Source organism: Microbacterium sp. SMR1 (genome assembly GCF_003289625.1).
Lineage (GTDB): Bacteria > Actinomycetota > Actinomycetes > Actinomycetales > Microbacteriaceae > Microbacterium > Microbacterium plantarum.
The window spans coordinates 791785-849455 of the sequence record NZ_QMBN01000001.1; the positions used below are offsets into that span (position 1 = coordinate 791785).

General features: G+C 69.5%; 51 protein-coding genes and 1 tRNA gene (2 of these 52 only partly in view). 16 read left to right on the plus strand and 36 right to left on the minus strand.

What is annotated here, in order from left to right; translation table 11 throughout:
• The 7 genes from DO944_RS03925 to lnt all read left to right on the plus strand — a co-directional run.
• On the plus strand, positions 1-769 hold the 3' portion of the coding sequence (locus DO944_RS03925) for an FKBP-type peptidyl-prolyl cis-trans isomerase (protein ID WP_112614790.1). 194 nt of this gene lie to the left of the window's left edge; 769 of the gene's 963 nt are visible here — the last part of the coding sequence; its start codon lies off the left edge, out of view; it ends in the stop codon at positions 767-769.
• Between the two features lie 98 nt (positions 770-867).
• Positions 868-1806 carry a YafY family protein gene (locus DO944_RS03930; RefSeq protein WP_112615161.1) on the plus strand — a complete coding sequence of 313 codons (939 nt, stop codon included), beginning with the start codon at positions 868-870 and terminating at the stop codon, positions 1804-1806.
• Complete coding sequence (locus DO944_RS03935) at positions 1803-2762, plus strand: YafY family protein (RefSeq protein WP_112614792.1); 960 nt, start codon at positions 1803-1805, stop codon at positions 2760-2762. Before DO944_RS03930 ends, DO944_RS03935 begins: the two co-directional genes overlap by 4 nt.
• A 60-nt stretch (positions 2763-2822) precedes the next feature.
• Complete coding sequence (locus DO944_RS03940; RefSeq protein ID WP_181574133.1) at positions 2823-3071, plus strand: twin-arginine translocase TatA/TatE family subunit; 249 nt, start codon at positions 2823-2825, stop codon at positions 3069-3071.
• Positions 3072-3137: 66 nt separating this feature from the next.
• Positions 3138-3917 carry a twin-arginine translocase subunit TatC gene (tatC, locus tag DO944_RS03945; RefSeq protein ID WP_112615165.1) on the plus strand — a complete coding sequence of 260 codons (780 nt, stop codon included), beginning with the start codon at positions 3138-3140 and terminating at the stop codon, positions 3915-3917.
• Entirely contained in the window at positions 3914-6388 is a 2475-nt protein-coding gene (locus tag DO944_RS03950) for a DEAD/DEAH box helicase (protein WP_396652011.1), read from the plus strand. Before tatC ends, DO944_RS03950 begins: the two co-directional genes overlap by 4 nt.
• Entirely contained in the window at positions 6348-7958 is a 1611-nt protein-coding gene (lnt, locus tag DO944_RS03955) for an apolipoprotein N-acyltransferase (RefSeq protein ID WP_112615169.1), read from the plus strand. Before DO944_RS03950 ends, lnt begins: the two co-directional genes overlap by 41 nt.
• Before the next feature lie 50 nt (positions 7959-8008).
• Here the strand turns inward: lnt and DO944_RS03960 are convergent, their stop codons facing one another.
• The 4 genes from DO944_RS03960 to DO944_RS03975 all read right to left on the minus strand — a co-directional run bounded on the left by DO944_RS03960 (position 8009) and on the right by DO944_RS03975 (position 10680).
• Positions 8009-8371, minus strand: coding sequence for an RNA polymerase-binding protein RbpA (locus DO944_RS03960; RefSeq protein WP_112614794.1), 363 nt, complete (start codon positions 8369-8371; stop codon positions 8009-8011).
• A gap of 110 nt (positions 8372-8481) precedes the next feature.
• The gene (locus tag DO944_RS03965; protein WP_112614796.1) at positions 8482-9252 is read right to left on the minus strand and encodes a glycerophosphodiester phosphodiesterase family protein; all 771 of its coding nucleotides are present in this window, start codon (positions 9250-9252) and stop codon (positions 8482-8484) included.
• A complete protein-coding gene (locus DO944_RS03970) occupies positions 9249-10196 on the minus strand; it encodes an SPFH domain-containing protein (protein ID WP_112614798.1) in 948 nt (315 codons plus the stop codon). Before DO944_RS03970 ends, DO944_RS03965 begins: the two co-directional genes overlap by 4 nt.
• Positions 10189-10680: an NfeD family protein gene (locus DO944_RS03975; protein ID WP_112614800.1), complete on the minus strand. Its 492-nt coding sequence runs from the start codon at positions 10678-10680 to the stop codon at positions 10189-10191. The genes DO944_RS03970 and DO944_RS03975 overlap by 8 nt, the downstream gene beginning before the upstream one ends.
• 123 nt (positions 10681-10803) lie before the next feature.
• Here DO944_RS03975 and DO944_RS03980 point away from each other — a divergent pair, with 123 nt between their 5' ends.
• Complete coding sequence (locus tag DO944_RS03980; RefSeq protein ID WP_112614802.1) at positions 10804-11568, plus strand: SDR family oxidoreductase; 765 nt, start codon at positions 10804-10806, stop codon at positions 11566-11568.
• Between the two features lie 2 nt (positions 11569-11570).
• Positions 11571-13553: a S9 family peptidase gene (locus DO944_RS03985; protein ID WP_112614804.1), complete on the plus strand. Its 1983-nt coding sequence runs from the start codon at positions 11571-11573 to the stop codon at positions 13551-13553.
• 12 nt (positions 13554-13565) lie between these two features.
• On the opposite strand, the gene DO944_RS03990 is transcribed toward DO944_RS03985, so the two are convergent.
• Positions 13566-14117 (minus strand): HdeD family acid-resistance protein, encoded by a 552-nt coding sequence (locus tag DO944_RS03990; protein WP_112614806.1) that lies wholly within the window; start codon positions 14115-14117, stop codon positions 13566-13568.
• Positions 14118-14226: 109 nt separating this feature from the next.
• The gene (locus DO944_RS03995; RefSeq protein ID WP_112614808.1) at positions 14227-15144 is read right to left on the minus strand and encodes an AEC family transporter; all 918 of its coding nucleotides are present in this window, start codon (positions 15142-15144) and stop codon (positions 14227-14229) included.
• A gap of 87 nt (positions 15145-15231) precedes the next feature.
• Here DO944_RS03995 and DO944_RS04000 point away from each other — a divergent pair, with 87 nt between their 5' ends.
• The 4 genes from DO944_RS04000 (at position 15232) to DO944_RS04015 (ending at position 20628) form a co-directional block, all read left to right on the plus strand.
• Positions 15232-16083: a phosphatase PAP2 family protein gene (locus tag DO944_RS04000; protein WP_112614810.1), complete on the plus strand. Its 852-nt coding sequence runs from the start codon at positions 15232-15234 to the stop codon at positions 16081-16083.
• Positions 16084-16282: 199 nt separating this feature from the next.
• Complete coding sequence (locus tag DO944_RS04005) at positions 16283-19672, plus strand: DUF5979 domain-containing protein (protein WP_112614812.1); 3390 nt, start codon at positions 16283-16285, stop codon at positions 19670-19672.
• A gap of 94 nt (positions 19673-19766) precedes the next feature.
• A complete protein-coding gene (locus DO944_RS04010; protein ID WP_112614814.1) occupies positions 19767-20072 on the plus strand; it encodes a hypothetical protein in 306 nt (101 codons plus the stop codon).
• A gap of 91 nt (positions 20073-20163) precedes the next feature.
• Positions 20164-20628 carry a hypothetical protein gene (locus DO944_RS04015; RefSeq protein ID WP_112614816.1) on the plus strand — a complete coding sequence of 155 codons (465 nt, stop codon included), beginning with the start codon at positions 20164-20166 and terminating at the stop codon, positions 20626-20628.
• 13 nt (positions 20629-20641) lie between these two features.
• Here the strand turns inward: DO944_RS04015 and DO944_RS04020 are convergent, their stop codons facing one another.
• Positions 20642-22543: an alpha-amylase family protein gene (locus tag DO944_RS04020; RefSeq protein ID WP_112614818.1), complete on the minus strand. Its 1902-nt coding sequence runs from the start codon at positions 22541-22543 to the stop codon at positions 20642-20644.
• A 146-nt stretch (positions 22544-22689) separates the two neighbouring features.
• Between DO944_RS04020 and DO944_RS04025 the strand changes: the two genes are divergently transcribed.
• Entirely contained in the window at positions 22690-24018 is a 1329-nt protein-coding gene (locus DO944_RS04025) for a nitrate/nitrite transporter (RefSeq protein ID WP_112614820.1), read from the plus strand.
• Positions 24019-24047: 29 nt separating this feature from the next.
• Here the strand turns inward: DO944_RS04025 and DO944_RS04030 are convergent, their stop codons facing one another.
• From DO944_RS04030 to polA, 6 genes are all read right to left on the minus strand, one after another.
• Positions 24048-24308, minus strand: a complete 261-nt coding sequence (locus DO944_RS04030) for a DUF6458 family protein (RefSeq protein WP_112614822.1) — start codon at positions 24306-24308, stop codon at positions 24048-24050.
• Between the two features lie 88 nt (positions 24309-24396).
• Positions 24397-25167, minus strand: a complete 771-nt coding sequence (locus tag DO944_RS04035; protein ID WP_112614824.1) for an SGNH/GDSL hydrolase family protein — start codon at positions 25165-25167, stop codon at positions 24397-24399.
• On the minus strand, positions 25157-26509 hold the full coding sequence (locus DO944_RS04040; protein WP_112614826.1) for an MFS transporter: 1353 nt from the start codon (positions 26507-26509) through the stop codon (positions 25157-25159). The genes DO944_RS04035 and DO944_RS04040 overlap by 11 nt, the downstream gene beginning before the upstream one ends.
• Positions 26510-26552: 43 nt before the next feature.
• Positions 26553-27593 (minus strand): LLM class flavin-dependent oxidoreductase, encoded by a 1041-nt coding sequence (locus DO944_RS04045; protein WP_112614828.1) that lies wholly within the window; start codon positions 27591-27593, stop codon positions 26553-26555.
• 71 nt (positions 27594-27664) lie between these two features.
• Complete coding sequence (locus tag DO944_RS04050; RefSeq protein WP_112614830.1) at positions 27665-29341, minus strand: DUF885 domain-containing protein; 1677 nt, start codon at positions 29339-29341, stop codon at positions 27665-27667.
• 36 nt (positions 29342-29377) lie between these two features.
• Complete coding sequence (gene polA, locus DO944_RS04055) at positions 29378-32017, minus strand: DNA polymerase I (protein ID WP_112614832.1); 2640 nt, start codon at positions 32015-32017, stop codon at positions 29378-29380.
• 58 nt (positions 32018-32075) lie between these two features.
• Here polA and DO944_RS04060 point away from each other — a divergent pair, with 58 nt between their 5' ends.
• Entirely contained in the window at positions 32076-32507 is a 432-nt protein-coding gene (locus tag DO944_RS04060) for a hotdog fold thioesterase (RefSeq protein WP_112614834.1), read from the plus strand.
• Positions 32508-32569: 62 nt separating this feature from the next.
• On the opposite strand, the gene DO944_RS04065 is transcribed toward DO944_RS04060, so the two are convergent.
• A complete protein-coding gene (locus tag DO944_RS04065; RefSeq protein ID WP_112614836.1) occupies positions 32570-33187 on the minus strand; it encodes an ANTAR domain-containing response regulator in 618 nt (205 codons plus the stop codon).
• An 81-nt stretch (positions 33188-33268) separates the two neighbouring features.
• On the opposite strand from DO944_RS04065, the gene DO944_RS04070 reads away from it, so the two are divergent.
• Positions 33269-33349: transfer RNA gene (locus DO944_RS04070), tRNA-Leu, on the plus strand.
• A gap of 58 nt (positions 33350-33407) precedes the next feature.
• On the opposite strand, the gene pyk is transcribed toward DO944_RS04070, so the two are convergent.
• From pyk to carB, 22 genes are all read right to left on the minus strand, one after another.
• Positions 33408-34856: a pyruvate kinase gene (pyk, locus tag DO944_RS04075; protein WP_112614838.1), complete on the minus strand. Its 1449-nt coding sequence runs from the start codon at positions 34854-34856 to the stop codon at positions 33408-33410.
• Between the two features lie 44 nt (positions 34857-34900).
• Positions 34901-36367: a glutamate synthase subunit beta gene (locus DO944_RS04080; protein ID WP_112614840.1), complete on the minus strand. Its 1467-nt coding sequence runs from the start codon at positions 36365-36367 to the stop codon at positions 34901-34903.
• On the minus strand, positions 36360-40940 hold the full coding sequence (gltB, locus tag DO944_RS04085; protein WP_112614842.1) for a glutamate synthase large subunit: 4581 nt from the start codon (positions 40938-40940) through the stop codon (positions 36360-36362). The genes DO944_RS04080 and gltB overlap by 8 nt, the downstream gene beginning before the upstream one ends.
• 53 nt (positions 40941-40993) lie before the next feature.
• Positions 40994-41968 (minus strand): prolipoprotein diacylglyceryl transferase, encoded by a 975-nt coding sequence (lgt, locus tag DO944_RS04090; RefSeq protein ID WP_112614844.1) that lies wholly within the window; start codon positions 41966-41968, stop codon positions 40994-40996.
• A gap of 43 nt (positions 41969-42011) precedes the next feature.
• A complete protein-coding gene (gene trpA / locus DO944_RS04095) occupies positions 42012-42806 on the minus strand; it encodes a tryptophan synthase subunit alpha (RefSeq protein ID WP_112614846.1) in 795 nt (264 codons plus the stop codon).
• Positions 42803-44062 (minus strand): tryptophan synthase subunit beta, encoded by a 1260-nt coding sequence (trpB, locus tag DO944_RS04100; RefSeq protein WP_112614848.1) that lies wholly within the window; start codon positions 44060-44062, stop codon positions 42803-42805. Before trpB ends, trpA begins: the two co-directional genes overlap by 4 nt.
• A complete protein-coding gene (gene trpC, locus DO944_RS04105; RefSeq protein WP_112614850.1) occupies positions 44059-44835 on the minus strand; it encodes an indole-3-glycerol phosphate synthase TrpC in 777 nt (258 codons plus the stop codon). Before trpC ends, trpB begins: the two co-directional genes overlap by 4 nt.
• 1 nt (position 44836) lies before the next feature.
• Entirely contained in the window at positions 44837-45064 is a 228-nt protein-coding gene (locus DO944_RS04110) for a DUF6704 family protein (protein WP_023950623.1), read from the minus strand.
• Positions 45065-45111: 47 nt separating this feature from the next.
• On the minus strand, positions 45112-45717 hold the full coding sequence (locus DO944_RS04115; protein WP_112614852.1) for a Trp biosynthesis-associated membrane protein: 606 nt from the start codon (positions 45715-45717) through the stop codon (positions 45112-45114).
• Positions 45714-46070 (minus strand): phosphoribosyl-AMP cyclohydrolase, encoded by a 357-nt coding sequence (gene hisI / locus DO944_RS04120; protein WP_112614854.1) that lies wholly within the window; start codon positions 46068-46070, stop codon positions 45714-45716. Before hisI ends, DO944_RS04115 begins: the two co-directional genes overlap by 4 nt.
• Positions 46067-46831, minus strand: coding sequence for an imidazole glycerol phosphate synthase subunit HisF (hisF, locus tag DO944_RS04125; protein ID WP_112614856.1), 765 nt, complete (start codon positions 46829-46831; stop codon positions 46067-46069). The genes hisI and hisF overlap by 4 nt, the downstream gene beginning before the upstream one ends.
• A gap of 1 nt (position 46832) precedes the next feature.
• On the minus strand, positions 46833-47675 hold the full coding sequence (gene hisG, locus DO944_RS04130; protein WP_094261495.1) for an ATP phosphoribosyltransferase: 843 nt from the start codon (positions 47673-47675) through the stop codon (positions 46833-46835).
• Positions 47676-47715: 40 nt separating this feature from the next.
• A complete protein-coding gene (locus tag DO944_RS04135; RefSeq protein ID WP_023950618.1) occupies positions 47716-47979 on the minus strand; it encodes a phosphoribosyl-ATP diphosphatase in 264 nt (87 codons plus the stop codon).
• A gap of 52 nt (positions 47980-48031) precedes the next feature.
• A complete protein-coding gene (gene rpe, locus DO944_RS04140) occupies positions 48032-48709 on the minus strand; it encodes a ribulose-phosphate 3-epimerase (RefSeq protein WP_112614858.1) in 678 nt (225 codons plus the stop codon).
• 17 nt (positions 48710-48726) lie between these two features.
• Positions 48727-50079 (minus strand): RsmB/NOP family class I SAM-dependent RNA methyltransferase, encoded by a 1353-nt coding sequence (locus tag DO944_RS04145; protein ID WP_112614860.1) that lies wholly within the window; start codon positions 50077-50079, stop codon positions 48727-48729.
• Positions 50076-50996: a methionyl-tRNA formyltransferase gene (gene fmt / locus DO944_RS04150; RefSeq protein WP_112614862.1), complete on the minus strand. Its 921-nt coding sequence runs from the start codon at positions 50994-50996 to the stop codon at positions 50076-50078. The genes DO944_RS04145 and fmt overlap by 4 nt, the downstream gene beginning before the upstream one ends.
• Before the next feature lie 8 nt (positions 50997-51004).
• Entirely contained in the window at positions 51005-52936 is a 1932-nt protein-coding gene (locus DO944_RS04155) for a primosomal protein N' (RefSeq protein ID WP_258524554.1), read from the minus strand.
• Between the two features lie 29 nt (positions 52937-52965).
• Positions 52966-54159 (minus strand): methionine adenosyltransferase, encoded by a 1194-nt coding sequence (gene metK / locus DO944_RS04160; RefSeq protein WP_112614866.1) that lies wholly within the window; start codon positions 54157-54159, stop codon positions 52966-52968.
• 110 nt (positions 54160-54269) lie between these two features.
• Entirely contained in the window at positions 54270-54524 is a 255-nt protein-coding gene (gene rpoZ / locus DO944_RS04165) for a DNA-directed RNA polymerase subunit omega (protein ID WP_023950606.1), read from the minus strand.
• 79 nt (positions 54525-54603) lie between these two features.
• The gene (gmk, locus tag DO944_RS04170) at positions 54604-55500 is read right to left on the minus strand and encodes a guanylate kinase (protein ID WP_112614868.1); all 897 of its coding nucleotides are present in this window, start codon (positions 55498-55500) and stop codon (positions 54604-54606) included.
• Positions 55493-56362, minus strand: a complete 870-nt coding sequence (pyrF, locus tag DO944_RS04175; protein ID WP_112614870.1) for an orotidine-5'-phosphate decarboxylase — start codon at positions 56360-56362, stop codon at positions 55493-55495. The genes gmk and pyrF overlap by 8 nt, the downstream gene beginning before the upstream one ends.
• On the minus strand, positions 56359-57671 hold the end of the coding sequence (gene carB / locus DO944_RS04180) for a carbamoyl-phosphate synthase large subunit (protein WP_112614872.1). 1975 nt of this gene lie beyond the right edge of the window; only the last 1313 of its 3288 coding nucleotides appear in the window; its start codon lies off the right edge, out of view; it ends in the stop codon at positions 56359-56361. The genes pyrF and carB overlap by 4 nt, the downstream gene beginning before the upstream one ends.

The following is a 57671-nucleotide window of genomic DNA, read 5'->3' on the forward strand; positions in this document are numbered from 1 at the left end:
CGACGGTCTCGCAGCACGCGACACCGTGACGGGAGACGGTCGTGCGGTGACGAGCGACGCACAAGACGTCGTCTTCGACCTCACGGTCCTCGACGGGTCATCGGGTGCGCCGATCGCGGCATCCGGATACACCGGCGAGCTGTCGGAGGTTTACCCGCTCGACAGCTGGGATGCCACATTCCCGGGCCTCGTCGACGCCCTGCACTGCGCGACCGAAGGCTCGCGCGTCGTGATGGCGCTCGGCCCGGACGAGGTGACGGCCGACACTCGTGCACGGTTCGGCATGGCGGAAGATGCCACGACGGTCGTCGTCCTCGATCTGCAGAAGGTGTATCTCGCCGCCGCTGACGGTGCCGAGCAGTTCAACGATCGGGCCGGCATGCCCTCGGTCGTGGTCGCTCCTGACGGACGCCCCGGCATCGTCATCCCCGACAACGACCCGCCCAGCGACCTCGCGATCGAGGTGCTGAAGAAGGGCGACGGTGAAGAGGTCACCGGCGATGTGCCCGTGCGCGTGCACTACACCGGCGTGACGTGGGCCGACAAGAAGGTCTTCGACAGCACGTGGGGTCAGGGCGCGCAGCCGATGGAGCTCGACAAGACGATCCCCGGGTTCGCCGAAGCGCTCCGAGGCCAGACCGTCGGCTCGCAGATCCTCGTGGTGATCCCGCCCGACCAGGGTTACGGCGACACGGCCCAGGGCGGCATCCCCGCCGATTCGACGCTCGTGTTCGTCGTCGACATCCTCGGCCTCGACGCCGCGTCCTGAGTCGGGGGACGACGGCCACGCCTAGAATCGAAGGCGTGTCCGTCTCGCCCACTCGCGTTCCGCCCGAGGAACGCCTGGTCAATCTCGTCGTCGCCCTCATGGCGACCGAGCAGGGCGTGACGAAAGACACCATCCTGGGTTCGGTCTCCGGTTATCGAGAGCAGGCAGAAGCGGGCGCCCGACGCGAAGCGCTCGAGAAGATGTTCGAACGCGACAAGGAGAACCTGCGCGGTTTGGGCGTCCCGATCGAGACGATCGGCGACTATGCCGAACCCGACGACCTACGCGAAGCGCGCTACCGGATTCCGCCGACGGAGTACGAGCTGCCCGCAGACATCAGCTTCACCCCAGCCGAGCTCGCTGTGCTGACGCTGGCCGGGGGAGTGTGGGGCGAGCAGACGCTCTCGGCGGGCGCTCGGTCGGGACTGCGGAAGATCCGCTCCCTCGGGATCGAGGTCGATGAGCCGATCATCGGCTTCGCCCCGCGACTCGATCTTCACGACTCGTCTTTCCTGCCGTTGCAGCGCGCCATCGAGCAGGCTCGCGAGGTAGAGTTCGACTATCTGCGCCCGGGGTCGGATCGGCCGCGACGACGACGTGTGCGGCCTCTCGCGCTCGTCGAGTTCGAGGCACGCTGGCACCTGTTCGGGTGGGATGCCGGTGTTGATGCCGAGCGGACGTTCCTGCTGTCGCGCATCGTCGCGGACGTCGTCATGACTCGGCAGAGTTTCGACGCCGCGCTTCGTGCCGGCGCCGGAGAACGCGCCTTGTCGGGACTGCGCGACGTCGCCCGCCGTCAGAGCGCCGACGTCACCGTCGTCCCCGGCACGGAGGCTGAGCTGCGGCTGCGCCGACGCTCTCTCGCCGAGGCCTCGAGCGGACGACGGCTACGCATCCCCTTTGTGGATCTCGAGGTGCTCGCCGACGAGCTCGCCTCCTACGGACCGGAGGTGATGGTGCACGCGCCGGCCGATCTGCGCGACGCGGTCGTGCAGCGCCTCCGCGGTGCCCTTGACCGATCGGCGGTGACGTCGTGAGTGCCCAGCCCATCGTCGCAACCGACCGCGCGGCCCTGATCATGCAGCTCGTTCCGTACCTCATCGCCCAAGGAGAGGTGACGGTGGCCGACGCAGCGCGCGATTTCGACGTCGAGCCGCAGCAGATGCGCTCGATGGTCGAGAAGCTCACCGTGATCGGGCTTCCCGGCGAGGGCGGCTTCTGGCAGATGGCCAACGACCTCTTCGACATCGACTGGGACCTCCTCGACCGCGAGGACCGCATCGTCATCACCAACACCGTGGGGTTGCAGCGATCGCCGCGGCTCACCGCACGCGAGGCCGCAGCGCTGCTCGCGGGTCTGCAGCTGGCGGCATCCGTCCCGGGTGTCGGCGACAGCGGTATCGTCCAGGGGCTCCTCGCCAAGCTCGCGCGCGGGGCGGGCCAGACTCCCGCCGACGTCATCGTCGCCCCGGCGCCGGTCGATGACGTTCGCGAGACGGTGGCGCGAGCGCTGCGCGAGCGCGTCGCCCTGGCGTTCACCTACACAGCACCGGACGGCGCGCCGACGACGCGCACCGTCGACCCGGTGAAGGTGACGATCTCCGCCGGCCGCTGGTACCTGCAGGGATGGTGCCACACACGTCGCGCGATGCGCACTTTCCACCTCGATCGCGTGACCGACCCGGCGCTCACCGAGATCCCCGCCCTTCACTCGACGGAGCCGGTGCCCGAGCTGTTCGAGCCGGGCGACGACGAGATCCTCGCCGAGATCCGCTACCCGCATCATGCGGCGACGATCGTGGGCGAATTCCTGACGAACGCAGAGGTGCGCGACGAGGGCGGATCCCAGACGGCGATGATCCGCGTCGCCGACCCCCGTTCGCTCAAACGACTGGTCGCCCGCAGCGGGGGGAGCATCGAGGTCCTCGCACCGGCCGAGGCCCGCCGCGCCGCCCGCGATTGGGCCCGAGCCGGTCTCGATCAGTACGCCTGAGACGGGCTTCCCGCCGGGTGCGCGGGTTAGACTGTGCGAAACGATCGATGGGGAGACTCAATGAGCAATCTGTTCGCAGGCCCGCACCTGTGGATCCTACTCATCGTCATTCTGCTGCTTTTCGGCGCTGCGAAGCTGCCGGCGCTGGCGAAGAGCATGGGACAGTCCGCCCGCATCTTCAAGGGCGAGATGAAGGCCATGAAGGAAGACGATGCCACGGCCGGCACCGCCGCCTCGACGACCGCTGACGTCGCGCCCGTCGAGAAGCCTGCGGACCCGAAGAGCGGTCCCGCAGCTCCCACACCGTAGCGCCGCGTGGTGACGGCTGAGCGCACGCGCTCAGGGGCGGACGGTGCGCCCCGGCGCGACAAGCGCATGTCCCTCGGGCAGCACCTCGTCGAGCTGCGGCGACGCCTGATCATCTCGGCGCTCGCCCTGGTGGTCTCGATGGTGGTGTCGTTCTTCCTCACCGACTGGATCATCTGGGCGATGACCGAGCCGATCCGTGTCGTCGCGGAGCAGCGAGGCGACACCGAAGCGGTGAAGCTCATGTATTCGACGATCACCGGACCGTTCGACATGCGCCTGCGCATCTCGTTCTCGGTCGGCATCATCCTCTCCGCTCCCATCTGGCTCTGGCAGATCTGGGCATTCCTCATGCCCGGACTGACCCGGAAAGAGATCCGCTACACGGTCGGATTCGTCTCGGCCGCGGTTCCCCTCTTCTTCGCCGGTGTCTACACCGGCTGGCTCGTCATGCCGCACATCGTCGAGATCATGGCGACGTTCTCGCCGGAGGCGTCGGCGAACTTCTACGAGGGCAAGTACTACTACGACTTCGTCTTCAAGCTCCTGCTCGTCGTCGGGGTCGCGTTCATCATCCCCGTGTTCCTCGTCGCGCTGAACTTCGCCGGCATCATGAGCGGGAAGGCGATCCTCAAGGGATGGCGCGTCGCCATCCTCATCGCCGTCGTCTTCTCGGGCCTGGCAACCCCCGCCGCCGACATCGTGAGCATGCTGATGCTGGCGGCGATCCTGACGGTGCTCTATTTCGCGGCCGCGGCGCTCTCACTCCTCCTCGACCTGCGCCGGTCGCGTCGCGCGCCCGAGCTCACTGTCCCCGGCCCGCCCCCGATGACTGATCCCCTTCCGTGAGCGCGTCCAGCCCCGCGGAGCGGTTCCTCGCCGCGCAGTCGGCCCGGGCCCACCCGCTGACCGCGGCGTTCGCCGACATGCAGCGATTCGATCTCGACCCGTTCCAGATCGCCGGATGTCACGCCCTCGAGGACGGGCGGAGCGTCCTCGTCGCCGCGCCCACGGGAGCCGGCAAGACGATCGTGGGCGAGTTCGCGATGCACCTGGCCATGCTCGAGCCCGACACGAAGGCGTTCTACACGACGCCCATGAAGGCCCTGTCGAACCAGAAGTTCCGCGAGCTGGTCGACGTGTACGGCGAGGAAGAGGTCGGCCTGCTCACCGGCGACACGAACATCAACGGCAACGCACGCATCGTGGTCATGACCACCGAGGTGCTGCGGAACATGCTCTACGCCGACTCGCCGGCCTTGCGTGGCCTCCGCTACGTCGTGATGGACGAGGTCCACTACCTGGCCGATCGGTTCCGAGGCGCCGTGTGGGAGGAGGTCATCATCCATCTCCACCGCTCAGTGCGGATGGTGGCGCTCTCGGCGACGGTCTCGAACGCGGAGGAGTTCGGCGACTGGCTCGACACCGTGCGAGGCGATACCGCCGTCGTGGTCTCCGAGATCCGTCCCGTGCCTCTCGAACAGCACGTTCTGGTCCGCGGCGATCTGCTGCCGCTGTTCGACGACCGGGCGGGTGTGGCGACTGCGCAGGTCAACCAGGAGCTGACCCGCCTGCGCTCGCCCCAGGGCCAGCGATACGACGGCAACCGGCGCTCGCACGGTTACCGCGGTGCGGGGGGCCGCGAGGCTCATCGCAAGCACCGTGGCGGACAGGGGTCGGGACGCCCCGCGGCCGCGCAGCGCCTCGAACGCCTCGACCGACCGGCTGTCGTCGAACTCCTGGGCCGGGCCAATCTACTGCCCGCGATCTTCTTCATCTTCAGCCGCGCAGGGTGCGACGGAGCGGTCCAACAGGTGCGCAGGTCGGGTATCCGGCTCACGACACCCGAGGAACGGGATGAGATCCGCGCCATCGTGGATCGCCGCACCCGCGCGCTCGCGCAGGAAGACCTGGCGGTGCTGGGGTTCTGGGAGTGGCGCGACAACCTCGAGCGCGGCGTCGCGGCCCACCACGCCGGACTGCTGCCGGCGTTCAAGGAGGTCGTCGAGGAGCTCTTCCAGCGCAAGCTCGTCAAGGCGGTCTTCGCGACGGAGACGCTGGCGCTGGGCATCAACATGCCCGCACGCACCGTCGTCCTCGAGAAGCTCGAGAAGTTCAACGGCGAAGCACGCGTGGCGATCACTTCGGGGGAGTACACCCAGCTGACCGGGCGCGCCGGTCGCCGGGGCATCGATGTCGAAGGGCACGCCGTCATCCAATGGAGCGACGGTCTCGACCCGCAGTCGGTCGCCGCGCTGGCGTCGCGGCGCACGTATCCGCTGAACTCCAGCTTCCGCCCCACGTACAACATGGCCGTGAACCTCATCGACCGCTTCGGTCGCGACCGCGCACGTGAGATCCTCGAGTCGTCGTTCGCCCAGTTCCAGGCCGACCGGTCTGTCGTCGGCCTCGCGCGCCAGGTCAAGGAGAAGGAGCAGACGCTCGACGGCTACGCCCGCTCCATGACGTGCGAGCGGGGAGATTTCGCGGAGTACTCCGGCATCCGTCGCGAGCTGAGCGACCTCGAGAAACTCAATCGCAACGACCGCACGGCACCGGCACGCATCCGTCAGCGCCGTCAGGACGAGCTGGCCGGCCTTCGCAAGCGGATGCAGCGGCACCCCTGCCACGACTGCCCGGACCGGGAGCACCATGCCCGGTGGGCCGAGCGCTACTGGCGGCTGCGCCGCGACGTGCAGAAGCTGCGGCAGCAGATCGACACGCGCACCGGTACCGTGGCGCGGGTGTTCGATCGAGTCGTCGACGTCCTGACCGCCCTCGACTACGTCTCGGTCGACAGCGACGGCACCACCGCGCTGACAGAGGCGGGCGCCACGATGCGTCGGATCTACGGTGAACGCGACCTCCTCGTGGCCGAGGCGCTCCGCCGGGGCCTGTGGCGCGAGCTCGATCCCGCCGGTCTGGCGGCCCTCGCATGCAGTCTCGTCTACGAGCCGCGCCGCGAGAGCGACGGTCCGGGCGAGTACGGGCTTCCGCGAGGCGCCTTCCGAACGGCACTGGCCGAGACGCAAGAGCTGTGGGCGGTCCTCGACGACCTCGAACAGGACCACCGCCTGCCCGGCACCGAGCCGGTGGCCACGGGCCTCGCGAAGGCCATGCATTCGTGGGCACGCGGCATGATGCTCGATCGCGTGCTGCTCGAGGCCGACATGGCCGCCGGCGACTTCGTGCGCTGGGCGAAGCAGACGATCGATCTCCTCGATCAGCTCTCGCTCGTCGCCGACGCCGATCTGGCGCGGACAGCGCGTGCCGCGCTGGATGCCGTCCGGCGCGGCATCGTCGCATACTCCGGCGTCTAGGCTCGAACACGTGCCCGACTCGTCTCCGGCCGCGGTGCGGCCTCTGATACCGCTGTGGCTGGCACTGGTCGGCGCCGTCGTCGGCGGAGCGGTTCTGGACGCCGCATTCCCCGACATCGGGTGGTGGCCGCTGGCGTTCGCCGGTGTCGCGTTCGCTCTCGTCGGTCTGATCGGGCGCTCGGCGTGGGGTGCGCTCGCGGTCGGGGCCGTCTTCGGAGCGTCCTTCTACTTCATCCATATCTCGTGGATCACCCGTTATCTCGGGCCCATCCCGTGGTTCGGACTCGCCGGCATCGAGACGCTCTTCTTCGCGGTCGGCTCGATCCCCATCGCTCTTGCGTACCGCTGGGTCCCGCGTCTGCTGCCGGGCCAGGGAGCACGACTGATCGCCCTCCCCGCCCTGGTCGCGGGGCTGTGGACAGCGCGCGAGCTCTTCATGGGGTCATGGCCCTACACCGGCTTCCCCTGGGGCCGCGTCGGCATGAGTCAGTCCGAGAGCCCGCTCGCGCACGTCGCGTCCTGGACCGGGGTGGCGGGCCTGACATTCCTCATGGTGTTCGTCACAGCGGCGGTCATCGAGTGGCTGCGCCTGGGCAGGCTGCGCGACCTCCGCACGGCGCTCCCGGCGGCCGTCGTCGCCGTCGCGCTTGTGGCGCTGCCCGCTTTCCCGACGACGGATGCCGGGACGTACCGCGTCGGTTCCGTCCAGGGCGACGGCCCCACGGGATACTTCGATTCTCGCGAGCCCTACGACGTCCTGCGCTCGCAGCTCGCGGCCACACAGCCGATCATCGACGAGCCCATGGATCTTCTCGTCTGGCCGGAGGGCGGCATCGATGCGGACCCGCTGTCGAATGCGTCCGTCGCCGACACGCTCGATCGGCTGTCGGAGCGCATCGACGCGCCGTTGCTGGTCAACGCAGCCACGCAGCGCGGCGACGACATCTACAACACGTCGATGCTCTGGCGGGCTGGCGCCGACAATCCCGTCGCGATCCACGACAAGTCACGCCCGGTTCCCATGGGCGAGTACGTCCCCGACCGGTGGTTCTTCGAGCTGATCGTCCCAGACCTCATCGGTCTCATCCAGCGCGAGTACACACCGGGAACGAACCCGCCCTTCATGGACGTCTCCGGCATCGGCGTCGGGCTCGCGATCTGCTTCGACGTGCTCTACGACGACGTGATCTGGACGGGTGCACGTGACGGTGCGCAGCTCTATGTCTTCCAGACCAACAACGCCGACTTCCGCGACACGGACGAGAATCTCCAGCAGCTCGCGTTCGCGCGCATGCGCGCCATCGAGACCGGCCGAGCGGTCGTGAACATCTCGACCGTCGGCACGAGCCAGGTCATCGCGCCCGACGGCACGGAGATCGACGGCCTGCCGGCGGCGGAGGCCGGTGCGATGATCACCGAGGTGCCGCTGCGCACCGGACTCACGCCCGCCGTCATCGTCGGCGGCGCTGTGCAGGTCATCCTCGGCTGGGGAAGCCTCCTGGCTCTCCTTGCTTGCGGCGTCTCCGTCGCGGTCGCGCGACGACGCTCACGCAGCACGTCCGCGACATGAGAATGCCGCCGGTCCCGAAGGACCGACGGCATTCGCGCGGAGCTGGAGGCTCAGGCGCTCAAGCGGGAGCCGCGGCGCTCGCGGAGCATGGCCAGACGCTCCTCGAGCAGTTCCTCGAGCTCGGGGATCGTGCGGCGTTCGAGCAGCATGTCCCAGTGGGTTCGGGCGGCCTTATCGCCCGAGTGATCGACCTCGACGACGCCCTCGCCTACGCGCAGGAGAGCCTCGGCGCCGCACGCGCGGCACTCCCAGGTCTCGGGCGCCTCCGCGTCGGCGGCGAACGTCATGACGGTCTCGTGCGCACAGCGCGAACACACGTACGTGTGGTTGACCCGGTCGTGGAAGACGACGCCCTCTTCGCTCTGTAGGCTCGAGGCGCCGAGTCGGATGCCGCGCAAGCTGCGGTCTGCCATTGTGTGGTCCTCTCGTCGGCTATCAGTTGTAACGTGCGCGGCTGTGTGCATCATCCGAAGAAGGGATGGTCTTCGGGGTTTCACAGCCGATGTTCAGCGTGTCGGGGTATTCAGCGCTCTTCCGCCACGATGGTCATCGCGCGGTCGGCTCGGTCCGTGACGATACCGTCGACGCCGGCCGCGAGCAGGCGTCTCATGCCGTCCGCGTCGTTGACCGTCCAGACGTGCATCTCGACACCCGCACGGTGGACCGCGCGGATCATTCGGGGGGAGACGATGCGGATGGGCCCCCGACGCTCGGGAACCTGCACCGCGTCGATGCCGCGCAACGCACGACCTATCAACCATGGCACACCTGACGCGACGGCTGCGACGAGAGCCGCGATCCGGATCGTGCCTGCCGACGTCGCGGGGCGTCCCCCGGCAGCGTGGGCGGCGCGGAGTGCGCGTTCGCGTGTGCGGTCGGAGAAGCTGGTGAGCAGCACCCGATCCGCATGCGGCGCCACTAGGCGCCCGACCGTCTCTGCAGCCGATTCGGCTTTGACGTCGAGGTTGAAGAACAGCGTGGGAAACGCGTCGAGGGCTTGTGCGAGCGTCACCAGCCCGCCGCGGTCGGCCATGAGATTCTCGAGCTCGCGGTCTCCGACATCCGCGATCGGGCGCGGATCTCCGGCGACCCGCGAGAGATCGGAGTCGTGGAACAGGATCACCGTCCCGTCCGCGCTCAGATGGCAGTCCGACTCGACGTACCGCACGCCGAGCGCGTGTGCCGCAGCGAAGGCCGCGAAGGTGTTCTCGACGATGCCCTCAGAATCCGCCGGCACGAAACCGCGGTGCGCGAGAACCCGAGGACGCTCCGAGCCGAAGTACGGGTGCGTCACGGCGCGGGAGGCGCAGGACGGTCCGCCGGTGCCGCCGGGCGGTCGTCCCGACGACCCGCGAATCCGGCGCTCATGCTCTTGAGAGCCTCCGTGAATTCGCTCGGGATGATCCAGAGCTTGCTCGACGCGCTGTCGCTGATCTTCGGAAGGGTCTGCAGGTACTGATAGGCCAGCAGCTTGTCGTCGGGGTTGCCGTCGTGGATGGCCTGGAACACCGACTGGATCGCAGCCGACTCGCCCTCGGCCCGCAGGATCTGTGCCTGCTTGTCTCCCTCGGCCTTCAGGATCTCCGCTTGACGGCGGCCCTCCGCCTCCAGGATCTGCGATTGCTTCGACCCTTCGGCGGTGAGGATGGCGGCTCGACGATCGCGCTCGGCGCGCATCTGCTTCTCCATCGAGTCCTGGATCGAGGTGGGCGGGTCGATCGCCTTGAGCTCGACGCGCGAGACGCGGATGCCCCACTTGCCGGTCGCCTCGTCGAGCACGATGCGCAGCTGACCGTTGATGTTGTCGCGGCTCGTCAGCGCTTCTTCCAGATTGAGACCGCCGACGACGTTTCGAAGCGTCGTGGTCGTGAGCTGCTCCACGGCACCCAGATAGTTGTTGATCTCGTAGGTGGCGGCCCGCGCGTCGGTCACCTGGAAGTAGACGACGGTGTCGATCGAGACGACGAGGTTGTCTTCGGTGATCACGGGTTGCGGCGGAAACGACACCACCTGCTCGCGCATGTCGACGAGCGGCAGCACCCGGTCGATGAACGGCACGAGCAGGTTGAGCCCGGGGGAGAGGGTGCGCTGGTATCGGCCCAGCCGTTCCACGACTCCCGCATAGGCCTGCGGGATGATGCGGATGGCTCGGAAGAGCACGACGATCACGAAGATCGCCAGAACCACGAGAAGCACGATCACGAAGATCTGACCGACGAAAGCGCCGAAATCAACCATGGGTGTTCTCCTTCGGGTCGGGGGATTGGGAGGGGGAACCGACCTCCACGGTGGCGCCCCGCACGGCGCGGACGACGAGACGGGAACCGACGGGGGCCTCGCGAGGCTCGCCCACGAGACGAGCGGTCCACGTCTCACCGTTGTCGAGCTTGACCGAACCGGCGCCGTCGACGAACGGGACGAGGACGCGCGCCCCGAGGCCTGCGAGAGCGTCGACATTGGTCGGTATGTGCTGACTGCTGCGGTGGAGAGCGCGCAGGAGGAGCGGTCGGATCGTGAAAAGGAGCAGGGCCGAGACGGCAGCGGCCGCCGCGACCTGCAGCCACCAAGGGGCGCCGAGAAGATTCGTTCCCAGTCCGCCGACGAGCGTGCCGCCCGCGAGCATGAGGAAGGTGAACTCGAGGGTGAGCAGTTCGACGATCACGAAGAGCAGGGCCAGCACGAGCCACGCTATCCACAGGTATTGCGTGAGATCGGGCAACATCGGCGCTCCTTCGTCCCTCATCCGAACCTATCAGTCGGGGGTTCGATCCGAGCCGGTTGATAGGCTCGTGCGGTGCCGGCGGTCCGCCGTGCCGAGAGCCTTTCTTCCCCGCAGGAGCGCCACATGACTCAGCCCCTTCCCGCCGGAACCCTCACGGGTCGCACGGCACTGGTGACCGGATCGTCGCGCGGAATCGGCGCGGACACCGCGCGCTACCTGGCACAGGCGGGCGCGAACGTCGTCATCAACTTCCGCAACAAGGCTCCCCGCGCCGAGAAGCTGGCCGCGGAGCTGCGCGAGCTCGGCGTCGAGGTCCTCGTGGTCGGCGCTGATCTGACCGACCGCGCCTCCGTCGACGAGATGTTCGCCGCCGTCCGCGAGACCTTCGGCCGCCTCGACATCCTCGTGCTCAATGCATCAGGCGGCATGGAGGGCGGCATGGCCGAGGACTACGCCCTCACCTTGAACCGTGACGCGCAGCTCGGCACCCTCGATGCGGCGCTGCCGCTGCTCGAAGACGGGTCGCGTGTCGTGTTCGTGACGAGCCACCAGGCGCACTTCATCCGCACGACGCCGACGATGCCCGAGTACGAGGCGGTCGCCCTGTCGAAGCGGGCGGGCGAGGACGCTCTCCGCGAGCGCGTGGGCGAGCTGACCGAACGGGGCATCGGATTCGTCGTCGTGTCGGGAGACATGATCGAGGGCACCATCACCGCGACGCTGCTGGAGCGGGCGAACCCGGGCGCCATCGAGACGCGCCGCGAGTCGGCCGGAAAGCTCTACAACGTCTCGGAGTTCGCCGCCGAGATCGCCCTCGCCGCCGTCGAACCGATTCCCGCTGACAACACGCGCCTCGTCGGAGACATCTCGTCCTTCGGCGGCGAGTGACCATGCGCCCCACCGACATCGAGGCGCTGATCGCTGTCGGGCGTCCGACGGTCGCTGCCGACGGTTCCTTCGCCGTGTTCGCGACATCTCGCCCCGACATCGCCGCCGATCGGAACGTGGGGCAGCTCTGGCGCGTCGACCTGCCGTCGGGCCAGCCGCACCGACTCACGCGCGGTGTCGCGGACGCCTCTCCGAGGCTCTCGCCCGACAGCCGACACGTCGCCTTCCTCCGCGGAGACGCTGACGGCAAGCCGCAGATCAACGTGATCGCGGCATCCGGCTCGGAAGCGATTCAGGTGACGGACGCACCCCTCGGTGTCGGGTCCTTCGCCTGGTCGCCCACGGGCGAGCTCCTCGCCTTCACCGCACGCATACCTGAACGCGGGCGTTACGGCACCGTCGACGGGCTGTCTCCCGACGCGGAATCCGCTCGGCGGATCACCGGCATCCGTTGGCATGCGAACGGTCTCGGGTACATCGCGGACCGCCCCGCTCAGGTCTTCGTCGTCGCCGCACCAGACCTCCATTCCGAGCCGACGTACACTCCCGCCCCGGCACCGGATTCCGGCTCCTCGGACGCCCCGCGGAAGGTTCCGGAGCACGCACGTCAGCTCACCTCCGGTGCGCTCTCGCACGACGGAGTCGTGTTCACCGCCGACGGCTCGGAGATCCTCACGACGACGGACGGGATCGAGCACGAGCGTCGGGACCTTCGCTCGCCGCTGATCGCGATCGATATCGACGGAACGGGGGAGCGGGTCGTCGTTCCCGCGACCCTGTCGATCGTCGACGTCACCGTCGCCTCCGACGGCACCATCGCGTTCCTGGCCTCCGACCCGGGCCCGGACGGCACCGACTTCGTCGCGCCCGGCGTCGCGCTCTGGGTGCTCGAGGGTGACGAGCCCCGTCGGCTCACCGATCCCGAGACGATCGACCTCGGCGAAGTGGGCTCGCACATCACGCCGATCGGCGATGACTTCCTGGTGCAGAACCGTACGCGCGGCGAAGTGCACCTGCTGCGGGTCTCGCGCGACGGCGCGGCCACGCGCCTCCGTCGCGGCATGGAGGTCGTCGGCCACGCCGCCGATGCCGCAGGCGAGCGCATCGTCTGCGCCGTAGCCACCAATCGGTCGGCCGGCGAGCTTCTCCTCCTCGACGGCGAAGGCATCGAGGCGCGGTTGCTGACGTCATTCGGAGATGCCGCCAGCCGCGCCGGATTCGTCCTCCCGCGCGAGCTCGAGGTGAACGCACCCGACGGCTACCCCGTACACGGTTGGGTCGCGACACCCAAGGGCGAGGGACCCTTCCCCGTCCTGCTGCAGATTCATGGCGGTCCGTACGCGTCCTACGGCGTGCACCTCTTCGACGAGACGCAGGTCCTGGTCGGGGCGGGCTACGCCGTCGTCTACTGCAATCCGCGGGGCAGCGCTGGATACGGGCGCGCCCACGGCCGCAGCATCCGGGGCCGTATGGGAACCGACGATCTGAGTGACGTCCTCGCCTTCCTCGACGGAGCCGTGGCGTCGGATGCGCGACTCGACGGCGGCCGCGTCGGCATCCTGGGCGGGTCGTACGGCGGCTACCTGACGGCGTGGACGATCGCGCACGACCACCGGTTCGCGGCCGCTGTCGTCGAGCGCGGCTTCCTCGATCCCGAGACGTTCCAGGGAACGAGTGACATCGGCTCGTTCTTCGGTGACGAGTACGTCGGCACCGAGGCGGCCGCGATCCGAGCGCAGAGCCCGATGGCCGTCGTGAAGGACGTCACGACGCCGACCCTGGTGATCCATTCGGAGCTCGATTTCCGGTGCCCCCTGGAACAGGCCACCCGCTACTACACCGCATTGCGCCGCCAGGGCACGGAGGCGGAGCTCCTCGTGTTCCCCGGCGAGGACCACGAGCTCACCCGTTCGGGGCGGCCCCGTCACCGCGTGGAACGGTTCGAGGCCCTCCTCGAGTGGTGGGGACGCCACCTCCCGGCGTGACGACCGTCCCGGTCAGGGCCGGAACGAGAGCCCCCGGATGATGTTGACGATGCCGAGGGCCACGGCCGAGATGCCGAGCAGCCACCAGAGCACGAACACGCCCCACAGCGGTGTGAACAGCAGCATGACGCCGGCAATGATCGAGAGGATCGCGAACGCGATCGTCCACCCGCGCGACGACGACTCGCTCACGACCGACAGCGAGACGGCGCCCTCGACGATCCACATGATGCCCACCAGCACGCCGAGGAACACGGCGAACGACGCGGTGAAGGCTGCGAGGTTGGCGAATGCCACGATGCCGACGATCACGAAGAAGAGGCCGAGCGCGACGTGCCCGACGCGCGCCCAGCCGCGCTTCGTCCGCGAGATGATCCCGAGGGCGGCGTAGACGATACCCGCGATGATCGCGTAGGCGGCGATGATGCCGGTCAGGACCTGCGCCGTGCGACCGGGCCAGATGAGAATGAGCAGGCCGAGGATCAGCGTCAGGATACCGCCGACGATGAACGACGTCCGCAGCGATCTGACGAATCTTCCGGCGATGTTCTCTGCAGTTGCCATGACGGAACCTCCTTCGCGGGAGCGGAGCACCCCCGACACGCCACACGCTAGTGCACCGGGAGGGCGGGCGTCAGAGCCCCGGATGCGGCCCCGCGCGGTGCCGGGCTGATCAGCCGAGGATGAGAGTGGCACCCAGCAGGACGGGGACGCACCCGAGGGTCGTCAAGAAGACCGTGTCGCGCGAGATGGTCTCGCCGATGTCGTAGCGCTGCGCGAAATTGAAGACGTTCTGCGCGGTCGGAAGTGCTGCGAGCACGGTGACCGCCAGGATGTCGGCGGGGGAGAGGTCGAAGACGAGAGCGGCCACGGCCCACGCCACGAGCGGCATGGCGATCAGCTTCAGACCTGCCGCCAGCAGGATGTCTCGCCGACGGCCGGAGGCGGACAGCACGCGCTGTCCGTGCAGCGACATCCCATAGGCGATGAGGAGAACCGGCACGCATGCGTCGGCGATGAGCTGGAGCGGGTCGAGCACGAGAGGGGGCAGTTCCAGCCCCGAGACCGACACGATGACGCCCGCGACCGAGGCGATGACGATCGGGTTGCCGACGGTCCGTTTGAGGATCGGGAGCGGCCGCCGCTGTCCCGTCGTGACGGCCTCGAGGATCGCCATCGTGACCGGGGTGAACACGATGAGCTGCATCAGGATGACCGGCGCCGGCAGCGCGGCTGAACCCAGGAGGTAGAGCGAGAGCGGGATCCCGATGTTGTTGGAGTTCACCTGCCCGGCCGACAGCATTCCGATGAGCGTCTCACCGACCGAACGACGCCACGCGAGTCGAGCGATCAGCGCGTAGACGACGAACATCGACACCGCGGCGATGGCGGAGACGGGCAGCAGTGCCGAGAACAGCGTCGAGACGTCGGCCTGCGAGAGCACGACGAACATGAGGAAGGGCGACAGGACGAAGAAGATCAGTCGCGCGAGCACCGGGCGGCCGTGCGGCCCGAGCAGATCGATGCGGCCGATGACGTATCCGACGATGATCGCGACCCCGACGACGACGAATCCGGTCACGACCTGCACCCTCCGAGCCTAGGGGAGTGGGCGCGTTGACCCGGCTCACAGCCGCCACTTCGTACGGTGGAACGACGGCGAGAGCGAGGTGATCGGATGAGGCGCAACGTGCGTTACCTGCAGCTGGCGGGCGTTCAGCTGGCGGCGATAGCGGTGACGATCCTGGTGTGCGTGTTCACGGCGTCCGGCCAGTACGCGGATCAGGCCGCCATGGTCGCCACGACGGCGTCCGGAAATCCCGTCCTTCGCGCGGCTCAGCACGTCAGCGCGAACTACATCATCGTGGTCGCCGCCGTGACGATGCTCGTCGGCATCACCGCCGCCCTCGTGCGGCGGCGCTTCGCCGAGGCTGCGGCGGCATCCGTGATCTTCGTCGGGTCGAGTGTCGTGACACAGGTGCTGAAGCACGAGGTCATCGCACGCCCGGATCTGGCGAGCGGCTGGGGCGCATATGGCAACTCACTGCCGTCCGGCCATGCCACCATCGCGATCGCCGCGGCGTGCGCCGCATTGTTCGCGGCACCGAACCGGATGAAGTTCGTCCTCGCACCGGTTCTGGTCACCTGGGCCGCCGTCGCTGGCATGGGTGTGATCGCCGCCGGATGGCATCGACCGAGCGATGTCGTCACGGCGAGCCTCGTCGTGGGCTTCTGGTACACGATTGCCGCGCTGATCGTCACGGCGGCGCGTCACCGTCATGGGCAGGCCGCGGCCGTCCTGACCCGTCCGCAGCGCCGGCTGCGCGGTCTCGCACCCGTCCTGGTCGTGGGCGGCGCGATCACGGCGGTCGCGCTCAGTGCGTTCTACGCGTCTGGTTCCGGACGCACGCTCGTCACGGCTGTCTTGACGGTGGTCACGATCATTGCGACGGTTCTCGGTGCACTTGCCGTCAGTGGCGGGATGCCGTCGGCCCGTTCCCGCAGGGCCTCAGTCGCCTCTGCCGTTTGATCCGATAATGCACATTATGTCAGTTCCGCATTGTCGGCCAGCCCCTGGAGCCGAATCGGTCCTCCCCTGAGGTCTGCGCACGGAGGCACGCCTGTCAAGCAACGCTCGAAGCATTCCGCTCGAGGCCGCCACCTGATTGACTGACCCCGCAGTCGATCGTCGATCAGGCGACGGCGTCCGCTTCGGCCGAGGAGCCCCCATGTCGATCGCCGCCACTCGGACCGGACGACGCGTCGGCGCAGCAGCCGTCGTGAGCGCGTCGTTGATCGTCTCGGCCCTTGTTGCACCGCCACTGGAGCCCGCCCACGCTGCGTATCCGGACATGTTCAATCCCTTCGCCATCGCCGGCGGCTACACGGTGTACGCCCGCGAAGACGCCGTTCTGGGCAATGATGAAACCGAAGGCGCCATCGCCGTCGGTGGCACCGCGACGAAGCCCGGTGACGGCCAGTACACGCTCGTGCACGTCGTCGCGGGTACGGCCGACTACACGCTCCCCACTGTGGATGGCGATCCGACCCGATTGCTGGTCGGGGCCTTCGATCCCGGAAGCGGCGGGATCACCGCGATAACGAGCGCGGGCACGTCCGATCCTTCCCTCCTGGGCGACCTGAAGATGGTCGAACGCGACGGGCCGTGGCAAGCGGCGACGCGAGCGGACTGGCTGCGCCTCAACCTGGACGCGTCGCAGCCGGACCGCGCGCCGATCATCGACGCGACGCACCAGCAATATCCCGCCGACGCGGAGCCGCCGACGGGCTCGGTCGGTCGCGGGAGCATCTATACCGCGGACCAGTCGTCGACGGCAGTCGCGGGATATGTCGAGGCTTCCGCCGACGCATCCTACGAGCAGGCCACTGCGTGCCTCGATGCGCTCGGGGATCCCGCGATCGGAGCCGGTCACCCCGTAGCCGTCGTCGAAGACGTCGGAGACCGCATCGTGCTCGGTCCGCTCAGCGCGACACGCCCGAACATCGTCGACTACGACGACATTTCCGGTGCGGCCTTGCTGCAGTTCGCCCCGGGTCCCGAGCCAGGAGCGCGAAACCCGCTCATCATCCGAGTGGCAGCCGGAACATCTGAGGTCATCGGCGCCCGCGTCGACCCGCAGGGCGCCTACTCCCCCTACATCATGTGGGATCTGTCCGCCGTGACCGGGAACGTGTCCGTGACGGCCGCGCAGGCCCGCATCGACGGCTCCATCTACGCTCCGGAAGCCGACATCACCGTCACGGCCTCTCCCCTGGATGGGCAGATCGTCGGCCGTAACGTCACGACGGGCGGCGGCGAGGTCCACTCCTTCTTCTTCGCCGGCGCGATCTCGTGTGACGCTCAGGACGGAACCTTCCGCATCCGCAAGACCCTGGAGGGCATCGATCCCTCCGCGCTCGAGGGCTCGACCTTCGCGGTGAACTACACGGCGACCACGCCGGACGGCGAGGAGCTCGAGGGCAGTTACGAGCTGCCCGCGGGCGGGAGCTGGGTGCCCGCGGGAGAGCAGTTCCCGACCGGGACAGTCGTCGACTTCGAGGAGATCCCGCCGGCTTCTGTGCCGGGTTACGAGTGGGCCGCACCCGTGATAGCCCCAGACCCGCTCGTGATCGCGGCGGGGGCCACGGCGGAGGTCGTCGTGACCAACCGTGCGCTCCCCCTCGTCGGGACGTTCTCGGTGAGCAAGCGCATAACGTCCACGTCCGGCGTCGCGCCCGAGGTGCCGGACAGCTCTGTCGAGGTGGGATGGATCGCTGTGCGGGGCGGAGGCGCGGTCGCTTCCGGCACACTGGACGTGCCGCTGGACGGACGCCCGGTCTCCCCTGACCAGCAGTTCCCGCTCGGCACCCGTATCGCCCTTTCAGAGAACCTCGCGAGCCTGCCAGCCCCCGCGGGGTACCGCTGGACGAGCGCCAGCTGGGACCCGGGCCGCGTGATCACGATCACCGAGGCGGCCACAACGGCTGTCACTCTGACGAACACCGCCGCGCCCGAGGCGGAGCCCCGCACCGTCTCGGTGGTGAAGCACGTCGTCGGCGCGGCGGCAGACCCCCGCTTCGACTACTTCGTGAGCTACAACACCGATCCCGGCGCTGCCGGGGCGGAAGCTCGTCGCACACGTCCGGTCGAGGTGGGCGAAGCGGTCGTCCTGGACGACCTCGAAACCGGCGCTCGGTTCCTGCGCCTCGCGGAGCCGGTCCCGCTCCTCGACAACCAGCCCGTCGACGTCTCCGACTGGGAGCCCCCCGTGTTCCGCGTCGTCGCCGACGGCGTGACGCAGACCTTCACCGCGGCAGGTTACGAGGGGCAGGTGCCCCTCGCGGATGCCGTCGTCGAGATCCCCCTTCCGGAGTCGGGCGACGTCACAGTCGAGGTCACCAACGAGCTTCGCGAGGGAACGTTCGCCGTTCAGAAGCGCTTCGAGGGCATCGTCCCGGACGATCTGCCGGCAGGGACTCTGTTCACGGCGCGGTGGACGGCGACGAGCCCGACCGGCGATGTGACGACCGGGCACATCCGGGTTCCCGCCGACGGATCGCCGGTGTCGCCGAAGGATGCCGCAGGCGACGCTCGCCAGTTCCCTTACGGCACCGTCGTGGAGTTCGCCGAGGCGCCGGCGCCGCGACAGCGCTCGGTGAGCTGGATCTCGGCATCGTTCACACCCGACGCCCTGACGATCGGCGAGGAAGGGGCCGACGTCGCGATTGCGACCCTGACCAACACCGCTGCGTTCGACCGCGGCACCTTCCGGGTCGCGAAGGGCCTCGCGGGAATCACAGCAGACCAGCTGGCAACGGATTCGTTCCTCGTCGGTTATCTGGCACTTCTGCCGACCGGAGCCATCGACACGGGAACCATCGTGCTGCCCGCGAACGGCACCGCGGTGACCCCGCTCGACGACGTCGGGGAGGCGCGCACATTCCCGGTCGGCACCCGGATCGTGCTCGGCGAAGCACCCCCTGACGAAGCGGCTCTGCCCGGCGACTACGACTGGGCGCGCCCGACGTGGTCGCCTTCGCGGTCCGTGACGATCGGTGCGATGCAGTCCACCCCCACGATCACGGTGACGAACTCCGCGGTGCAGTACGCCACTGTCTCGTTGACCAAGGCCCTCGACGATGCCGCAGCCCTGTCGCCGACAGAGGCGCGGTTCGACATCGCGTGGTGGCTCGACGGGCGGCGCCAGCCGGATCTGACCCTCAGGGCCGGCGAGACCATCGTCTCGGACCGGTTCCCGGTCGGGTCGATCATCGAGGCCGAGGAGCCGCGTCCGACTGCCGTGCCCGGCGGCACCTGGCAGGAACCCGTCTGGACCATCGATGGCGCGGTGCTTCCGGTGCAAGCGAACGGCCGGGTGGTCGTGCCGGTCTCCGCAGCCGGGGAACCCGTGATCACGATCGCGCTGGAGAACGTCCTGAGACCTGACCAGCCCGAGCTACCTGGGGAATCGGATCCGGAACGGGACGACACCGGCTCCGGGAATCCTGCCGGCTCGTTGCCCTCTACCGGCGCGAGCTTCAGTCCCGTTCTGCCCGTCGGCGGCATGCTGCTCCTACTTCTCGGAATCACGTTCGTCGCCCGCCGCAGACGCCCGTAGCTGCGTTGCGGGGTCGGACCGCCCGCAGGGACCTCCGCCCGTGCCGATACCGTGGTGCGATGAACACTCCGACCCACCCCCGCGCGGGGCACGCGTGACCGGCGACGCCGCAGCGAAGGGACGACGCGTCACGCTGGATCTCCGCCGACCCGTGCTCCACCTGATTCCCGGCGTGCGCCCGACCATCGTGATCGACGGCCGCGGACAGCCCGCGCAATGGGGCGTCGGCACCTGGCTCGTGCCCGCCGACGAGGCCGTGGAGATCACCGTCTTCCTCTTCAATCGCTTGTGGCGGTTCGGCGAGGCTCGAGTGGTGCTGCATCCCGCGGACACCGGCCTCGCCTACCGCGCTCCCCTTGTCCCCATAGGCCCAGGTCGCATCCTGGCCACCTCCGGATGAACCTCGTCGCGCCGACCTGCATTCGTACCGTCCAACTGGTACAGTAATCGGTCATCCTCGCTCGAATGGAGCGCGACGAAGGGAGACGGCCATGCACATCGCTGGCTTGGATGCCGACATCATCGACGCACTGACGCAGGTCGCGACGCCCGATCACCGGCCCGATGCACTCGCGATCGGCGTGTCGCTCCCCACGTCGTCCGACGCGCTCCCGGCGTGCATCGCAGAGGTCGACGCGCTGCTCGAGCACGAGTTGAGCCGCGTGTCGCCCCGCGTCCTCGTCGCGGTGGTGCACGCGGCCGGGCGGTTGAACGAGGGCCGCGTCTTCGCGAGCGAGCTCATCGATCGTGCGAGCGTCCACTCGAGCAACTCATTGGGCCGTGACCTCACAGCCATCGGCGTCGTGCTCGATGACGAGCAGGACCGCCGCATCGCGGCGCGCCGTGTCGCGGAGCACCTCAGCGGCCGCAGCAACCTCGGTGACGGCACCGTCGTCACCGCGCACGATCTGCGCCGCAGCACGCTGCGCGACCTCATCCTCGAGGACGTCCTGTGATGGTTTGACCCGTTCAGCGTCGGCGCACGCGCAACCAGACGAATCCGTGCGCGGGCAGGACGACGCCACGACCGAGCTCGACCGGCACCCCCCTCACGAGATCCATCGCAGAATCCTCGAGCCCGCTCGTGGTCTCAGGGCGGATGGCCGCCGTCGCATCGCCGACATTGGCGAGGACGAGGACCGCTCCCCCGCCGCCATCCGCCGCCGGACGCATGAACCCCACGACCGCGTCGTGAGGCGTGTGGAACGGGACGAGCGCGTTGCCGGCGAACTCCGGCGTCGCTGCGCGCACCTCGATCAGACCCCGGAGCCTCGTGAACACCCGACCGGCGACGGTCGACTTATCGAAGCGCTGCGCGTATCGCGCGGTCGATCGCAGGGGCCGGTGCGCCCACCGGCTGTCTCCCCGGCGTTCGGGGTCGTCCTGGAACGTGTCGTCGTTGAGCTGGGCGACCTCGTCACCGAGATAGAGCAGCGGGATGCCGCCCGTCGACATCGCCAGCGCATGCGCGAGCACGACCCGGTCTTCGCCCCCGGCATCGCCCGCGGCGATCCCGGCCAGCGAGGCCGTGGTGCCCGCGATCCGGGCGTCACCGGTGCGTGGATTCTCCTGGAACGGGTAGCCGCGCGAGAACGAACCGTCGAAGCGACCGATGTAGAAGTCGTTGAGGAACCGACGGTGCGGACCGCCGTCGATGCCGAAGCGCGCGGCATCCTCGTCGGCGAACGTCCAGCCGATGTCGTCGTGACTGCGGACGTAGTTGACCCACGCCGTCCCGGGCGGCAACGCGTGACGCTCGTCCAGCGCGAGCTGAAGCATGCGCGCGTCACGGGTCGCCAGCGCCTCCCAGGTCAGGGCCATCTGCAGCGGGTTGTAGGAGAGCTGGCACTCATCGGGCGAGATGTAGTCCTGCACTTCGTCGGGATGCACGATCGCCTCGGACTTGAACAGCACCGCCGGCGCCGCGATGCGCAGCACGGCGTTGAACGCCTGGAGCAGCAGGTGCGCCTCGGGCAGCGACTCGCAGGCCGTTCCGAGGCGTTTCCAGATGAAGGCGACGGCATCCATCCGCAGAATCTCGACACCCTGGTTCGCGAGGAACAGCATCTCCCCCGCCATGGCTGTGAACACGTCGGGGTTGGCGTAGTTGAGATCCCACTGGAACCGGTAGAAGGTGGCCCAGATCCACCGGCCATCGGGAAGCGGCACGAACGAGCCCGGGTGGTCGTCCGGGAAGATCTCGCGCGTCGTCCGCTCGTACGCATCCGGGAGCTCGCGGTCCGGGAAGATCAGGTAGAAGTTCTCGTACACCGGGTCGCCGGCGAGGGCGCGCTTTGCCCACTCATGCTCGTTCGAGGTGTGGTTGAAGATGAAGTCGAGGACCAGCGAGATGCCCGCCTCACGCAACTCGCTCGCGAGCGCACGTAGATCGGCCATCGTCCCGAGGGCCGGATCGACCGTGCGGTAGTCCGAGACCGCGTAGCCGCCGTCGTTGTCGCCGTCGGGTCTGTCGAAGAGGGGCATCAGGTGCAGGTAGGTCAGTCCGAGCTCGCGGAAGTACGGAATCATCCGGCGGACGCCGTCGAGGTCACCCGCGAAGCGATCGACGTAGCAGACGCCGCCCAGCATCCTCTCGGACTCGAACCACGCGGGGTCCGCGGCGCGCACGCGGTCGAGCTGCTTGAGCTCGGCGGTGCGCTCTCCCCGGGCATCCAGCGCCACGTCGACGAGGTGCAGGAGCGACTCGAGCCCGTCGGGACGCTCGCCGTAGAGAGCTCGGAACAGACGGTGCAACCGCGGGAACTCGCGGCGAAGGCGCGCGATCGTCTCGCCATCGACCGGCCGTTCGCGACGCGCGACGTGCTCGACGACGATCGCCGCATCGGTCTCGAGCGCGGTCAGCGCGGTCATCGCGGGGCCACCGGAGCACTCATGCACCGCATCATCTCAGAGGACGGAGACGGCGGACACCAAGGCGCGCGCAGCTGGCGTCCGACAGCGGAGTAGCGTAGAGGGGTGACCTCTCCGACGCCCTGCCCGCTCGGACGGGTCACCCGATGAGCGTCGCGGCTCGGATGAGCGGTCCGGGGCTCCGGGCATGGCTCGTCTGGGGAACCGGCGTCGCCGCGTACGTCCTGTCCATCACGAATCGGACGTCGCTCGCGGCCGTGGGCGTGGACGCAGCCGAACGCTTCCAGGCGGACGCCGCGACGCTGTCGATGTTCGCTGTCGTCCAGCTCGCGGTGTACGGCGGGATGCAGATACCCATCGGCGTCCTGCTCGACCGTTACGGCTCCCGGCCCATCATGACGATCGGCATGATCCTCATGGCGGTGGGCCAGCTGACGATGGCCCTCTCCCCCAGCGTCGGCGTCGCCATCGTCGCGCGCATGCTTCTCGGAGCCGGCGACGCCGCCATCTTCCCGGCGGTCCTCCGACTCGTCGCGACCTGGTTCCCGGCGCAGCGCGGGCCGCTCATGGTTCAGATGACCGGCATCCTCGGTCAGGCCGGCCAGCTCGTCGCCGTCATCCCCCTCTCAGCACTCCTGCACGCCACCAGCTGGTCGGTCGCCTTCGGCAGCGTGGCCGGCCTCGGCGTCCTCTTCGCGGTCCTCGTCTTCCTGCTGGTGCGCAACCACCCGCCGGAGGTCGATCGTGACGTCAGCGTCAACACCGACACGGGCGCCATCCGGGTGGTCACCTCGAGCGTCGACACCGGCGTCGGCATCCGTGCCGCGTGGGCGCACCCCGGCACCCGGCTGGCGTTCTGGTCTCACTTCACGACGCCGTTCGCCGGCACGGCGTTCATCCTGCTGTGGGGCATCCCGTTCCTCACGGCAGGAGAGGGCCGGACTCAGGCCGAAGCGACTCTCATCACGACGCTCTACGTCTTCGCGGGGATGGCGCTCGGACCCATCATGGGTGAGCTCTCCCGCCGCATCCCCAACCTCCGCTCACGCGCCCTCGTCCTGCCGGCGGTCGCCGTGCAGCTCATCGCATGGACAGCGGTGATCCTCTGGCCGGGCACCGCGCCGGGGTGGCTCCTCGTTGCTCTCGCCGTCGCCCTCGCGACCGGGGGTCCTGCGTCGATGATCGCGTTCGATCACGCCCGGACGCACAACCCCTCGCATCGCCTCAGCACGGCGACGGGACTGACGAACGCCGGCGGCTTCCTCGCCGCCCTGATCGCCGTGTTCAGCATCGGCTTGGCGCTCGACCTGCAGGGTGCGGGAACGCCGGCGACGTACTCGCTCGAAGCCTTCCGCATCGCCTTCCTCACCCAGGTGCCGCTATGGCTCATCGGCGGTGCGTTCATCGCGATCGAACGCAAGCGCACCCGCATCCACATCGGGATGGACATGCCGAAACGGCCGCGACGGGCGTGAACCCACCGCGGCCGTTCACAGCAGCTGCGTCAGAGGATGGGGTCGCCCGAGGTGCTCGTGCTGTTGCGGGTGACTCGCTGGCCGCTGGCGGGGTCGACGGCGGTACGACTGACCGTCTCGGTCTGACGGCGGCGCACCATCAGGACCAGGCCGATGAGGAAGATGAGGGCTCCCGCACCCATCAGGATGTAGCCGATGAGGTCGAGATTCACCCACTCGACCTCGACGTTCACGGCGAACGCGAGGATCGCGCCGATGACGAACAATGCGATTCCGGCACCAATGCTCATGTCAGTTCCCTTCGGGTGTGCGGACCCGTCGATACTGGCGCGCGCGCGTGGTTCCACGCACCGGCTTGACACGCGTTCTCGCGGCGTATCAGGCGCGCGGCGCGACCTCGATCCACGAGCCGAACTTGGGCTGCCGGTTATCACCCGATGAACGCCCCGTGAGTCGGCGACGCACCCAGGGAGCGAGGTGCTCTCGGAAGTACTCGCCTCGGGCGAGCACCGGCGGCTGGTCGTCGACGGGAAGCGACCACCACTCCCCCGGCACCTCGAGGCCGAGGGAACCGAGCACCCGAGCGGCGACCCGATGGTGACCGCGGGCGTTCATGTGGAGTCGGTCGGCCGACCAGTAGGACGGATGGGTCAATGCGCGGTCGTACCAGTTCAAGGCGCGGACGACGTCGTCGCGACCTGAGATGCGCTCGACGACGGCGTCCGAGAGCGCGTCGCCCCGCCGGTTGATCAGGCCGCCCAGCGGCAGCTGCGCGGACGGGTTCGCACCCGACAGCAGAATGAGGCGGACGCCTTCCTCATCGCACCGCCGCAGCACCTGCACGAAAGCGTCGACGATGTGCGCGATCGACGTGCGCGGGCGCAGCATGTCGTTGCCACCGCCATTGAACGACAGGTGGGTCGGGCGCAGGGCGAGGGCGGCTTCGAGCTGTTCGTCGATGATCGGGCGGACGAGTTTGCCGCGGATTGCGAGGTTGGCGTACTGCACGGGTCGCCCCGTCGCATCGGCCCAGCCGGCGGCGACGAGGTCGGCCCAGCCGCGCACGGCGCCGTCGGGCAGCTCGTCCCCCACGCCCTCGGTGAACGAATCGCCGATCGCGACGTAACGAACCTCTGTCTCAGCGGTCATCGAGCGACTCTCCTCTGCGGTCGACGAGTCCCCACGCACCGGCGGCGGCGAGGACGAAGAACACGGCGAACACGACGAACAGCACCGGAGCGCCGCCCCACAGCAGGAGCGGCGGCACCGACAGGGGCGCGAGGATCGATGCGATGCGGCCGACACCGGCCGCCCAGCCGGCCCCGGTGCCGCGCAGCGACGTCGGGTACATCTCCGGCGTCACCGCGTACAACGCACCCCAGGCGCCCAGGTTGAAGAACGACAGCGCCATGCCCGCGGCGATGATGACCGTCTCGGTGCCGGCCGTCCCGAACACCACGGCGGATGCCGCCGAGCCGATGAGGAACACCGACAGGGTCAGGCGTCTGCCCCAGACCTCGATCAGCCAGGCCGACACGGCGTAGCCCGGCAGCTGAGCGAGAGTGATGATCAGGGTGAACCCGAACGATCGGACGAGGTCGTAGCCCTGCGTGTACAGGATCGTCGGGATCCAGATGAAGGCGCCGTAGTACGAGAAATTGACGCAGAACCAGACCAGCCACAGGCTCGCGGTGCGGCCGCGGAACTCGGACGACCAGAGCGCGCGGAGCCGGCCGGTCGACGACACGGCGGCGGGCGCCGCGATCGATTCCGCTCCGACGGCAGCGCCGACGTCGCGCGGCGTGGTCGCACTGTCCGTCTCGAAGCTCCGGACGACCGCCTCGGCCTCGGCGTGCCGGCCGCGGCGTTCGAGCCATCGGGCCGACTCGGGCAGCCCCCAGCGCACGATCAGCGCGTACACCGCGGGGATCGCGCCGACGACGAACGCCCAGCGCCAGCCCTCGTCGACCTGTGGGATCACGAAGTAGCCGATCAGAGCGGCTGCGGTCCAGCCGACGGCCCAGAAGGCCTCGAGGATGACGATGACCCGGCCACGGATGCGGGCGGGCGCGAACTCGCTCACGTACGTGCTCGCGACGGGCAGCTCGGCGCCGAGACCGAGTCCCACGACGAAGCGCAGGACGAGCAGCATCGCGAGTCCGCCGACCAGAGCGCTCGCCCCGGTCGCGACTCCGTAGACGAGGAGTGTGACCGCGAACACCGAGCGGCGTCCGAACCGGTCTGCCAGCAGCCCGCCGAGGCTCGCACCGATCGCCATGCCGGCGAAGCCGGCCGACGCGATCCACGACGCCTGCGAGGTGTCGAGCGACCACTGCGCGATGAGCGCCGTGATGATGAACGAGATCAGCCCGACATCCATCGCGTCGAGGGCCCATCCCAGCCCGGACCCGGTGAGGATTCTCAGGTGCCGACGCCCGAAGGGCAGATCGTCGAGGCGGCGCGCCACCGAGGGCGTCGCGGTATCGGTCATTCGACCATGCTATTGACCCGCGACACCCTCGGACACCACTCACTCAGTCGTCGGCGAGCATGTCCCGCACGAGAGGCGCGACCTTCGTGCCGTAGAGCTCGATCGAGCGCATCATGCTCTCGTGGGCGAGCGTCCCGTGCGAGAACTTCAGATCGAACCGGTCGAGCTCCAGCGTTCGGATCGTCTGCGCGAGCTTGCGCGCGACGGTCTCGGGCGACCCGGCGTACACGGCACCATCCGGTCCGAGATCGTGCTGGAACTGCAGGCGCGAGTAGGGCGGCCACCCGCGCTCCGCGCCGATCGCGTCGCGGTTGACCTTCATCGCCGGGAAGAGCTCCTCCCACGCTTGCTCGTCGGTGTCGGCGACATGGCCGGGCGAGTGCACCCCGACCGGCAAGCGGTCGGCACCCATTGCATCGCGGGTGCGGTGGAAGAGATCGACATAGGGGCGGAACCGTGCCGCACCGCCGCCGATGATCGCCAGCATCAGGCCGTAACCGTTGTGGGCCGTTCGCAGCACCGACTCGGGCGAGCCGCCGACGCCCACCCAGGCGCGGAGCCCGTTCTCGGTCTTCGGGAAGACATCCGCGTCCGTCAGCGCCGGCCGGGTCCGGCCCTGCCAGCTGACCGGCTGCTCGGACCGCAGCCGGCCGAACAGGTCGAGGCGTTCCTCGAACAGGATCTCGTAGTCGGCGAGATCGAACCCGAACAGCGGGAACGACTCGGTGAACGAGCCCCGTCCGAGGATGATCTCGGCCCGGCCGTTCGAGACGGCGTCGAGTGTTGCGAAGCGCTCGTAGACCCGCACAGGGTCATCACTGGAGAGGACCGTGACCGCGGTGCCCAGGCGGATGTCCTTCGTGCGGGCAGCGGCAGCCGCCAGCACGATCTCGGGGCTCGACACGGCGAACTCGCGACGGTGGTGCTCCCCGACCCCGAAGAAGCTCAGGCCGACCTCATCGGCGAGCACCGCCTGGTCGACGACATTGCGGATCGTCTGCGCGTCGGACAACAGCTCGCCGTCGGCGCCGCGGGTGACGTCGCCGAACGTGTCGAGGGCGAACTGGACGGATGTCGCGGTCATGGGGCCACCTTTCATTCATCCGCATACAACGGCGGAACGGGAAGAGTATTCCCGTCCCGCCGTCGTCGTGTTCAGCCCTGTGCGAGCGCCATGCGGAGCGTGTCGAGTCCGACACCGCCCAGGCGCAGCGCCTTCATGTGAAAGGCCTTCACGTCGAATTGCTCGCCCGCGCGCGCGGCGTAGTCATCGCGGATCTCCTCCCAGATCCGCTGACCCACCTTGTACGACGGCGCCTGGCCCGGCCAGCCGAGGTAGCGGTTGACCTCGAAGCGGATGAACTCCTCGGGCATGTTGACGTTGCGCTTCATGAACTCGAGCGCGTACTCCGCGTCCCACACGCCCTCTCCGTCGGGGCGCTCCTTCCCCAGATGCACGCCGATGTCGAGCACGACGCGAGCGGCACGCATGCGCTGTCCGTCGAGCATGCCCAGCCGGTCCGCCGGGTCATCGAGGTAGCCCAGCTGCTCCATGAGGCGCTCCGCGTACAGCGCCCAGCCCTCGGCGTGTCCGCTCGACCCGGCGAGCAGCCGCCGCCAGGAGTTCAGCTCGAACCGGTTGTACACCGCCTGGGCGATCTGCAGGTGATGGCCCGGAACGCCCTCGTGATACACCGTCGTCAGCTCACGCCAGGTGTCGAACGAGTCGACCCCCTCCGGCACCGACCACCACATGCGACCGGGGCGCGAGAAGTCGTCGGTCGGACCGGTGTAATAGATCCCGCCCTCGTTGGTGGGGGCGATCATGCACTCGAGCGTGCGAATGGGCTCGGGGATGTCGAAGTGGGTGCGACCCAGCTCGTCGACAGCGCGGTCGCTCGTCTCCTGCATCCACTTCTGCAGGGCCTCGGTGCCGTGGAGCTTCCGGGACTCGTCCTTCTCGAGGTGCGCCACCGCCTCTTCCACCGTGGCGCCGGGGAGGATCTCGTTCGCGATCGATTCCTGCTCCGCGACCATCCGGGCCAGTTCCTGGAGGCCCCACTCGTAGGTCTCGTCGAGGTCGATCGTGGCGCCGAGGAATCGGCGGGAGTGCAGCGCGTACAGCTCGCGCCCGACCGCGTCGGTCTCGCCCGCCTCGGGGAGGAGCTCACCGGTGAAGAAGGAGGCGAGAGCGTCGTACGCGACGCGGGCAGCGTTCGCGTTGTCCGCCAGCTCACGAGCCAACGATGCGGGGAGGCTGCCCTCGGTCGGCGCGGCATCTGCCGCGAACGTCGCGAAGAAACCCGTGTCCGCCGTGTAGCGACCGATCTGCGTGGCGACCTCGGAGACCTGACGGCGCGCCGGGACGACGCCGCGGGCGATGCCCTCGCGGAGCGTCTCGATGTACCCGTCGATCGCGGCCGGAACCGCACCGAGACGTTCGGCGATGACGCTCCAGTCGTCGACTGTAGCCGTGGGCATGAGGTCGAAGGTGTTGCGGATCTCCTGCGCGGGCGACGCGATCACGTTCACGTCGCGCAGGTGAGCGCCCGCCTCGGCCAGCTCGATGTTCAGCCGCAGGTCACCGGCGAGGTCCGCCTTCGTGACGACATCGACGTCGTCCGTGGGCTCGGCCGCCTCGAGGGCGGCGAGGGTGCTGCGTGCGGCCTCGAGTGCGCGAGCCGTGCCCGCAGGCGAGTAGTCGTCGAGTCGTGCGTTGTGCTCGAAACGGCCGATGTACGTCGCGAGCCCGGGTGAGAGCTCGGCCAGGGTGTCGACCCACGCATCGGCGATCTGGTCGATCGGCGTGGGGGTGCGCTGTGCTTCGGTCATCCTCCGAGCCTACTGCGGCACCCCCGCGCGACGAGGTCAGTGACCGGCGACGTCCCAGTCGCCGCCGCGCCCGATCTGAACGTCGAGGGGCACCGTGAGCTGAGCGGCGTCGCCCATGCGATCGCGCACGATGCGCTCGGCGGCATCCCACTCACCCGCAGCGACCTCGACCACGAGCTCGTCGTGGATCTGCAGCAGCACACGAGAGCGGAGGCCCTCGGCGCGGAACTCGCGGTCGATCCGGAAGAGCGCGATCTTCATGATGTCGGCTGCGCTGCCCTGAATGGGTGCGTTCAGGGCGGCGCGCTCGGCATTCTCGCGGAGCACTCGGTTCGGACTCGCGAGGTCGGGGAACGGACGGCGCCGGCCGAAGATCGTCTCCGTGTAGCCGTCGATGCGGGCCTGCTCGACGCTCGAGCGCAGGTAGTCGCGCACCGCCCCGAAACGGGCGAAGTACTCGAGCATGAGCTGCTTGGCCTCCGACTGCTCGATGCGCAGCTGCTTCGACAGGCCGAACGCCGACAGGCCGTAGACGAGTCCGTACGACATGGCCTTGACCTTCGTGCGCATCGCCGGCGTGACATCGGCCGGATCGACGCCGAACACGCGCGCCCCGACGAAGCGGTGCAGGTCTTCGCCCGAGACGAACGCCTCGATGAGCCCGGGGTCTTCGGAGAGGTGCGCCATGATGCGCATCTCGATCTGCGAGTAGTCGGCGGTCAACAGGGTCTCGTACCCCTCGCCCACCTCGAAGGCGGCCCGGATGCGGCGGCTCTCCTCATTGCGGATGGGGATGTTCTGGAGGTTCGGGTCGGTGCTCGAGAGCCGGCCGGTCTGACTTCCCGTCTGCACGTAGGTCGTGTGGATGCGGTCGTCGGCGGCGATCGCGGTATCGAGCGACTCGATGATCTGACGCAGCTTGGTGGCTTCACGGTGCTGGAGCAGCAGCTCGAGGAACGGGTGCGGGTTCGACTCCTGCAGATCGGCGAGCACCGCCGCGTCCGTGGAGTACCCCGTCTTCGTCTTGCGGGTCTTCGGCAGCTGGAGCTGCTCGAACAGCACCTCCTGCAGCTGCTTGGGCGAACCGAGATTCACCTCGCGGTCGATCGTGGCGTACGCGCGCTGTGCGATGTCGTCCGCTCGTGCCGCGAGTTCTGCCGAGAACGTCGAGAGCTTCTCGTGCGACACGGCAACACCCGCGAGTTCCATGTCAGCGAGGGTGTCGAGCGTCGGAAGCTCGATATCGGAGAGCACGGAGAGGACGGGCGCGGGCATCTCGGCGCGAACCGCCGCTGCCGTGCGCAACGCGAACCAGGAGAGCTGTCCCGGCGTGGCACCCTCCGTCTCGGGAACGAGCTGAGTCGGATCGGCCTCCGGCAGCTTCTCGTCGAGGTAGCGGTGGACGAGGTCGGCGAGCGTCTTGTCGGGGAAGCTGGGGCGCAGGAGCCACCCGGCCAGGATCGGGTCGAAGACGAGCCCGCCCAAGCGGACACCGCCGCGCCGCAGCGCCTTGACCTGGAGCTTGGCGTCGGAGATCACCTTGGGCGCGTCGGACTCGAGCCACGGGCGCAGGGCCTCGGCGACGTCGTCGCCCCAGGTGCCCTCGACCGCTTCGGCGGCGTCGGCCAGACCGATGCGCTGCGGAAAACCTCCCGCGACCATGACGGTCACGCCGACCTCGCCGTCGCGGGCCGCCGCCCACGCGGCGAGGTCGGCGGCGGAGAGCTCCGCGGCCGTCGGGGCCGGAACGGCGGGCGCGGCGGTCTCGACGGCCATCGCGGGATCTGCCCCCGCTGCCTCGAAGACGCGCGGCAGCAGCGTCCGGAACTCGAGCCGGGCGAAGATGTCGCGCACCGCTTCGGCGTCGATCGGGCCCACCGCGAGGTCTGCGGGCGTGACCCCGAGCTCGACGTCGCGGAGCAGCCGGTTCAGCGAACGATTGCGCCGCACATCGTCGAGGTGCTCCCGGAGGTTCCCTCCGACCACTCCCCCGATCTTGTCGGCGTTCTCGAGCAGGGCGTCGAGCGACCCCCACTGCGTGAGCCACTTGACCGCGGTCTTCTCGCCGACTTTGGGCACTCCAGGCAGGTTGTCGCTCGTCTCGCCGACGAGGGCGGCGATGTCGGGATAGTTCTGCGGCGGCAGACCATACTTCTCGACGACGGTCTCGGGCGTGTATCGCTTGAGCTGAGAAACACCCTGGACGCTCGGGTAGAGCAACGTCACGTCGTCGGTCACGAGCTGGATCGTGTCGCGATCGCCCGAGCAGACGAGGACCTCGAACCCGTCCGCTTCGCCCTGGGTCGCGAGCGTCGCCAGGATGTCGTCGGCCTCGTAGTCCTCTTTCGTCAGCACCGTCACGTTCATCGCGGCGAGGCACTCCTGCAGAAGCGGGATCTGGCCCTTGAACTCGGCCGGCGACTCCGAGCGATTGGCCTTGTACTCCGTGTACTCGCGCGTACGGAACGACTGTCGCGACGTATCGAAGGCGACCGCGAGATGGGTCGGCTTCTCGGCCTTGATCAGGTTCACGAACATCGACAGGAACCCGTAGATGCCGTTGGTGTGCTGGCCGTCCTTCGTCGTGAAGTTGTCGACCGGCAACGCGAAGAACGCCCGGTAGGCCAGCGAGTGGCCGTCGACGACGAGAAGGGTAGGCTTTGCGGAGTCTGTCACCCGTCCAGCCTAACGACGACCGCGGACACCACGACCCGCTGCGACCGAGGGGTGAAGCATGCCCGAGAAGACCGACACCGACACCGGCCTGGCCTGGGCACAGGGCCGCGGCAAGGGAGCTCTCGCCGAGCGCATGGGCATCGAGTTCACGGAGTTCACCACCGAGCGCTGCGTCGCGACAATGCCCGTCGAGGGCAACACCCAGCCCGTGGGCCTGCTCCACGGCGGCGCGTACGTCGTGCTCGGCGAGTCTCTCGGCTCCATGGCGGCGAACATGCACGCCGGCCCGGGACGCCTCGCCGTCGGCGTCGACATCAACGCCACGCACACGCGATCCGCGACGAGCGGTGTCGTGACGGGCGTGTGCACTCCCCTGCATCTCGGGCGCTCGATGACAGTGCACGAGATCGTCGTATCCGACGAGCAGGGGCGCCGGTGCTCCACCATCCGCATCACGAACCTCATCAAGGACGCCCCCGCGGCATCCTGACGCGACGACGAAGCCCCCTCCCGAACCGGGAGGGGGCTTTCTCGTCGCCGCGGCGCCGCGGACTACTTCTTGGGGGCGAGCTGCTCGATGATCGCCTTGGCCACGTCCTGCATCGTGAGGCGGCGGTCCATCGACGCCTTCTGGATCCAGCGGAACGCCTCGGGCTCGCTGAGACCCATTTTCTCGTTGAGCAGACCCTTCGCCCGGTCGACGAGCTTGCGGGTCTCGAAGCGCTCGACCATGTCGGCGACCTCGGCCTCGAGGGTGATGATCTGCTCGTAGCGGGCGAGCGCGATCTCGATGGCGGGGAGCAGATCGTTCGGGGTGAAGGGCTTGACGACGTAGGCGAGAGCACCGGCCTCGGTCGCCCGCTCGACGAGTTCCTTCTGGCTGAACGCCGTCAGCAGGACGACGGGCGCGATGTGCGCCTTGCCGAGCCGTTCGGCGGCCGAGATCCCGTCGAGGACGGGCATCTTGACGTCCATGATCACGAGATCGGGACGCAGCTCGGTCGCAAGCTGCACCGCGGTCTCGCCGTCGCCCGCCTCGCCGACGACGTCGTATCCGTTGTCGCGCAGGATCTCGACGATGTCGAGTCGAATGAGCGACTCGTCTTCGGCCACGACGACTCGGCGCGGTGCGGGAGCGGCCGACGTGGGGACCTCTTCTTGCTCTGTCACCTTTCGATCCTACGGTATGGGCGTTCCGGACACGGTTCCGTCGGGTGACGCCGCGTGAGGCGGTATTGTCGATGTGCGTGCGCCGGTGTGGCGGAATGGCAGACGCGACCGACTCAAACTCGGTTGTCTTCGGACGTGTGGGTTCGACTCCCACCACCGGCACGACGAAAGGGCGGGCATCTCGTGGAGAGGTGCCCGCCCTTCGGCATTCATGTGGCGCTTACTGGATCGCCTGGTAGATCGGCGCGCGGCCGTTGACGGCGTCGCCGATCTTGTGGATGCGGATGTCGTTGGTCGATCCCTGGATTCCGGGAGGGGACCCGGAGATGACGACCACCTTGTCGCCGACCTCGGCGAGGCCGTTCGAAAGGAAGTAGTCGTCGACCTGGTGGAACATCAGGTCGGTGTGCGCGACCTCCTCCACGAGGCTCGAACGGATGCCCCACGTCAGGGCCATGCGACGACGGATCGCCGGGTCCGGGGTGAACGCGATCATGGGGATCTCGGGACGCAGACGCGACATGCGGCGCGCGGTGTCGCCGGACTCGGTGAACATGCAGAGGAACTTCGCCTCGATGAACTGCGCGACTTCCATGGCGGCGAGCGTGATCGCGCCGCCCTGCGTGCGCGGCTTCGCCGTCAGCGGTGCGATGCGCTCGAGACCGTGGGTCTCGGTCGAGTCGACGATGCGCGCCATGGTCTCGACGACGACGACGGGGTACTTGCCCACGCTGGTCTCGCCCGAGAGCATCACGGCGTCGGCGCCGTCGAGGACGGCGTTGGCGACGTCGCTGGTCTCGGCGCGCGTCGGCACCGGGTTCTCGATCATCGACTCCAGCATCTGGGTCGCGACGATCACGGGCTTGGCCATACGGCGGCACAGCGCCACGGCCTTCTTCTGCACGATCGGCACGGCCTCGAGCGGAAGCTCCACGCCGAGGTCACCGCGCGCGACCATGATGCCGTCGAAGGCGTCGATGATCTCCTCGAGGTTCTCGACCGCCTGCGGCTTCTCGATCTTCGCGATGACGGGGACCTTGCGGCCCTCCTCCGCCATGATCTCGTGCACACGCGTGACGTCGGCGGCATCCCGCACGAACGACAGTGCGATGATGTCGGCTCCCTGCTGCAGCCCCCAGCGCAGGTCGGCCTCGTCCTTGTCCGACAGCGCCGGAACGCTCACGGCGACACCGGGCAGGTTGATGCCCTTGTTGTTCGAGACGGGGCCGGCGACGATGACCTTCGTCGTGACGACCGAGCCCTCGACCGAGACGACCTCGACGCGAACCTTGCCGTCGTCGATGAGCAGGAAGTCGCCGGGCTTGACGTCGCCGGGCAGGCCCTTGAACGTCGTCGAGACGATCTCCTTGGTGCCGAGGATGTCGTCGGTCGTGATCTTGAAGACGTCGCCGACCGCGAGCTGGTGCGGCCCGTTCTCGAACTTGCCGAGACGGATCTTCGGCCCCTGCAGGTCGACCAGGATCGCGACGGGGCGACCTGCGTCGTCGGCGGCCTTCCGCACGTTGGCCCAGCGGGCCTCGTGCTCCGAATAGTCTCCGTGGCTGAGGTTGAATCGGGTCACGTCCACACCGGCGTCGATGATGGCTCGCACCATCTCGTAGCTGGCTGTGGCCGGTCCCAGGGTGGCGACGATCTTGGCGCGTCTCACTGATACTCCGGTGGTTTCGGGTCGGGAGGGGGGTTGGGTCCAGCCTATGCCCGCTGGAGCCCGATCGCGACGTCGGTCGGACGCACCGGCGCCGGAAGGTCGGTGTCGCCCATCAGATAGCGGTCGACAGCGGATGCCGCGGCGCGGCCCTCCGCGATCGCCCACACGATGAGCGACTGTCCGCGCCCGGCGTCGCCGGCCACGAACACCCCCGGCGTGGTGGTCTGGTAGTCGTCGGCACGTTCCACGTTGCCGCGATCGGTGAACAACGTACCCAGCTGCGCCTCGAGCTCGGAGCGCTCGGGACCGGTGAAACCCATCGCGATCAGGACGAGGTCGGCGGGGATCTCGCGCTCGGTCCCGCTCTTGGGCACGCGGCGACCGTCGACGAACTCGGTCTCGGCGACGCGCAGCGCGCGCACCTCTCCCGCCTCGTTGCCGAGGAACTCGACCGTGGACGCCAGGTAGCTGCGCTCACCGCCTTCTTCGTGCGCGGAGGCGACCTCGAAGATGGTCGGCATCATCGGCCACGGCTGGGTGTCGGGGCGGTCCGACGGCGGCTGCTTGCCGATCGCGAGGTTCGTCACGCTGAGCGCGCCCTGACGGTGCGCCGTGCCGATGCAGTCCGCGCCGGTGTCACCACCGCCGATCACGACGACGTGCTTGCCCTCCGCGTGGATCTGGTTCGCGACCTGGTCTCCCGCGACGGCCTTGTTCGACTCGACGAGGTACTCCATCGCGAAGTGCACGCCGGCGAGGTCGCGGCCCGGGATCGCGAGGTCGCGGGGCAGGGTCGAGCCGGTCGCCACCACGACCGCGTCGTAGCGGGCGCGCAGCGCGTCCCACGAGATGTCCTTGCCGATCTCGACGCCGGCACGGAAACGCGTGCCCTCGTCCTGCATCTGACGCAGGCGCGCCTCGATGTGGCGCTTCTCCATCTTGAAGTCGGGGATGCCGTACCGCAGCAGGCCGCCGATGCGGTCGTCGCGCTCGTAGACGGCGACGGTGTGACCGGCGCGGGTCAGCTGCTGCGCGGCGGCGAGTCCGGCGGGGCCGGAGCCGACGACGGCAACCGTCTTGCCCGTCAGACGCCCCGGGGGCTCGGCCTCGACCCATCCGTTGGCGAACGCCTCGTCGATCGTCGAGACCTCGATCTGCTTGATCGTGACCGGCGGCTGGTTGATGCCGAGAACGCACGAGCTCTCGCACGGTGCAGGGCACAGGCGCCCGGTGAACTCCGGGAAGTTGTTCGTGGCGTGCAGACGCTCGATGGCCGAGCGCCCCTCGCCACGCCACATGAGGTCGTTCCACTCGGGGATGAGGTTGCCCAGCGGGCACCCCTGATGACAGAACGGCACGCCGCAGTCCATGCAGCGCCCCGCCTGACGGCGGAGAACGGCGCTGTCACCGGGCTCGTAGACCTCGCGCCAGTCCATGATGCGGACGGGAACGGGACGGCGCTTGGGGAGCTCGCGCTCCGTGATCTTCAGGAAGCCCTTGGGGTCAGCCACGGGTCACCTCCAGGATGCGGCTCCAGACCTCGTCGCCGTCGGGGTCGAGCCCCTCGGCGGCCGCCGTCTGTCGGGTTTCGAGCACCGCGGCGTAGTCGCGCGGCACCACACGGACGAAGTTGGCGACCTCGTTCTCGAAGTCCTCCAGCAGCCGGGCTGCCAGCTCGGACCCCGTCTCGGCGACGTGGCGCTCGAGCAGGTCGCGGAGGATCTCGGCGTCGCCGGACCCCATCTCCCCGAGCACGAGCTCGCCGCTGGCCATGGCCTCGCGGTTCACGTTCGCGGTCTCGAGGCGGTAGACGTAGGCGTTACCACCCGACATCCCGGCGCCGAGGTTGCGCCCGGTGGCGCCGAGGATCACGGCGAGGCCGCCGGTCATGTACTCCAGTGCGTGGTCGCCCACGCCCTCGACCACGGCCGTGGCCCCGGAGTTGCGCACGAGGAACCGCTCCCCCACGACGCCGCGCAGGAACATCGTGCCCTGCGTCGCACCGTAGCCGATGACGTTGCCCGCGATGACGTTCTCCGACGCGTCGAAGGCCGCTCCGCGCGGCGGGCGCACGACGATCTGTCCACCCGAGAGCCCCTTGCCGACGTAGTCGTTCGAATCCCCCTCGAGACGCAGCGTGATGCCGGCGGGGAGGAAGGCTCCGAAGGACTGTCCGGCCGAACCCGTCAGGTTCACCACGATCGAGTCGGCAGGAAGGCCGTTCTCGCCGTGCGCGAGCGTGACCCGGTTGCCCAGCATCGTGCCCACGGCGCGCTCGGTGTTGCGGATGGGCAGATCGATCTCGATGTGACCGCCGTGCGCGACGACATCCTGCGCTCGTTCGATGAGCTGCACATCGAAGTGCGCGTCGAGCTCGTGATCCTGGTCGCGCCGGTGACGACGCGGCGCGTCGTCGGCGAACGCGGGTCCGGTGAGGATGGGTCCGAGGTCGAGGCCGTTGGCCTTCCAGTGCTCGATCGCGCCGTCGACGTCGAGGACGTCGTTGCGCCCGATCGCCTCGTCGAGCGAGCGGAAACCGAGCTCGGCCAGGTACTCGCGGACCTCCTGCGCGACGAACTCCATGAAGTTCACCACGAACTCGGGCTTGCCGGTGAAACGCTCGCGGAGCACGGGGTTCTGCGTCGCGACGCCCACAGGACACGTGTCGAGGTGGCAGACGCGCATCATGATGCAGCCCTCGACGACCAGGGCGGTCGTGGCGAAACCGAACTCCTCGGCGCCGAGCAGCGCGGCGATCACGACATCTCGACCGGTCTTCAGCTGGCCGTCGGCCTGCACGACCACGCGGTCGCGCATGTCGTTGAGCATGAGCGTCTGCTGCGTCTCGGCGAGACCGAGCTCCCAGGGCGTACCGGCGTGCTTGAGCGAGTTGAGCGGGCTCGCGCCCGTTCCGCCGTCGTGCCCGGAGACGAGGATGACGTCGGCGAGGGCCTTCGCCGTTCCCGCCGCGACGGCGCCGATGCCCGACTGGCTCACGAGCTTGACGTGGACCCGGGCGGCCGGGTTCGCGCGCTTGACGTCGAAGATCAGCTGCTTGAGGTCCTCGATCGAGTAGATGTCGTGGTGCGGCGGCGGCGAGATGAGGCCGACGCCCGGGGTGCCACCGCGGGTGCGGGCGATCCACGGATACACCTTGCCGGGCGGCAGCTGACCGCCCTCGCCGGGCTTGGCGCCCTGGGCGAGCTTGATCTGGATGTCGTCGGCATGCGTGAGGTACATGCTCGTGACGCCGAATCGGCCCGAGGCGACCTGCTTGATCGCGCTGCGGCGTTCGGGGTCGAGCAGACGCTCGACGTCCTCGCCGCCCTCGCCCGTGTTCGACTTCGCGCCGAGCCGGTTCATCGCGATCGCGAGCGTCTCGTGCGCCTCCTTCGAGATCGAGCCGTAGCTCATCGCGCCCGTCGAGAATCGCTTCACGATCGACGCGACCGACTCGACCTCGTCGATCGGCACCGGGGGCCGGACGCCGGTGCGCAGCTTGAACATGCCGCGCAGCGTCTTCAGCTCGGCCGCCTGATCGTCGACGAGCTTCGTGTACTCGCGGAAGATGTCGTAACGACGGGTGCGGGTCGCGTGCTGGAGTCGGAAGACCGTGTCCGGGTTGAACAGGTGCGGGGCACCGTCGCGGCGCCACTGGTACTCACCACCGGTCCACAGTCGCTCGTGGGCGCGGACCGCGGCGTCTTCCGGGTACGCGTAGGCGTGACGCGCGGCGTTCTCTGCCGCGATGACCTCGATGCCGATACCGCCGAGCTTGGTCTCGGTGCCGGTGAAGTAGTTCGACACGAACTCGTCGGAGAGCCCGACGGCTTCGAACACCTGGGCGCCGGCGTAGGACGAGACGGTCGAGATGCCCATCTTGGACATGATCTTCAGCACGCCCTTGCCGAGCGCGTAGATCAGGTTCTTGACGGCCTTCTCGGGAGTGACGCCGGTGATGTACCCGGCACGCACGAGGTACTCGACGGTCTCCATCGCGAGGTACGGGTTGACCGCCGACGCGCCGTAGCCGAGGAGCGTCGCGACGTGGTGCACCTCGCGGACATCGCCGGCCTCGACCACGAGACCGACCCGCATACGGGTCTGCTGCCGGATGAGGTGGTGGTGCACCGCGGCGAGCATGAGCAGGGACGGGATGGGGGCGAGGTCCTTGTTCGAGTCGCGGTCGCTGAGCACGAGGAACTCCGCGCCGTCCTCGATGGCCTGGTCGGCCTCGGCGCACATCTGCGCGAGGCGCTTCTGCATGCCCTTGTGACCGGCCTCGACGCGGTAGAGACCGCGGATCGTCACCGACGAGCGGCCCTTGAGGGCGGTGTCGATGTGCTGGATCTTGGCGAGCTCGTCGTTGTCGATCACGGGGAAGTCGAGCGTCACCGTGCGGGTGTGCTGCGGCCCCCAGGCCAGCAGGTTCGCCTCGGGACCGAGCCCGAGGGACAGGGAGGTGACGACCTCTTCGCGGATCGAGTCCAGCGGCGGGTTCGTCACCTGCGCGAACTGCTGCGTGAAGTAGTCGAACAGCAGGCGCGGGCGCTCGCTGAGCACCGCGACGGGGGTGTCGCTGCCCATGGCACCGAGAGGCTCGGCTCCCACCTGCCCCATGGGGGTGAGGAGGATGCGCACCTCCTCCTCGGTGTAGCCGAAGGTGCGCTGGCGGCGCGTGATCGACGCGATGGGGTGCACGATGTGCTCGCGCTCGGGCAGGTCCTTGAGCCGCACGCGACCGGCGTCGAGCCATTCCTGCCACGGGTGGAGCGTCGCAAGCTCGCGCTTGATCTCCTCATCCTCGACGATGCGGCCCGCGGCCGTGTCGACGACGAACATCCGCCCGGGCTGCAGGCGACCGCGGCGCTTGATCCGCTCGGGGGCGAAATCGAGCACGCCGGTCTCGCTGCCGATGACGACCAGTCCGTCGGTGGTCTCGGTCCATCGTCCCGGGCGCAGGCCGTTCCGGTCGAGAGTGGCGCCCACGAGCGTGCCGTCGGTGAAGATGAGGGCAGCCGGGCCGTCCCAGGGCTCCATCTGGATGGAGTGGTAGTCGTAGAACGCCCGGAGATCGGGATCGATGTCGGTCTGCTTCTCGTACGCCTCGGGCACCATCATCATGACGGCGTGCGGCAGGCTACGCCCGGTGAGCGTGAGCAGTTCGAGGACCTCGTCGAACGAGGCCGAGTCGCTCGCTCCGTCCGTGCAGATCGGCAGCAGCGGCTGCACATCGCCGAGCAGCTCGGACTCGAGCTGCGACTGGCGCGCGCGCATCCAGTTGCGGTTGCCCTTGACGGTGTTGATCTCACCGTTGTGCGCGAGCATGCGCAGTGGCTGCGCGAGCGGCCACGACGGGAAGGTGTTGGTCGAGTAGCGCGAGTGCACCACCGCGAGCTCCGACGCGAAGCGCTCGTCCTGCAGGTCGGGGTAGAACGGCTCGAGCTGGAGCGTCGTGACCATGCCCTTGTAGCCGAGCGTGCGGCTCGACAGCGACACGAAGTAGGCGTCGTGCTCATGGCGGGCGCGCTTGCGCAGGCGATAGACCCGGCGGTCGAGCTCGATTCCGGCGAGGGCGGGCGCGTCGCCAACGGCAGGACGCGACACGAAGAGCTGCTCGAAAGCGGGGCGTGCGGCGAAGGCGAGCTTGCCGAGGTTCTCGTCCTCGGTCGGCACGTCGCGCCAGCCCAGGACCGTCAGACCCTCGGATGCCGCGAGCGCCTCGATGTCGGCCTTCAGAGCGTGGCGTTCGTCGGCGTCGCGCGGCAGGAACGCCATACCCGCGGCGTACTCGCCGGCGGGCGGCAGGTCGAAGTCGACGACCTCGCGGAGGAACGCATCGGGCATCTGCGTCAGGATCCCGGCTCCGTCTCCGGTTCCTGCGTCGGAGCCGATGGCGCCGCGGTGCTCGAGGTTGCGCAGAGCCGTCAAGGCGAGCTCGACGATGTCGTGACCGGCTTCGCCGCGCAGCGTGGCGACCATCGCCAGACCACACGCGTCCTTCTCGAACGCAGGGTTGTACATGCCCTGCTTAGGAGGGAATGAACCGAATCCGGACTTTTGGGGTCGAGGGCTCGAGGCCATACTGACCGTCCTCACATTGGTGCTGAAACCGGGACGACGTCGGCCCTGGGGAACTACTGCTTCGAGGTGACTGCGCTTGTGGCGCTGTCTGCGTGAGCTTCGGGCGTCGGGGGTGCGCTCAGATCCACGAAGTCTTCGGTGCTCTGCGATTGTAGCGCGCTCGGAGCGACCCATTCGCGACCCGCCTGATAAGGCGACGGCTCGTCGCCCGGGTGACGTCGCGTCTGCACCACGATGATCGCGATTCCGACCACGACGGCGAAGATCGCCGCCCAGACGTTGGTGCGGATGCCGAGGATGATCTCACTCGGATCGATCCGGATCGACTCCCACACGATGCGGCCGGCGCCGTACCAGACGAGGTAGAGACCGAAGAGCTTGCCCCACTGCGCCCAGGCCTTGCGACCGACCCACAGCAGCACGAGCACGCCGAGACCGTTCCAGATCACCTCGTAGAGGAACGTCGGGTGGAAGAGCGTGTCAGGAGCCAGTCCCGCGGGGAACGCGGGGTTGCTGGGATTGATCTCCAGCCCCCAGGGCAGGTCGGTGGGGAGTCCGAAGAGCTCCTGGTTGAACCAGTTCCCGAACCGCCCCATCGCCTGAGCGAGGAGGATTCCCGGAGCCAGCGCGTCCGCGAAGCTCCAGAACCGGATGCCGGTCCACTTGCAGCCGAGGTAGGCGCCCACGGCACCGCCGATCAGCGCACCGAAGATCGCGATGCCGCCTTCCCAGATGAAGAGCACCGCCCACGGGTTCTTGTCGGGTCCGAAGTAGAACCCCGGGTGCGTCAGGACGTGGAATGCGCGCGCACCCACCAGGGCCAACGGCACAGCCAGCAGTGCGATGTCGATGACGACCCACGGCTCCGCACCGCGCCTCGTGAGGCGGTGGTTGGTCATCAGCGTCGCGACGATGATCCCGGCGATGATGCACAGCGCGTAGAAGTGGATGCGCAGCGGGCCCAGGTCGATGTAGCTCACCGACGGGCTCGGGATGCTCGCGACGAGCGTGTGTGCAGCGTGGATCATCGGATCGTCCCTCGGAAATCGGTGGTCGTGCGACCGGAAAAGTCTAGACGCGCTCGCGGGCGGTGCCCGCCGCGAGTTCACGCGCGGTGTCGGTGAGTCCGGCCACTCCCCCGTCTCGCAGCGCACGCACGAGTGCGGTCCCGACGATGGCGCCGTCGGCATAGTCGACGACGCCCGCGACCTGCTCGGGCGTCGAGATGCCGATGCCGACGCAGGCGTGGGCTGCGCCGAGCGCACGGATACGGCCGACGAGAGTGCGGGCGGCCGCGTCGAGCTCCGTCCGCTCCCCCGTGATTCCCATGGTCGAAACGGTGTACACGAAGCCCGTGGAGGCCTCGACGATCATCCGCAGTCGCTCCTCGGTCGACGTCGGTGCGGCGAGGAAGACGCGGTCGAGCCCCGTGCGCTCCGACGCGGCGAGCCACTCTGGCGCTGCATCCGGAGTGATGTCCGGCGTGATCAGACCTGCACCGCCGGCCGAGACCAGGTCGTCGGCGAAACGGTCGACGCCGTACTGCAGCACGGGGTTCCAGTAGGTCATGACGAGGATCGGGATGTCGACGCGCTCTGCGATCGCCCGGACTGCCGTGAAGGTGTCGCGCAGTCGAAAACCCGCGGCCAGGGCCACCTGGGTCGCCTCCTGGATGACGACGCCGTCCATCACGGGGTCGGAGTACGGGGGGCCGAGCTCGAGGACGTCGGCGCCGGCCTCTGCCAGCGCGACGGCGGCCTCGATGCTCGTCTCGAGATCGGGGAAGCCGAGTGGAAGGTAACCGACGAACGCGCCGCGCCCCTCGGCGTGTGCGGCCTCGATCGCCGCGGCCACGCGGGAGGTCACAGTTCCACTCCTTCGCCCGACGCTGCCTCGTCGTGTTCGGGCTCGACCACCGGCTCCGCACCGTCGTCGTACAGCTCGAACCAGCGCGCCGCGGTGTCCATGTCCTTGTCGCCGCGCCCCGACAGGTTGACGGCGATGATGGCGTCGGGGCCGAGTTCACGTCCGATGCGCAGCGCACCGGCCAGCGCATGGGCCGACTCGATAGCGGGAATGATGCCCTCGGTGCGACTCAGCAGCCGCAGCGCCTCCATCGCCTCGGTGTCGGTGGCCGGGATGTAGGACGCACGACCGATGGACGCCAACCAGGCGTGCTCGGGGCCGACGCCCGGATAGTCGAGTCCCGCGGAGATCGAGTGCGACTCGACCGTCTGACCGTCCTCGTCCTGCAGCACGAAAGTCTTCGCCCCGTGCAGGACGCCCGGGCGGCCCCGCCCGATCGACGCGGCGTGACGCTCGGTGTCGACTCCCTCACCCGCGGCCTCGACGCCGTACAGTGCGACGCCCTCGTCATCGAGGAAGGCGTCGAACATGCCGATCGCATTCGATCCGCCGCCGACGCAGGCGACGACGGCATCCGGAAGCCGCCCGGTCTCGGCGAGGAGCTGCTCGCGTGCCTCTTCCGAGATGATTTTCTGGAAATCGCGCACCATGGCGGGGAACGGATGCGGCCCCGCCGCGGTGCCGAAGATGTAGTTGGTGGTCTCGACCGAGGCGACCCAGTCGCGGTACGCCTCGTTGATCGCATCCTTGAGGGTGCGCGACCCCGTCGTGACCGGCACGACCTCGGCGCCGAGCAAGCGCATCCGCGCGACGTTGAGCGCCTGCCGCTCCGTGTCGACCTCGCCCATGTAGATCGTGCAGTCGAAGCCGAACAGGGCTGCGGCCGTCGCCGTCGCGACGCCGTGCTGACCGGCTCCGGTCTCGGCGATGACGCGCGTCTTGCCGAGACGCTTGGTCAGCATCGCCTGACCGATCACGTTGTTGATCTTGTGCGAGCCGGTGTGGTTGAGATCCTCGCGCTTGAGGAACACGCGCGCGCCACCGGCGTGCTCGGCGAAACGCGGCACCTCCGTCAACGCGGACGGACGTCCGGCGTAGGTCGCGAGGGTCCGCGTCAGTTCGGCCGCGAACTCGGGGTCGGCCATGGCCGACTCGTATACCGCTGTCAGCTCGTCGATCGCCGCGATGAGGGATTCGGGCATGAATCGCCCGCCGAACTCACCGAAGAAGGGACCGTGCTGTTCTCGCAGGCTCACGCGCCGGCCTCCAGGAATGCGTGCAGGGTGGTCACGGGGTCGTTGGTCACGAGCGCCTCGCCGATCAGGACGGCATCGGCACCCGCGCGACGGTAGTGGGACACGTCGTCGGGGGTGAGGACGGCGGACTCCGCGATCTTCACAGCGTCAGCCGGAAGGTGCTCCACGAGCCGGCCGAAGAGATCGCGATCGAGCTCGAACGTCGAAAGGTTGCGCGCGTTGACGCCGACCAGACGCGCTCCGATGTCGGCGGCACGATGCACCTCGTCGAGCGAGTGGGTCTCGACGAGCGGCGTCATGCCGAGTTCGAGCACGAGCTCGTGGAGCTCGGCCAGCACCGGCTGTTCAAGCGCAGCGACGATCAGCAGCACCAGGTCGGCGCCTGCTGCCCGTGCCTCGAAGACCTGGTAGGCGTTGGCGATGAAGTCCTTGCGGAGAACGGGGATCGACACCTCGGCGCGAACGGCCTCGAGGTCGGCCAGGCTCCCCTTGAAACGTCGACCCTCGGTCAGCACGGAGATGACGGATGCGCCGCCCTCCTGATACCGCGCGGCCTGCAGCGCCGGGTCGGGAATAGCGGCGAGATCGCCCCGCGAGGGGCTCGCGCGCTTGACCTCGGCGATGATCTTGACCCGCTCGGCCGGCGCGAGCGCCGCGAGGGCGTCCCGGGCCGGGGCCTGAGCGAGCGCGTCGCGCTCGACGACGGCGAGGGGCCGCTCGGCCGCACGGGCCTCGGCATCCTCGACGGCGCCGGCCGTGAGACCGGCCAGCACGTCAGTGCGCTTTCGGGGTGTACTTGTCGCCGTATGCGCCGTAGCCGGCCTTCGCCATGGCCCAGCCGACGATCAGGCCGACGACCAGGAGACCCGCGGACGCCCAGACCAGCACCGGCATGTCGAGCCAGAAGAACAGGGTGCCGAGCGCGAACGCCAGAAGCATGATCACCACAGCGGTCCACGCCGCCGGGGAGTGTCCGTGGCCGGGGTCGCCGATGTTGCTCATTGTTCTCCTTCGCGGGATTTCTCGGGCTGAGGTCAGTCTACCGGGGCTCAGGCGGTCGGATCGGACCCGCGGCTGAGGTCGTCCCAGGAATCGATCGGATCGTGCGAATCATGCGGACGCGATCCGCCGGGACGGCGGGCCTCGACCGCGGGGTCGGTGCGATAGCGGCGCGCGGTGCTGCGCCACGAGCGCGCCGTGACGAGAGTGAGCACGCCGCCCAGGAACACCGCCAGCGCGCCGATCGCCGTGATCCAGGGCCAAGCGGTGACGGTGATGGCCGACACGAGGGTCCCGACCGCCTCGACCCCCGCGAGGCCGGTCGTGTCGGCGACGACGCCGACCACGGCCTCCGGCGGTGCCGTGAGGGCGATGCGCAGCGACTCGGCGAGGAGAGCCGCGCCGATGAGCACGCCGATGACGCCGAAGACGTAGCGGAGCACCGTGCCGACGATCGACAGCGCCAGACCGAGCGCCAGCGCCGCCAGGCCGAGCGGGGTGACGAGCGGGAGCGCTTCGGTGCCCGGCACCGGGAGGACCGCCTGGGCGCCGTCGCGCAGCGTCGCCTCGAGCCAGGGCTGGGTCGCGCCGATGACCGCGAGGCCGCCGCCGACGACGGCCGCGAGGACGGCGAGCATGCGGGACCGGCGGGTCATGGCACCGCGACGACGGGGTCGAGGTCGTCCGCGTCGAAGCATGTGCGGGTGCCGGTGTGGCACGCAGCACCAACCTGCTCGACGAGCAGGAGCACGGCGTCGCCGTCGCAGTCGAGCCGCGCCCCGCGGACGAGCTGGACGTGGCCGGACGTGTCACCCTTGCGCCAGTACTCCTGGCGCGAGCGCGACCAGAAGGTCACGCGTCCGCTCGTGAGCGTGCGGCGCAGCGCCTCGGCATCCATCCACGCCAGCATGAGCACCTCGCGCGTGTCGTGCTGCTGGACGATCGCGGCGACGAGCCCGTTCGCGTCGAACGAGACCCGGGCGATGCGCTCGTCGATGCTCTCGGTCATCGCCGCACCTCGATGCCCTGAGCGGTCAGCGCGTCCTTGACGTCGCCGATCGTGAGCTGGCCTGAGTGGAACACGGATGCCGCCAGGACGGCATCCGCTCCTGCCTCGATGGCGGGGACGAAATGCTCCGTCGCACCCGCGCCGCCCGAGGCGATCACCGGGACGGACGAGATCTCGCGCATCAGCGAGATGAGCTCCAGATCGAAGCCGTCCTTGGTGCCGTCGGCATCGATCGAGTTGACGAGCAACTCCCCCGCACCCCGTTCGATGGCCTCGCGCGCCCAGGCGAGCGCGTCGATCGAGGTCGCCGTTCGCCCGCCGTGCGTCGTCACGACGAAACCCGATTCGGTGCCCTCGGCGCGCTTGACATCGAGCGAGAGAACGAGGACCTGCGCGCCGAAGCGGTCGGCGATCTCACCGAGCAGCTCGGGGCGAGCGATCGCGGCCGAGTTGACGCCGACCTTGTCGGCACCGACCGAGAGGAGCCGCGCCACATCGTCGACCGAGCGGACGCCGCCTCCCACGGTGAGCGGGATGAAGACCTGCTCCGCGGTGCGACGAACGACGTCGTAGGTCGTGGCGCGTCCGTCGACGGTCGCGGTGACGTCGAGGAAGGTCAGCTCGTCGGCGCCCTGCTCGAAGTACAGTCGCGCGAGCTCGACCGGGTCGCCCATGTCGCGCAGATTCTCGAAGTTGACGCCCTTGACGACGCGACCGGCGGCGACGTCCAGGCACGGGATGACGCGGCGTGCCAACGTCATGTCAGAGCCTCGCGTTGTGGATCGCGGTGACGAGGATCGCGCGCGCGCCGATGGCGTACAGCTCGTCCATCGTCGTGTTCACGCTCGCGCGCGGCACCATCACCCGGACCGCCACCCACTCGGGGTCGCGCAGCGGCGAGATCGTCGGCGACTCGATGCCACCCGCGATCGCGACGGCCTCATCCACCAGCGCGGCCGGCAGGTCGTAGTCCACCAGCACGTAGCGGCGCGCGACGAGCACGCCGCGAAGCCGGCGCAGCAGCCGCTCGGTGCCGTCCGCATCGTGGGGACCCGCGATCAGCACGGCCTCCGAACGCAGGATCTCGGGACCGAAGACCTCGAGTCCGGCCTGACGGAGGGTCGTGCCCGTCTCGACGACGTCGGCGACGGCATCTGCGACGCCCAGGCGGACCGCGGACTCGACGGCACCGTCGAGCGGCACGAGGTCGACGGCGATCCCGCGCTCGTCGAGGAACGCGTCGACGAGCCCGGGGTACGACGTCGCGATGCGCTTGCCGGCGAGCTCGGCCACGTCGGTGAACGTGCCGGTCGGGGCCGCGAAGCGGAAGGTCGAACCCGCGAAGCCGAGCCGTTCGATCTCGCGCGCGCCCGGCATGCGGGCGTCGAGCAGCAGGTCGCGGCCGGTGATGCCGACGTCGAGGGCGCCCGAGCCGACGTAGGTGGCGATGTCCTTCGGACGCAGGTAGAAGAACTCGACCTCGTTGACGGGGTCGATGACGTGGAGGTCCTTCGAGTCGCGGCGTCCGGTGTATCCGGCCTCGGCCAGCATCTCGGCGGCGGTCTCGGCGAGCGATCCCTTGTTTGGGACGGCGATGCGCAGCATGGGGGTCTTTCTGTCTCGGAGCGGGAGGGCGGGGCGTCGCTCAGAGATGTCGGTAGACGTCTTCGGGGCTCAGACCCTTGCTGATCATGAGCACCTGCAGGTGGTAGAGCAGCTGCGAGATCTCCTCGGCCGTCTCGGCATCGGACTGGTACTCGGCCGCCATCCAGACCTCGGCCGCCTCCTCGACGATCTTCTTGCCGATGGCGTGCACACCGCGGTCGAGCTGCGCGACCGTGCCCGAGCCCTCGGGCCGGGTCTCGGCGATAGAGGTGAGCTCTGCGAACAGCGCGTCGAACGTCTTCACCTAGCCAGGGTACCGGCCCGCGACGGGCGTTCCGACCGCGGCGGGCGACGGATCAGTGCCGGTGCGCCCGCAGCGCCCGATCGCGGAGGCTCGCGACCGCGGCATCCGGATCGTCGGCGCCGAACACCGCCGAGCCGGCCACGAACGTGTCGGCTCCGGCCTCGGCCGCCTGCGCGATCGTCGACTCGGAGATCCCGCCGTCGACCTGCAGCCAGACGGAAGAACCGCCACGGCGCGCCTCGTCGGCGAGCCGGCGGAGCTTGGGCATCTGGTCGGCCATGAAGCTCTGGCCGCCGAAGCCCGGTTCGACCGTCATGACGAGGATCTGATCGAACTCGTCCAGGACGTCGAAGAGGCCCTCGACGGGCGTTGCGGGCTTGACGGCGACACCGGCGCGTGAGCCGATCGAGCGCAGCCGGCGAGCGAGCGCGACGGGGTCGGTGGCGGCCTCGAGATGGAAGGTGACGCTCGCGGCACCGAGCTCGGCGTAGCCGGGACCCCAGCGATCGACGTCCGAGATCATCAGGTGGACGTCGAGCGGAATCGGACTCGTGGCCTGGATCCGCTCGACCATCTGCGGCCCGAACGTCAGGTTCGGGACGAAGTGGTTGTCCATCACATCGACGTGGACGAAGTCGGCCGATCGGATGCGGCCGAGCTCGGCCTGCATGTTCACGAAATCCGCGGCCAGGATGCTGGGGTTGATGCGCAGGGCGTCGGCGTCGCTCACTCCCCCATTATCGCCGTTCACGGCTTCTGCAGCAGGGTGATGGACATGGCGTCGGTGCCGTGGCGGTGGGGCCACAGCTGCGCGCGGCCCGACCCGTCCTGCGGCTCGGGCAGATCGATCTCTCCCCGACTGACCGCCCGGACGACCTCGCGGGCATCGAGCTCCCGGAGATCGGGGTGAGCTGCTCGCACGTCGGCGACGACCACGGCGGTCTCGGCGAGGTGGGGAGAACAGGTCACGTAGGCGACGACCCCGCCCGGGGCGAGCGCATCGACGGCGGCGGAGAGCAGTTCGCGCTGGAGGGCGCTGAGGTCGGGGACATCCGCGGGGCTCTTGCGCCAGCGCGCCTCCGGCCGGCGACGGAGCGCGCCGAGCCCCGTGCAGGGCGCATCGACGAGGATGCGGTCGTAACGACCTCGGCCGGCACGCTCGCGCCCGTCCTCCTCCGACACCGGCACCTCGAGCGGAACGCCGGCGACCGAGGATCGAACGAGACGTGCGCGCGCAGGCGAGATCTCGTTGGCCTCGACCACGGCCCCTCCCGCCAGGGCCTCGGCGGCCAGGACAGCGGTCTTGCCGCCCGGCGCGGCGCACAGATCGAGCCAGCGCTCACCGGCGCGGACCGGGAGCGCGCGCGACAGCGCGAGCGCCGCGAGCTGGGAACCCTCGTCCTGGACGCGGATGCGGCCTTCCGCGCGACGCACCATGGGCTCGGGATCACCGCCGTCGAGGCGGAAACCGAGCGGCGAGTACGGGGTCCGTGCCCGGTCGGCGGGGATGTCGGCGAGGCCCGGCAGTGCGGTCATCGTGACGCTCGGCGAGACGTTGTCGGCGGCCAGCAGCTCGTCGAGTTCGTCCGCGCGCCCCTCGGCCGCGAGTGCCCGACGGAACGCACGGATGACCCATACCGGGTGGGAGTAGCGCAGCCCGAGCCGCTCGTCGTCCGAGCGTGCTGCGGCATCCACCCGCTGCAGCCAATCGCCCGGGTTGTCCCGCGCGATGCGTCGCAGGACCGCGTTGGCGAAACCGGCCGCGTTGGGCGCGCCCGCGCGCCGCACCAGCTCGACGCTCTCGTTCACCGCGGCATGAGACGCGACCCGCGTCGACAGCAGCTGATGGACACCGAGGCGCAGCGCGTCGCGCACCGGCGGATCGATCGTGTCGACGGAACGCCCCGACGCCTGCTCGATGATCGCATCGTAGGTGCCCTGGCGGCGCAGCGTGCCGTATGTCAGCTCGGTCGCGAGCCCGGCGTCGGCAGGGCTCAGTCCCGCCCGCCGGAGCTCCTGCGGCAGAAGGAGGTTCGCATACGCGTCGGAGTCGGCCACCGCGCGCAGCACGTCGAAGGCGACACGGCGTGCGGGGTTCACGATCCCGCCTCGAGGCTGTCGACGCGCAGTCCGCGCCACCAGTCGGGAGCCGGCATCGCGCCGCGCCCCGCGGGCTGCACCGACAGGAGCGAGATCGTGCCGTCGGCGGTTCCGACGAGGACCTCCTTACCGACGAGGCGGACCTCGCGCGGTGCGAGGGCAGGGGCATCCGGCCCGCGCCTCGCAGACAGCACCTTGAGCCGCTGCCCGGCCACCGTGGTGTGCGCGCCGGGCTCGGGCGTCGTGCCGCGGAAGCGGTCGAGCACCGTGTCGGCGGGCAGTGCGAAATCGAGGAGCCCGTCGGCGAGCGTGAGCTTGGGAGCGAGGGTCGGCTCGCCCGTCTGCGCGACGGCGGTCGCGGTGCCGTCGGCGATCGCGTCGACGACATCCGAGACGGTGTCCGCACCCAGATCCGCGAGTTCGGCGAGAAGTCGCCCCGCGGTGGCGCCCCGGTCCACCGGGTGGCGCGTCTGCGCGAAGACATCGCCCGCGTCGAGCTCAGGAACGAGCTGGAACACGCTTACGCCGCTGACCCGGTCCCCGGCCATGAGCGAATGCTGCACCGGCGCCGCCCCGCGCCAGGCCGGCAGCAGCGAGAAATGCAGGTTGATCCACCCGTGCCGCGGTGCCGACAGGAGCGGCTCGCGCACCAGCCCTCCGTACGCGACGATGACGCCGAGGTCGGCGCCCCACGACGTGATCGTCTCCGTCGCCGCCGCATCGAGGCGGTCGGTCTTCAGCACCGGCAGTCCGAGCTCAACCGCGAGCGCGGCGACCGGCGAGGGCGTCAGCACGCGCTTGCGACCGAGCGGCGCGTCGCGGCGCGTCACGACTCCGACGACCTCGTGGCGAGAGGCGGCGAGTCGCCGGAGCGAGGGCAGGGCGGGTTCCGGTGTCCCGGCGAAGACGATGCGCATGGCGCTCCTCACAGATCGAGATCGGGCACGTCGAGACGTACTCTGAGTGTATTGCGCGGTCCTGGCGGCGCCCCGCGCCGACGACGCCCGCGCAGCGCCGCAGCGACGACCGACGCCCGAAGCGACTCGGCCACCGCGCGCCCCAGCGCGTACTCGAACCGCACGAGCGCACGGACGGCGTCTTCGCGCGGCACGGGGCCGAGAATCGACGTCTCGGTCAGAGCGGGCACATCGGCCCGCAGCTGCGCGATCGCCTCCGATACGGCTGACGCGGTCCCTTCCACGGCCGCGACGCGGACCGTCGGCGGCATGTGGAGCGGGGCCCTCTCGGCGAGCTCCGCCCGGGCGTACGCCGGTTGCGTCCATGTCGCGAGCGCGCGGGCGGCGGGACCCGCGACACCGACGAGGTGCACCGGCGCACCGGGCGCCGCGAGAGCCGCAGCATCCGACCACCACCGCAGACACGCCTCGGCGATCCGCAGCTGCTCGGTCATCAGCATCCGATCGCCGTCGAGCAGGATGACGGCGTGGTACCCGCCGGCGGCGAAGGGCTCCGCGCCGCGCGTCGCGATCACGAGGGCGGGTCTCGCATCGACGTGGGTGACCTGGTGCTCGCCGTCGGAAACGATGACACGGGTGTTCGGGAAGGCGCGTCCGAGCTCGTCGGCCGTGCGCTCGCTCCCCGACGACGCCATGCGCAAGCGCTGGGAGGAGCACGACGCGCATCCCCACGCCGGCGCACCCCGCCCGCACCACGCGCACTCGGGAACGGCACCCGGCCGACGGGCGCGCAGCGGACCGGCGCAATGCGCGCAGCGCGCCGGCGTGCGGCAGTCGGCGCACACCAGCACCGGGGCGTACCCGGGTCGTGCCACCTGCACCAGAACGGGTCCGTGCGTCAGCGCCTCGCGCGCCGCGGCGAACGCCGCCGACGGGACCCGCGTGCCCCGCGACTCGCCCTCGCGCGTCGCCGACAGCACGACCCGGGGGCTCTCACGACGGCGGGCCGCGATCTCGCGCACCCAGCCGAGTGCTACGAGACGCTCGACGTCGGTCGTCCGTGTCAGACCGACGAAGACCAGCGCGCAGGCCTGGAGCTCCTGCCGGACGAGGGCGGCGTCTCGCGCGTGCACACCCGGGCTCAGCGGCTCGGCGAGCAGCGGATCGCCGTCGTCCCAGAGGAGGACGGCGCCGACGTCATGGGCCGGGGCGTACACGCTCGACCGATTCCCCACCACGATGCACGGCACCGGGGCCAGCAGCCGAAGGTACCCCGCGTAGCGCTCGGGGCCCGAGCGGCGCGCATCGTCCCTGACGACCGCTCCCTCGTCGACCCGACGCGCCAGGACGGAGAGGACATGCGCCTCGTCTCGGTGGTCGGGCACGACGACGACCGTGCTCCTGCCCCGCGCGAGCGTGAGCACGGCCAGCGCGGCGAGCAGTTCGGACCAGGCAGGGACGTCCTCGGCGGGGCGGGGCGGGGCGTCGACCGCGAGGCGCTCGCCGTTCTCGACCGCACCCTCCAGATCGGGGTACGCCGCCGTCGTCTCGCGGGCCCAGGCGAGGGACTCCGCGCTCACGACCGGTACGTCAAGCGGACCGGAGGCCGACCAGGCCTTCTCGGCCCGCACCATCCGTTTCGGGATCACCAGCCGCAGGACATCGCTCGCCGACCCCGCGGCCCGATCGGCCACCCGGCGCGCGTGGGCGTAGAGCCGCTCCGGCAGCACCTCGACGGGCGAAACGACATCCTCGAGCTCGGACAGGGGACGGTCGCCGTCGGTCTCGTCGCCGAGCTCGACGAGGTAGCCCTCGACGGTGCGCCCGACCGTGCGGAGCGGCACCTTGACCCGCACACCGGGCAACGCGGCCTCGCGGAGGACGTCGGGTACGACGTAGTCGAAGAGGCGATCGAGCTGCGGCAGGGGCGAATCGATCAATACTCGGGCGACCCGCCGAGGCGCGTCGCTCACAGGCCCGCGGCGGCGCGCAACTCCTCGACACGGTCGGTGCGCTCCCAGGTGAACTCGGGCAGCTCGCGGCCGAAGTGACCGTACGCGGCGGTCTTCGCATAAATGGGCCGCAGGAGGTCGAGGCGGTCGATGATCGCCTGCGGCCGGAGATCGAACACGTCGCGGATGGCCGCCGAGATGACCTCGTCGGCGACGTGGCCCGTACCGAACGACTCGACGTAGAGCCCCACGGGTGCGGCGCGCCCGATCGCATAGGCGACCTGCACCTCGAGACGGTCGGCCAGGCCCGCGGCGACGGCGTTCTTCGCGACCCACCGCATCGCATAGGCCGCGGAGCGGTCGACCTTCGACGGGTCCTTGCCGCTGAAGGCTCCGCCGCCATGCCGTGCGGCGCCCCCGTAGGTGTCGATGATGATCTTGCGGCCGGTCAGTCCGGCATCCCCCTTCGGGCCGCCGACGACGAACGGCCCCGCGGGGTTGATGACGTACTCGACGTCGGAGATGTCGAGACCGGTTTCGGCAAGCACCGGCTCGATGACCTCGGCCTGCACGGCCGCCCGCAGCGCCGGCAGCGAGATGTCGGGCTGGTGCTGCGTCGAGAGCACCACGGTCTCGACCGTGCGGGGCACCGCGCCCTCGTAGCCGAGGGTCACCTGTGTCTTGCCGTCGGGCCGCAGGAACGGCAGGGCCCCGGTGCGGCGGGCCGATGTCAGACGCTCGGCGATGCGGTGGGCAGTCCAGATGGCCATCGGCATGAGCTGCGGCGTCTCGTTGGTCGCGTAGCCGAACATGATGCCCTGGTCGCCGGCGCCGAGCGCATCGGTCGGGTCGATCGAACCCTGCTCGCGGTGCTCCAGGGCGTTGTCGACGCCGGCGGCGATATCGGACGACTGCTCGCCGATCGACACCGTCACACCGCACGAGTCGCCGTCGAAGCCCGTCTCGCTCGAGGTGTACCCGATTCCGTTGACGACGCCGCGGACGATGCCGGGGATGTCGGCGTAACCGTCGGTGCGCACTTCGCCCGCGACGTGCACCAGACCCGTCGTCACGAGGGTCTCGACAGCGACACGGGAGCCGGGGTCGACCGTGAGCAGCGCGTCGAGGATGCTGTCGGAGATCTGGTCGCAGATCTTGTCGGGGTGCCCCTCGGTGACGGACTCGGACGTGAACAGGCGCAGCTGGCTCATCGGGGCTCCCTGTGGGACGGAACGGGGCGGGATCGGGACGGAGACGATTCTGCCCGCGGCGGCCGACATCCGGCTGCCGCGGGCAGAAATGTGACGGGTCTACCGCCGGATCAGTCGAGCGAACGCAGGCGGAGCTTGTCCTCGTGGATCTCGTGCATCGCGATCGTCAGCGGCTTGTCCTCGACCGACGAGTCGACGAGCGGGCCGACGTTGTCGAACAGGTTGCCCTCGTGGAGGTCGGAGTAGTAGTCGTTGATCTGGCGCGCACGCTTGGACGCGTAGATGACCAGCTGGTACTTCGAGTCGACCTTGTCGAGCAGGGCGTCGATGGGCGGGTCGATGATGCCTTCGTTGCTTCCGGCCATGGCGGATCCTTCCGGGATCGATGTCGGTGGAGAGTCTGCTGCCGCGCCGCAGGCGCAGGCATCCCCCCAGTCTACGCGATCAGTCGGCCAGCGCGGCGACCTCGTCGGCCGCGCGCGCGACGGTGTCATTGACGACGCGGTAGTCGAACTCGCCCTGCGAGGCGAGCTCGACACGCGCCGTACGGAGGCGACGGGCGCGTTCCTCGGCGTCCTCGGTTCCCCGCCCGACCAGCCGGTCGACCAGTTCGTCCCAGCTCGGCGGCAGGAGGAAGACAAGGGTCGCATCCGGCGCGGCCGCGCGCACCTGACGGGCTCCCTGCAGGTCGATCTCCAACAGCACCGTGCGCCCCGCCGCGAGTGCCGCCTCGATGGGCGCCTTCGGCGTGCCGTACCGGTGACGGTTGTGCACGGTGGCCCACTCGAGCAGCTCGCCCTCGGCGATGAGACGGTCGAACTCGGCGTCGTCGACGAAGTAGTAGTGCTCGCCGTCGACCTCTCCCGGCCGCGGGGCGCGGGTGGTCGCCGACACCGACAGCATGATCTCGGGATGGTTGTCGCGGATGTGCGCGGCGACCGTTCCCTTGCCGACGGCAGTGGGGCCGGCCAGCACAAGCAGCCGCGATCGGCCGGCACGCGGCTGGGGCTCGGGCAGGCGGGCATCCAAGAACTGCTGAAGCGCGAGCCGCTGACGCGACCCCAGACCACCGAGGCGCTTGACGGGCGAGATGTCGAGATCCGCGAGGATCCGGTCGCGCTTGTTCTCACCGATCGCCGGGATCGCCGTGAGGAAGTCGGTCACCCGCATGGCGCCGGCCGCCGACTCGGGATCGGCGAGAGCGCGCCGCAGGAGCTCCTGAGGTGAGATGACGCGCATCGCGACATCCTTCTTCAGCGCCGCCCGCTCGCGTCGCGCTTCGACGGCACGGCGTGACGCCGCGGCGCGGTCGACCTCGGGTGGGTGGGGACGATCAGCCACGGGCTTCCTCCTCTGCCTCGGCGAGCTCCCGCCGATGCGCGTCGATGGCGTCGATGATTCCGTCGGGACCGGCGGCGAGCACGCTGCGGCTGGCGCTCGCGACCACCTGGCCCGCGAGCGGTCCGAACACCGAACGCACCGCGCCGAGCGCCACGCCCTGCGCGCCGAATCCGGGAGCGAGGATCGGTGCGCCGCGAAGCGATTCGTGCGTGAGGCCGAGCTCGTCGCGGTCGACGGTCGCACCCACGACGAGCCCGACGTGACCGAGACCTCCCGCGTCCGCCGCCGCACGGTTCGCCCATCCGACGCCGGCGGCGACCCAGTCCGCGACCGTCTGGCCGCGCTGCGCCTCGACGACGGTGACCTCCGCCGACTGCAGTCCGAACGCCTCGGGGTTGCTGGTGGCGGCGAGGACGAAGACGCCCTTGCCGGCGCGCGCCGCGGCGGTGATCGTGCCGCGGAGCGACCCCGGGCCGAGGTACGGGCTCACGGTGACGGCGTCCGCCTCCAGCGGGGCGCCCGGCTCGAGCCACGCCGCGGCATAGCCGTCCATCGTGCTGCCGATGTCGCCGCGCTTGGCGTCCGCGATGACGATGAGGCCCGCGTCGCGTGCGGCGCGCTGCACCTCTTCGAGCGCGGCGAAGCCCGCTGACCCGTAGCGTTCGAAGAAGGCGACCTGCGGCTTGACGATGCCCACCCGCTCGCGCGCTGCCTCGACCACGCGCAGACCGAACTCGCGCACGCCAGCGGCCGAGGCCGGAAGGCCCCAGTCCGCGAGCAGTGCGGCGTGCGGGTCGATGCCGACGCAGAGCGACCCATACGTGTCGAGCGCGCCGGACAGGCGCTCCCCGAATGCGGTCACCTGCGCCCCGCCCGCTCGAGGGCGTAGTCCTGCAGGCTCTTGACCTCGAACCCTTCCCGGAGCACGGGCAGCGCGCTCACGGCGGCACCGAGGACGGCCATCGTGGTGAACAGGGCACGGTCGCCCGCCACGGCCGCGGCCCGGATCTCGTAGCCGTCTGCGCGAGCGACGCCGCCCGAGGGCGTGTTCACGACCATGTCGATCTCGCCGGCGTTGATGAGATCGACGACGTTTCGCTCCCCCGAGCCCTGGGTCTCGGAGTACTTGCCGACGACCTCCACGCGGATGCCGTTGCGAGCGAGGATCTCGGCGGTCCCCTCGGTCGCGATCAGGCGGAAGCCGAGCTCCTGCAGCCGGTGGGCGGGCAGGATGACGGCGCGCTTGTCGTCGTCGGCGACCGACAGGAACACGGTGCCCGAGGTGGGCATGCCGCCGTAGGCGGCCGCCTGGCTCTTCGCGAAGGCGGTCGGGAAGTCGCGGTCGATGCCCATGACCTCACCGGTCGAGCGCATCTCCGGGCCGAGGACCGAGTCGACCGTCCGGCCGTCAGCGGTGCGGAAGCGCTTGAAGGGGAGCACGGCCTCCTTGACGGCGACCGGCGCATCGAGCGGGACCCGCGAGCCGTCCTCGGCGGGCAGCAGCCCCTCGGCCTTCAGCTCGGCGATCGACGACCCGGCCATGATCCGCGACGCGGCCTTGGCCAGCGGGATGCCGAGCGCCTTCGACACGAAGGGCACGGTGCGGCTCGCGCGGGGGTTCGCCTCGATGACGTAGAGCACACCCGCCGACACGGCGAACTGCACGTTCAGCAGACCCCGCACGCCGACACCGCGAGCGATGGCGAGAGTCGCCTCGCGCACCCGGTCGATCTCGGTGCGGCCGAGCGACATCGGCGGCAGCGTGCAGCTCGAGTCACCGGAGTGGATGCCGGCTTCCTCGAGGTGCTCCATCACGCCGCCGATGTACAGCTCTTCGCCGTCGAACAGCGCGTCGACGTCGAGCTCCACGGCGTCATCGAGGAAGCGATCGACGAGCAGCGGGAGGCCCGGGCCGATGATCGCCTGGTCGGCGACGCGCACGAAGTAGTCGCGCAGGCTCTCGGTGTCGTAGACGATCTCCATGCCACGGCCACCGAGGACGAAGCTAGGGCGGACCAGGACGGGGTAGCCGATCGACTCGGCGACCTCGACGGCCCCCTCGACGTCGATGGCGGTGCCGTTGCGCGGGGCGACGAGACCGGCGTCGTCGAGCAGACGCGAGAAGAGCTCGCGCTCCTCCGCCAGATCGATCGCCGCGGGCTGGGTGCCGA

What these genes read in the sequence shown, in the direction of transcription:
- DO944_RS03930 (WP_112615161.1), top strand. Translation starts at nt 868, where the DNA reads ATGGCGACCGAGCAGGGCGTGACGAAAGACACCATCCTGGGTTCGGTC.
- DO944_RS03940 (WP_181574133.1), top strand. Translation starts at nt 2,823, where the DNA reads ATGAGCAATCTGTTCGCAGGCCCGCACCTGTGGATCCTACTCATCGTC.
- tatC (WP_112615165.1), top strand. Translation starts at nt 3,138, where the DNA reads ATGTCCCTCGGGCAGCACCTCGTCGAGCTGCGGCGACGCCTGATCATC.
- lnt (WP_112615169.1), top strand. Translation starts at nt 6,348, where the DNA reads ATGCCGTCCGGCGCGGCATCGTCGCATACTCCGGCGTCTAGGCTCGAA.
- DO944_RS03960 (WP_112614794.1), bottom strand. Translation starts at nt 8,371, where the DNA reads ATGGCAGACCGCAGCTTGCGCGGCATCCGACTCGGCGCCTCGAGCCTA.
- DO944_RS03970 (WP_112614798.1), bottom strand. Translation starts at nt 10,196, where the DNA reads ATGGTTGATTTCGGCGCTTTCGTCGGTCAGATCTTCGTGATCGTGCTT.
- DO944_RS03975 (WP_112614800.1), bottom strand. Translation starts at nt 10,680, where the DNA reads ATGTTGCCCGATCTCACGCAATACCTGTGGATAGCGTGGCTCGTGCTG.
- DO944_RS03980 (WP_112614802.1), top strand. Translation starts at nt 10,804, where the DNA reads ATGACTCAGCCCCTTCCCGCCGGAACCCTCACGGGTCGCACGGCACTG.
- DO944_RS03985 (WP_112614804.1), top strand. Translation starts at nt 11,571, where the DNA reads ATGCGCCCCACCGACATCGAGGCGCTGATCGCTGTCGGGCGTCCGACG.
- DO944_RS03990 (WP_112614806.1), bottom strand. Translation starts at nt 14,117, where the DNA reads ATGGCAACTGCAGAGAACATCGCCGGAAGATTCGTCAGATCGCTGCGG.
- DO944_RS04000 (WP_112614810.1), top strand. Translation starts at nt 15,232, where the DNA reads ATGAGGCGCAACGTGCGTTACCTGCAGCTGGCGGGCGTTCAGCTGGCG.
- DO944_RS04005 (WP_112614812.1), top strand. Translation starts at nt 16,283, where the DNA reads ATGTCGATCGCCGCCACTCGGACCGGACGACGCGTCGGCGCAGCAGCC.
- DO944_RS04015 (WP_112614816.1), top strand. Translation starts at nt 20,164, where the DNA reads ATGCACATCGCTGGCTTGGATGCCGACATCATCGACGCACTGACGCAG.
- DO944_RS04020 (WP_112614818.1), bottom strand. Translation starts at nt 22,543, where the DNA reads ATGACCGCGCTGACCGCGCTCGAGACCGATGCGGCGATCGTCGTCGAG.
- DO944_RS04025 (WP_112614820.1), top strand. Translation starts at nt 22,690, where the DNA reads ATGAGCGTCGCGGCTCGGATGAGCGGTCCGGGGCTCCGGGCATGGCTC.
- DO944_RS04030 (WP_112614822.1), bottom strand. Translation starts at nt 24,308, where the DNA reads ATGAGCATTGGTGCCGGAATCGCATTGTTCGTCATCGGCGCGATCCTC.
- DO944_RS04035 (WP_112614824.1), bottom strand. Translation starts at nt 25,167, where the DNA reads ATGACCGCTGAGACAGAGGTTCGTTACGTCGCGATCGGCGATTCGTTC.
- DO944_RS04040 (WP_112614826.1), bottom strand. Translation starts at nt 26,509, where the DNA reads ATGACCGATACCGCGACGCCCTCGGTGGCGCGCCGCCTCGACGATCTG.
- DO944_RS04045 (WP_112614828.1), bottom strand. Translation starts at nt 27,593, where the DNA reads ATGACCGCGACATCCGTCCAGTTCGCCCTCGACACGTTCGGCGACGTC.
- DO944_RS04050 (WP_112614830.1), bottom strand. Translation starts at nt 29,341, where the DNA reads ATGACCGAAGCACAGCGCACCCCCACGCCGATCGACCAGATCGCCGAT.
- DO944_RS04060 (WP_112614834.1), top strand. Translation starts at nt 32,076, where the DNA reads ATGCCCGAGAAGACCGACACCGACACCGGCCTGGCCTGGGCACAGGGC.
- gltB (WP_112614842.1), bottom strand. Translation starts at nt 40,940, where the DNA reads ATGGCCTCGAGCCCTCGACCCCAAAAGTCCGGATTCGGTTCATTCCCT.
- lgt (WP_112614844.1), bottom strand. Translation starts at nt 41,968, where the DNA reads ATGATCCACGCTGCACACACGCTCGTCGCGAGCATCCCGAGCCCGTCG.
- DO944_RS04110 (WP_023950623.1), bottom strand. Translation starts at nt 45,064, where the DNA reads ATGAGCAACATCGGCGACCCCGGCCACGGACACTCCCCGGCGGCGTGG.
- DO944_RS04115 (WP_112614852.1), bottom strand. Translation starts at nt 45,717, where the DNA reads ATGACCCGCCGGTCCCGCATGCTCGCCGTCCTCGCGGCCGTCGTCGGC.
- hisI (WP_112614854.1), bottom strand. Translation starts at nt 46,070, where the DNA reads ATGACCGAGAGCATCGACGAGCGCATCGCCCGGGTCTCGTTCGACGCG.
- hisF (WP_112614856.1), bottom strand. Translation starts at nt 46,831, where the DNA reads ATGACGTTGGCACGCCGCGTCATCCCGTGCCTGGACGTCGCCGCCGGT.
- hisG (WP_094261495.1), bottom strand. Translation starts at nt 47,675, where the DNA reads ATGCTGCGCATCGCCGTCCCAAACAAGGGATCGCTCGCCGAGACCGCC.
- fmt (WP_112614862.1), bottom strand. Translation starts at nt 50,996, where the DNA reads ATGCGCATCGTCTTCGCCGGGACACCGGAACCCGCCCTGCCCTCGCTC.
- metK (WP_112614866.1), bottom strand. Translation starts at nt 54,159, where the DNA reads ATGAGCCAGCTGCGCCTGTTCACGTCCGAGTCCGTCACCGAGGGGCAC.
- rpoZ (WP_023950606.1), bottom strand. Translation starts at nt 54,524, where the DNA reads ATGGCCGGAAGCAACGAAGGCATCATCGACCCGCCCATCGACGCCCTG.